Source organism: Pelomonas caseinilytica, assembly GCF_021353235.1.
GTDB lineage: Bacteria > Pseudomonadota > Gammaproteobacteria > Burkholderiales > Burkholderiaceae_C > Pelomonas > Pelomonas caseinilytica.
Genome location: NZ_JAJTWT010000002.1, coordinates 170579 through 225650, shown reverse-complemented (window position 1 = coordinate 225650; position 55072 = coordinate 170579). Strand labels below are relative to the sequence as shown.

Here is a 55072-nt window from a genome sequence, read left to right as displayed (position 1 = left end):
GCGGCGGCTGCTGAATGCGCTGGAGTCGGCCGCGTCGCTGGCCCACGGCACCGTCATCGACGAGGCCCTGCTGGAGCGGACGCTGGGCGAGCAGCTGCGCCGTTATGACAAGGGCGGCGACCAGTTCTACGACGTCATCTCCGCCCTGCACAAGTCGGTGCGGGGCAGTCACCCGGACGGTGCCCTCTACTGGTTCTCGCGCATGCTCGATGGCGGCGTGGATGCGCGCTACATCGCGCGGCGGCTGATCCGCATGGCCAGCGAGGACATCGGCCTGGCGGACCCGCGCGCCCTGCGCATCGCGCTGGACGCCGCCGAGGCCTACGAGCGCCTGGGCTCGCCCGAGGGCGAGCTGGCCCTGGCCGAGGCGGTCGTCTACCTCGCCGTGGCGCCCAAGTCCAACGCCGTCTACAAGGCCTTCAACGCCGTGCGGGCCTTCATCAAGCAGGACCAGTCCCGGCCCGTGCCCGTGCACCTGCGCAATGCGCCAACGCGGCTGATGAAGGAGCTGGGCTATGGCAAGGCCTACCGTTATGCGCACGACGAGCCCGGCGCCTATGCCGCCGGCGAGCAATACCTGCCGGACGGGCTGGAGGCCGAGCGCTGGTATGAACCGGTGCCGCGGGGCCTGGAGTCCCGCATCGCCGACAAGCTGGCCGAACTGCGCCGGCTGGACGATGAGGCGGCTGGCCAGGGCTAGCGCGGCGCTGGCCGCGCTGCTGCTGCTGGGCCTTGGCCTTGGCGCCGCGCGGGCGGCGGACGGCCCGACGCTGACCCGCGTGCGCGAGACCGGTGTCATCGTCATCGGCTACCGCCCGGCCTCGCTGCCCTTCTCCTACCTCGACGCCCAGCTGCGGCCCACCGGCTACACGGTCGAGCTGTGCGACCGCATCGTCGCGGCCGTGCGCGAGCGGCTGCAACTGCCCGACCTCGAAGTGCGCCGCGTCGAGGTCGCGTCGGCGACCCGCATGCCCCTGGTGATCAACGGCACGCTCGACCTCGAATGCGGCATCACCACGCACACGGCCGAGCGGGCCCGCCACCAGGCGTTCTCGCTGACCGTCTTCGTCGCCGAGACGCGCCTGATGGCGCGCGCCGGCGAGCGCGTGCAAAGCCTCGCCGACCTGCGCGGCCTGCCGGTGGCCTCCACCATCGGGACGACGAGCATCCAGCACCTGGCCAAGGCCAACGAGCAGCAGGGCCTGGGCATGCGCATCCTCGGCGGCCTGGACGACCCGGAGGGCTTCCAGCTGGTGCGCAGCGGCCGGGCCCGGGCCTTCCTGATGGATGACGTCATCCTGCGCAGCATCTTGGCCCAGCAGGGCCCGGCCGCCGACGACTACCGCCTCTCCGACCAGTCGCTGACCGTCGAACCCTATGCCATCGGCCTGCGCAAGGGCGACCCGCAGTTCAAGGCCCTGGTGGACGGCGTGCTGGCCGGGCTCTACCGCAGCGGCGAGATCCACGCCATCTACCGCCGCTGGTTCGAGTCGCCGCTGCCGCCGCAGGGGCTCAACCTCAAGCTGCCGATGAGCGCGGCCTTCCGGCGCGTGATCGCCAACCCGACCGATTCGCCGGACCCGGAGCGCTACCGCTAGGCACGAGAACACAGCCACAGAGGCACAGAGACACAGAGAAATCCGAGGCCGAACACCAGTCTCTCTGTGCCTCTGTGTCTCTGTGGCTTTGTTTCTTCAGCTTGCGCGGCTGGAGGCTGTTGCTCAACGGAATGCATCCAGCTGGATGCCGTGGCGGTTCAGCTTGTCGTAGAGCGTCTTGCGCGGCGTGCCCAGCAGCTCCATCGCTGCCGGCACCTTGCCATTGCAGCGGCGCAGCGCCTGCTCGATCAGCGCCTTCTCGACGAGGTCCATCTGCTTGGCCAGCGGCAGGCTGGGCACGGCTTGCAGGGCGGCCTGCGGGTCGAGGTCGTCCAGGGCCAGCACGAAGCGGTCGGCCGCGTTGCGGATCTCGCGCACATTGCCCGGCCAGTCGTGGGCCATCAGCTCGCGCAGCTTCTCGGGCGTCAGCTCCGGCGCGGCGCGCTCGTAGCGGGCGCAGGCCTGGGCGACGAAATGCTCGAACAGCAGCGGGATGTCCTCGCGGCGCTCGCGCAGCGGGGGCAGCGTGAGCGTCGCGATGTTGAGGCGGTAGTAGAGGTCGCTGCGGAACTCGCCGCGCGCGGCCTGGTCGCGCAGGTCGGCCTTGCTGGCGGCGATGAAGCGCACGTTGACCGGCAGTTCCTCGTTGGAGCCCAGGCGTTCGACGCGGCGCTCCTGCAGCACGCGCAGCAGCTTGATCTGCAGCGCGATGGGCATGGTCTCGATCTCGTCGAGCAGCAGGGTGCCGCCGTTGGCGTGCTCGATCTTGCCGATGCGCCGCTTGGCGGCGCTCGTGAACGAGCCCGGTTCGTGGCCGAAGAGCTCGCTCTCGAAGAGGGCCTCGGGCAGGCCGCCGCAGTTGATGGCGACGAAATGGCGGTCGCGGCGCGGGCTCTGGTCGTGCAGGCAGCGGGCCACCAGCTCCTTGCCGGTGCCGGTCTCGCCGACGATGAGCACGTCGGCCGAGGTGCCCGCGAGGTTGAGCACCTGGCGGCGCAGCTGCTGCATGGCGGCGGACTGGCCGAGCAGCGCCGCCTCGATGCCGCTGGCGCGCTGCAGCTGGGCGCGCAACTCGTCGGCCGAGTGGCGCAGCGTGCGCAGGTCCAGGGCGCGGTGGACGACGTCGAGCAGCCGCTCGGGCGCGAAGGGCTTCTCGATGAAGTCGTAGGCGCCGGCCCGCATGGCCTGTACGGCCATGGCGACGTCGCCGTGGGCGGTGATGAGGATGGCCGGGATGCCCGGGTCGGTGGCCTGCACATGGGCCAGCAGGGCGCGGCCGTCCATGCCGGGCAGGCGCACGTCGGTGACGACGACGATCTGCGCGCCGGGCTGGATGTGGGGCAGGGCCTCCTCGGCGCTGCGGCAGGGCAGGACGGCGAAGCCCTCCAGCTCCAGCGTCTGGGTGAGGCTGACCCGCACCGGCAGGTCGTCCTCGACGAACACGACCTTGTAGCCTTCAAACATCGGCTTGCTCCATGACTGCTTCCCAGGTCTCGACGGCGAGGTCGAACTCGAAACTCATGCCCCGCTCGCCCGCCGGCGGCGGCTCGGCCCGCAGGCTGCCGCCGAACTCGTGGACGATCTTGGCCGAGATGACCAGGCCGAGGCCGAGGCCCTGGCCGGCCGGCTTGGTGGTGAAGAAGGGCTCGAAGAGGCGGGGCAGCTCGGCCTCGCCGACGCCCTGGCCGCTGTCGCGCACCTTGACGAGCACCCGCCGGCCCTCGTCCACCGGCAGGGCCTGCACGCTCAGGCGCCGCACCGGCTCGTGCTCCATCGCGTCGAGGGCGTTGCCGAGCAGGTTGACGAGGACCTGCTCCAGGCGGTTGGCCTCGGCGCGCACGCGCAGCCCGCGCGGCACGGCGATGTCGGCCTCGACGCCCAGGGCACGGCTGCGGTGCTCCAGCAGCACCTGGGCGTTGCGCACGCAGTCGGCCAGCGAGGCGCTGCCGGCGGGCTGGTCGTCGGCCTTGCGGGCGAAGCTCTTGAGCTGGCGCGTGATCTGGCTCATGCGCTCGACCATGTCGTCCATGATCTGCAGGTTGGCGGCGACGGCGTCGTGCCGGCCCCCCTCGAGCAGCCGGATGGAATTGCGCGCCAGGGCCCGCAGCGCCGTCAGCGGCTGGTTGACCTCGTGCGAGAGCCCGGCCGACATCTGGCCCAGCACCGCCAGCTTGCTGGCCTGCAGCAGCTCGCCTTCGGTCTGCAGGCGCTGGGCGATCTGGGTCTTGAGCGCGTCGTTGGTGCGGCGCAGCTCGGTGGTGCGGCTGTCCACCAATTGCTCGAGCTGGGCGTGGGCCTGCTGCAGCTCGGTCTGCGCCTTGGTGAGCTGGCGCAGCGCGCGCCGGCGCGAGGACAGGTAGAGCGTCAGCAGGCCGACGCTGGCGCCGAAAGCCGCGCCGCCCCAGGCGGCGTACTGGGCGCGCTGGCGCACCTCGGTCAGGTCGGACAGCGCCACCAGCCGCAGGCCCAGGGGCACGAGCTGGCGCTGCTGGGCCAGCATGGGCCGGCTGCCCGGCAGCGGCAGCCTGACCTGCTGGCCCTGGTGCACCTCCAGCGACGCGGGCAACTCCAGGTCGGGGCCGATGGCCTGCGGATAGCGGGCGCTGGCCTGCAGGGCGCGGCGGCGGGAAGGGTCTGCGTGGTCGAGCACCGCGTACTTCCAGGCCTGGACGGAACTCATGATGACGACGTCCTGGTCGTCGGCCACGAGGATGCGCTCGTTCTGCGAACGCAGGCCCAGGTCCACCCAGGTGGCCTCCAGCGGCGCGAGGTTGAAGCGCACGACGATGACGCCGGCCGCCTGCTGTGCCTGGCGCAGCGGGTGCAGCAGGTAGAAGTCGGTGCTGCCCGTCTCGGCATCGGCGGCGAAGAAGTGGTTGCGGCCCTGCGCGACGGCCTCGGCCAGGCGCGCGGGCGGCGTCAGCGGCTCGCTCGCCGAGACCACCCGGCCCTGGGCGTCGGCGATGAAGATCTGGTTGGTGCCCGCCCGCACGTTGACGCGCGCGAGCATCTGGCCGGCGGCGCGGCGGCGCTCGGGGTCCTGAGGCGACGACATCAGGGCCTGCAGCGTCGGGTCGATGGCCAGCAGGCTGGGCAGCGAGGCATGACGGCCCAGTTCGGCGGACAGGTTGGTCGCGTACAGCTCCAGCCGCTCGGTGCTGAGGGCCGACAGCTGCTCACGGCCGCCGCGCTCACTGAGACGGTGCGCGAGCCAGAAGCCCAGCACCATCAGCAGGCCGGTCAGGAAGAAGTGGACCCCGGGCCGGCTCAGCAGCCGGGCCAGGCGCAGCGCGCGCGGACGCAGACGTAAGGGAAAGAAGGGCAGGGCCATGGCTAACGGGCCATGTAGTTTGCCTACCGGGCGGGCGCCGCGACAGGCTCCGCGCCAGTTTTTTAAGCCCTGGCGAAGAACCGCCCGGCTCCCGTGCGGTTTGTGCGGATTTCCGCCCAGCCGGGCCTGGTCGACACTCGTGACATCCGACCAGGGAGCAGGACGCGGAGCGGAACCGAGGTCCGGTCCGGCCATACCGTCGGTGAATACCCTCGAAACACCGGCTCATACCGGCTTTTGGCACGAGGGTTGCGATTTGCCCCCGGTCGCTTGGCGCATGCTGCGCCCAACAAAATCTTCTGGAGCCCTCATGGAGACTCTGATTCAACAGATCATCAACGGCCTGGTGCTGGGGAGCATGTATGCCCTCGTCGCCCTGGGCTACACGATGGTCTACGGCATCATCAACCTGATCAACTTCGCCCACGGAGAGATCCTGATGGTCGGCGCCATGGTCAGCTGGACGGTGGTCACCGCCCTCGCCGACACCGGCATGCCCGGCTGGCTGCTGATGCTGATCGGCCTGGCCTGCGCCATCGTCGTCTGCGCGGTGCTGAACTTCTCGGTCGAGAAGATCGCCTACCGGCCGCTGCGCAACGCGCCGCGCCTGGCGCCGCTGATCACGGCCATGGGCATGTCGCTGCTGCTGCAGGTGCTGGCCATGATCATCTGGAAGCCCAATCCCAAGCCCTTCCCGCTGCTGCTGCCGACCACGCCCTTTGACCTGGGCGGCCCGGTCATCACCGTCACGCAGTGCCTGATCCTCGGGCTGACCGTCGCCATCCTGGCCGGGCTGATGTACCTGGTGAACTTCACCAGGCTCGGCCGCGCCATGCGCGCCACCGCCGAGAACCCGCGGGTGGCCGGCCTGATGGGCGTCAAGCCCGACTTCATCATCTCCACCACCTTCGTGATCGGCGCAGCCCTGGCCGCCGTCGCCGGCCTGATGTGGGCCGCCAACTACGGCACCGTGCAGCACACCATGGGCTTCATGCCTGGCTTGAAGGCCTTCACGGCAGCGGTGCTGGGCGGCATCGGCAACCTCGCGGGTGCGGTGGTCGGCGGGGTGCTGCTGGGCCTCATCGAAGCCATCGGCGCCGGCTATCTCGGCGACCTGACGGGCGGCGTGCTGGGCAGCCACTACGCCGACATCTTCGCCTTCATCGCCCTCATCCTCGTGCTCACCTTGAGGCCCTCCGGCCTGCTCGGCGAACGCGTGGCCGACCGCGCGTGATGGCTCACCCCCTACGCGCTTCGCGCGCCCCCTTCGAGGGGGCACCACCAGCGGCCCGGCAAAGCCGGTTCCGCGGTGGTCGCTGGATCAATCGGCCGCTCGGCCAGGCTTCCTGAGGACTCACATGAAAGCCAAAAAGCTCCTAACCTTCATCGTCGCGGCCATCGCGTTGTTCGCCGTGCCGCTGTTCGCCCAGCAGTTCGGCAACGGCCCGGTGCGCATCATCGACCTGGCCCTGCTCTACGTGATGCTGGCCCTGGGCCTGAACATCGTCGTCGGCTATGCCGGCCTGCTGGACCTCGGCTACGTGGCCTTCTACGCCGTCGGCTCCTACATGTTCGCGCTGATGGCCAGCCCCCATCTCAGCGAGAACTTCGAGGCCATCCAGGCCGCCTTCCCGACGGGGCTGCATTCGCCCATCTGGCTCGTCATCCCGCTCGGCGCGGGCCTGGCGGCGCTGTTCGGCGTGCTGCTCGGCGCGCCGACGCTCAAGCTGCGCGGCGACTACCTCGCCATCGTGACGCTCGGCTTCGGCGAGATCATCCGCGTCTTCCTGAACAACCTCGAGTACCCGGTCAACGTGACCAACGGCCCGCGCGGCATCGGCCAGATCGACTCCTTCCACGTCTTCGGCGTGGACCTGGGCAAGTCCTGGCAGATCGGCGACTACACCCTGCCGTCGGTGACGCTGTACTACTACCTCTTCCTGCTGCTGGTCGTCGGCTCGGTGCTGATCTGCTACCGGCTCGAGAACTCCCGCATCGGCCGCGCCTGGATGGCCATCCGCGAGGACGAGATCGCCGCCAAGGCCATGGGCATCAACACCCGCAACCTCAAGCTGCTGGCCTTCGGCATGGGTGCCACCTTCGGCGGCGTGTCGGGTGCGATGTTCGCGAGCTTCCAGGGCTTCGTCTCGCCCGAGTCCTTCAGCCTGCAGGAGTCGGTGATGATCGTCGCCATGGTCGTGCTGGGCGGCATCGGCCACATCCCGGGCGTCATCCTCGGCGCTCTGATGCTCTCCGCCCTGCCCGAGGTGCTGCGCTACGTCGCCGGCGACATCCAGAGCATGACCGGCGGCCGCATCGACGCCTCCATCCTGCGCCAGCTCCTCGTCGCGCTGGCCATGATCGTCATCATGCTGATCCGCCCCCGCGGCTTGTGGCCCGCGCCGGAACACGGCAAGGCCGCCCCGACGCCCGTCAAGTGAGGGAGACGACCCCATGAGCACCCACGACAACATCGTTCTCAACGTCAGCGGCGCGTCCAAGCGCTTCGGCGGCGTGCAGGCCCTGTCCGACGTCGGCATCCAGATCCAGCGCGGCCAGGTCTACGGCCTGATCGGCCCCAACGGCGCCGGCAAGACGACCTTCTTCAACGTCATCACGGGGCTGTACACGCCGGACACCGGCAGCTTCTCCTTGGGCGGCACGCCCTACACGCCGCAGGCGGTGCATCAGGTCGCCAAGGCCGGCATCGCACGCACCTTCCAGAACATCCGCCTCTTCGCCGACATGACGGCGCTGGAGAACGTGATGGTGGGCCGGCACATCCGCACGCGCTCGGGCCTGCTGGGTGCGGTCTTCCGCACACCGGGCTTCAACAAGGAGGAGGCCGCCATCAAGGCGCGTGCCCTGGAGCTGCTGGACTACGTCGGCATCGCCAAGTACGCCGAGTTCAAGGCCCGCACGCTGAGCTACGGCGACCAGCGCCGCCTGGAGATCGCCCGCGCCCTGGCCACCGACCCGCAACTCATCGCCCTGGACGAGCCCGCCGCTGGCATGAACGCGACCGAGAAGGTCGTGCTGCGCGAGCTGATCGACCGCATCCGCAACGACGGCCGCACCATCCTGCTCATCGAGCACGACGTGAAGCTGGTCATGGGCCTGTGCGACCGTGTCACGGTGCTGGACTACGGCAAGCAGATCGCTGAAGGCACACCGGCCGAAGTGCAGAGCAACGAGAAGGTGATCGAGGCCTACCTCGGCGCCGGCCACAAACCACACTGAAGCGGGGCGGAAGAACATGGCAGAAGCAAAGCAAACCCTGCTCAAGGTCAGCGGCCTGAAGGTGGCCTACGGCGGCATCCAGGCCGTCAAGGGCGTGAACTTCGAGGTGCGCGAGGGCGAGCTCGTCTCGCTCATCGGCGCCAACGGCGCCGGCAAGACGACCACGCTCAAGGCCGTCACCGGCCTGCAGCCGGTGGCCGCGGGCGACGTGACCTACCTGGGCGAATCCATCAAGGGCCGCGGCGCCTGGGACCTGGCCAAGAAGGGCCTCGTCATGGTGCCGGAAGGCCGAGGCACCTTCACCCGCATGACCATCGTCGAGAACCTGCAGATGGGCGCCTACAACCGCAAGGATGGCGAGATCCAGGCCGACATCGACAAGGTCTTCGGCCTCTTCCCGCGGCTGAAGGAGCGTGCCAAGCAGTTGGCCGGCACCATGTCCGGCGGCGAGCAGCAGATGCTGGCCATGGGCCGGGCCCTGATGGCGCGGCCCAAGGTGCTGCTGCTGGACGAACCCTCCATGGGCCTGTCGCCCATCATGGTGGACAAGATCTTCGAGGTCGTGAACGACATCCACCAGCAGGGCGTGACCATCCTGCTGGTGGAGCAGAACGCCAGCCGCGCCCTGCAGCTGGCCAACCGCGGCTACGTGATGGAGTCCGGCGAGGTGACGATGGACGGCGAGGGCCTGGCCCTGCTGAACGACCCCAAGGTCCGCGCCGCCTACCTCGGCGAGTGAGCGGCCTCAGCCCGCCAGCGCGCGGGCGATGAGGGCGGCCTGCTCCCGCCGGTGCACGGCCTGCGACGAGCAGGCGCCCGCCGCCGTGACGGCACGCGCCTCCGGCCGCCAGGCCAGGCCGCCGGGCGCCAGCGCGGCGAGATCGTCGCGCACGAAGTGCCAGGCGCCCTGGTTCAGCGTCTCCTCCTGGGCCCAGGTCAGGCGCGCCAGTCGCGGGTAGCGCGCCAGCACGGCGGCCAGCTCGGCCTGCGGAAAGGGGTAGAGCTGCTCCAGCCGCACGAGGGCCACGCCCGCCGCCGCCTCGGGTTGCGCCGCGCGCGCCCGGGCCAACTCGTGGTGGAGTTTGCCGCTGCACAGTACGAGGTGGCGCACCTCGTCGGGCAGCGTCCCGTCGTCGTCCAGCACCGGCTCGAAGCGGCCTTGAAGCAGGGCGTCCAGCGGCGAGTGCGAGGCGGCGTCCTGGTGCAGGGCCGCCTTGGGCGTCATCACGATCAGCGGCTTGCGCTCGGCGCCCAGTGCCTGGCGGCGCAGCAGGTGGTACCACTGCGCGGCCGTGCTGGGGCAGGCCACGCGCAGGTTGCCCGCGCCGCAAAGCTGCAGGAAGCGGCTCAGGAAGGCGTTCGAATGCTCGGGGCCGACGCCCTCGTAGCCGTGCGGCAGCAGCACCGTCAGCGCGCTGCGCTGGCCCCATTTCTCCTCGCCCGAGGCGATGTACTGGTCCACGTAGACCTGGGCGCCGTTGACGAAGTCGCCGTACTGCGCCTCCCAGACCGTGAGGTCGGCCGGGCGCTGCACGCTGTGGCCGTACTCGAAGCCCAGCACGGCCTCCTCCGACAGCGGTGAGTTGACCACCTCGAAGGGGGCGAGGGCGCCGAGCTGGCGCAGCGGCAGGAACTCGTCGGGGCCGGCCAGCGCCTGGTTGTGCCAGACGGCATGGCGGTGCATGAAGGTGCCGCGTTCGACGTCCATGCCCGACACGCGCACGCCCACGCCCGCCTCGAGCAGCGAGGCATAGGCCATGTTCTCGGCGAAGCACCAGTCCGCCCGCGCCGAAGCGTCGCCGGCCGCCACGCGCTGCCATTGCGCGGCCAGTTCGGCGATGCGCTGATGCGGCGCGAAGCCGCGCGGCAGCCGCGTCATCGCGGACACCCAGGCCTGCAGCGCCGCGCGCGTCGGCCCGGCCGACTCGGCAACGCGCTCGCGCGCCGCGCCGGCCTCCTCGGCCGCCGCCCCCGGGTCGGCAATGGCGAAGGCCCTTTGGGCGGCGGCGCGCTGGCGCTCGATGTGGCGGGCCATGTCGGCCAGCCCGCAGTGGCCTTCGGCCACCAGGGCCGCGCCCTGGCTCTCGACGACGGAGGCGCGCTGCGCGGCCATCGGATACAGGCGCGGGCTGGTCAGCGACGGCTCGTCGTGCTCGGAGTGGCCGTTGCGGCGGTAGCCGATCAGGTCGATGACGACGTCGGCACCGAAGCGCGCCCGATAGGCCATCGCCAGCGTGGCCGCGTGGGCGAGCCGCTCCGGGGCGTCGGCGTTGACGCGCAGCACCGGCGCGTCGATGCATCGGGCGATGTCGGTGCAGTAGCGCGCCGCCGCGGCGTCCATGGGGTTGGGTGCCGTGAAGCCGAGCTGGTTGTTCACGATGACGTGCACGCAGCCGCCCACCGCATAGCCGCTCCGCTGCGACAGCATCAGCGCCTCCATGACCACGCCCTGGCCCGCGAACGCCGCGTCGCCATGCACCACCAGGGCCGCGGCCCGGCTGCGCTGCTGGGCCGCGTAGGTCATGCCCAGCACCACGGGGAAGACGCTCTGCAGGTGCGAGGGGTTGGGCGCCAGCGTCAGCTTGAGCGGGCCGTGGGCGGTGGCGAAGCTGCGCTGCGCGCCCAGGTGGTAGACCAGGTCGCGGTGGCGTTCGGGCCGGGGTGCATCGGGGTCGAAATGGTCCAGCACCCGGGCCGGCGCCATGCCCAGCAGGTTGACCAGCACATTGACCCGGCCGCGGTGGGGCATGCCCATGAACAGCTCGCCCACCCCTTGCAGCGCCGCCTGCTCGACGAGGGCGTCGAGCAGCGGCAGCAGGGCTTCGCACCCCTGCAGCGAGAAGCGCTTGGCCGCGGGAAAGCGGCCCGCGACGAACTGCTCCCAGGCCTCGGCCTGGATGAGCCGGTCCAGCAGCGCGGTGCTGCTGCGGGCCGGTGGCAGCGCCTCCAGCCGAGCGTGCAGCCAGGCGCGCCGGGTCGGGTCGCGCAGGGCGCTGCTGTCCAGGGCCAGGGCGCCGCAGTAGATGCGCTTGAGCCGGTGGTCCAGCGCGGCCACGTCGTTGGCGCCGAGCACGGCGGGCGCGCCGGGGCCGAGTTCGTCGGAGCCTGCCAGGCCGAAGGCCGACGGCGCCAGCAGCTCACGGGCGTCGACGGAGTCCGCCACGCCCAGCGGGTCCAGCGTCGCGCAACGGTGGCCCTCGGCCCGGTGCGCCGCGATCCACCGCTCGACGGCGGGGTGCAGGCGAGCGGCCGGCGAGGCGTGCGTGTGAACCGCGTGAATGGGGGCGCGGTCGAGCCCCGGTGCGGGCAGCCTCTCGGCTGGCCTGTCCGCCATGTCCATGTGATAACTCCCTGATCGTGCGAGGTGAAGCCTCGTCGTCGCCCCGGGCCCGATGCGGGCTCCATGACGACAAGGCCGGTGGATGGGCCCGGATCTGCGTCCGATGGGCCTCGCGAGGAACTTGGAGGGTGGGTTGTCGCCCGCGCTCAGAGCACGAAGGCGCTGACCACTTCGTTCAACTGACGGGCCTGCTGCTGCAGCTGCCTGGCCGCCGCCGCGCTCTGCTCGACGAGGGCGGCGTTGCGCTGCGTCGTGTCGTCCATCTGCGAGATGGCGATGTTGACCTGCTCGATGCCGGCGCTCTGCTCGTGGCTCGACGAGGTGATCTCCGCCACCACGCGGCTGACGCCGGCGATGCTGGTGACGACCTGCTGCATCGTCGCGCCGGCCTGCTCGACCATCCGGCTGCCGGCGTCGACCTGGCTGGCCGAGTCGTCGATCAGGCCCTTGATCTCCTTGGCGGCGACGGCGCTGCGCTGGGCGAGGTTGCGCACCTCGGCCGCGACCACGGCGAAGCCACGGCCTTGCTCACCGGCACGGGCGGCCTCGACGGCGGCGTTCAGCGCCAGGATGTTGGTCTGGAAGGCGATGCTGTCGATGACGCCGATGATCTCGACGATGCGCCGCGACGAGGTCGAGATCGAGCTCATGGTGTTGACCACCTGGCCCACGACCTGGCCGCCCTCGGCCGCGACGTCCGAGGCGGACGAGGCCGAGCGGTTGGCGTGGCCTGCGTTGTCGCTGCTGAGCCTGACGGCCGAGGTCAGCTGCTCCATGGCCGCCGCGGTCTGCTGCAGGGCACTGGCCTGCTGCTCGGTGCGCATGGCCAGGTCCTGGTTGCCGTGGGACACGTCCTCCGCCGCGGCATGGATGCGGTCGGCGCCGGTGCGGACCTGGGTGACGATGCCATGCAGGCTTTCCACCATGCGTTGCAGCGCTCCGGTCAGGCGGCCGACCTCGTCGCGGCTGATGTGGTCGATGCGGTAGGTCAGGTTGCCCGCGGCCACCGCCTCGGCCAGTTCGATCGCGCGGTCGATGGGCCGGGTCACGGAGCGGGTGATCAGCAGCGCCGTGATGACGCCGAGCAGGATGGCCAGCACGGAGACGCCGATCATCTGGTAGACCGCGCGGCGCGACTGCGCCTTGGTGTCGTTCACGTCCTGCAGCATGCCGCGCACGTGGTAGGCCACCATCTTGTCGAGCAAGGCGTAGTAGCGGGCCTGGGGCTCGGCGAGTTCGCCTTCGTACAGGGCCGTGGCCTCGTCGCGCTTGCCCGCGGCGATGAGGTCCAGCACCTTGCGCACCTGGGCGCCGTAGGCCTTGCGGGCCTGCCCCTGCTCCTCGAAGATGGCCCGCGCCTCGTCGGTGGCGAGCGACTTCTCCAGCTGCTGGAGGTTCTCGGTGTTGGCGGTGCGGATCGCCGCGTATTCGTCGGCGTACTTCTTCTGGCGCGCCGGGTCGGCGGTGAGCAGCATGCGGCCGAGCGTCATGGCACCGCGGTCGCCGACTTCCTTGATGCGGTTGCTGAGCGCGATCTGCGCATAGCTGTCGTTGACCACCTCTTCCATCGTCGCGCCGATGCGGTTGAGCACCGCGACGCTGCTGACGAGGCTGGCGCACAACAGTGCGATCACGACGGCAAACGCCATGGCCAGGCGGGTGCCGATTCTCAAATCCGAAATGCGCATGCGATGCTCCCTGACTGCTGGATCGCGGACTCCATTTAGCGGCCCGCCCGTCGCGAGTGCCGTATGGTGTTCGAGTTATGTTACGAGGCGTACATGAGCCTCGGAGGGGGGTGTCCGGCAATTCGAGACCTGCGTCACGACTGGCAGGCCCGACCTGGAAGACTTACCAGGGTGGTTTCGAGCCGGCCGCGCGCAAAAAAGCCCGGCATCGGCCGGGCTTGGCGGGGGAAGGCGCTGGGCGCGGGGTCAGACCAGGGTCACGTCGGTCACGCCGGCCGCCACCCTCACGCGCTTGACGCTGGCCACCGGCGTTGCCGGCGCGACGCCACCGACCTGGCGGGCGACCTTCTTGAAGTCGCACAGCAGCTCGGTCTTGCTCAGCGTCACGACGGCATAGCCCTGCGCATCGCTGTCCACGTGCTTGATCCACGGGTTGTTGACCGGCGGCGCCACGGCCGTGGTGGCGTCGGCGAAGGGGTTGAGCCGCTTGACGATTTCCGACGCCGGCACCGACGACGGCGGGATGTTCAACGCCGTCGCCAGCTTCTGCTGGATCAGCCCGTAGAGCGTCATCGCGGCCACCGACTTGCCGGCGCCGGCCAGGCCGGCGATGGTGCTGGCGACGATGGTGCCCATGGTGCCGGCCTGGGTCTCGTCGAAGGTGTTGATGACGGCCCTGGACAGCGTCGTCGTCGGCGTGACCGCCGCGAGCGTGATGACGTGGGCGGCGATGGCGGCCTGCACTGCCGCCTGCACGGCGGCGGTGTTGCTCAGGTCCGTCACGCCCGCGCCGAGGGCGATGGCCGCGCTCAGCATCTGGATGGCGATGGCCTCTGCCTCGAACTCGCTCGTCGCCACCAGGGGCTTGAGCGCCGCGAAGGCGGGCTGCGTGGCCGCGCCGTAGAAGTAGCTGAAGTTGGAGTTGCTGGAGACGCCTGCGGTGACCAGGTCCACCATCGCAGGCACCGGCGTGGCCGCGTCGTAGTCGGCCATGACGACGCCGGCGTAGAAGGCGTGGATGTCGCCCGTGACGGCGACCACGTTCTTCACGCCCTTGGCCAGCAGTTGGCCCATCAGGTACTTGCGTTCGGCGTTGAAGCCGTCCCACTGGTCGGCGTTGAGGATGAACTTGGACTTGAAGGCGGCCGGTGCGGCCGGGATCTTGTTGCCGTCGATGCCCATGCGCAGCAGCGACACCTCGTTGCCCCAGACCTTCCACAGCGCGGTGGAGGTGGTCATGGTCTGCACCCACCACTGGCGCTGCGCGCCGCCGAGGATGCTGACCAGGGCCAGCGGGTCGGGCAGGGTGGCGCCGGCCGTGAGCTTGGCGGTCTCCACGGCCGACAACGTCGGCTGCGGCACCATGTAGCGCGCGCCGATAGAGCCCACGGGCTGGCCCGTCAGCGGGCTGGGCGCGGCCTCGGGGATGAGGTGGTCGGCGCGATAGAGGCGCTCGTCGGTCATGACGAGGTGCATCAGCTTGCCGAACTTCAGGTCGCGGTAGATGCGGATGCCGGTGATGCCCTGACCGGGGTCGAGCGTGAAGCTGATATCGGCCGGCATCGCCTCGAACCAGGCCTGGTTGGCGGCCAGGCGGCGCGAGGTCTGGGCGGTGTTGTCGCCGACCTGGGTCGTGGCGTTGAAGGTACCGTTGTCGTAGGTCTCGCGGTCCTGCCAGCAGTCGTCGCTGAACTCGTGGTCGTCCCAGATGGCGACGAAGGCGAAGCGCTCGTGCAGGGCCTGCAGGCGGCGGTCGGTGCGGTAGCGCTTGTAGAGGTAGCGGTAGTCGGAGATGGTGGTCGCGTACTTGCCGCCCGAGGGCAGGGCGGTGCCGTTGGGCAGGGCGAGTGCCGCGTGGGCGCTCTCCACGCCACCGGCCTGATAGTCGGCGCCGACGGCCTCGTAGATGTAGTCGCCGAGGTGGACGACGAAGTCGATGTCCTCCTGCGCGAGGGCGTCCATGCCGGCCCAGTGGTTGACGCTCCAGTCCTGGCAGGAAATGAAGGCGAAGTTCAGCCCGGAGATGTCGGCGTCGGCCGCGGGCGCCGTCTTGAATCGGCCGATGCGCGAGACGCCGCTGCCCGCGGTGAATTGGTAGTAGTAGAGCGTCGCGGGCTTGAGGCCGCTGATGCGGTGGCGCAGGGTGTGGTCGTAGAACTCGTAGACCGGCACCTCGGCCGTGGCGTCGGCCGTGCCGCTCAAGGCGGTGGTGGTGCCGAGGTTGGCGCTGTTGTCGGCGTTGGTGATCTTCAGCGTGACGCTGAAGCTGCCGGCGCCGGTGGCGCTGGCGACGTCGTCGGCGCTGGTGGGCACCACGCGGGCCCACAGCACCGCGCCGTCAGGCTTGGGGTCGCCCGAGGCGACCGACTGCGGGAACTTGAAGGCGCCGCTGGCTGGCGCGGTGGTCGGCAGCGGCGTGCTGCTGCCGGGGAAGGTGTCGGGCAGCGGCTGGATGGGCGTGCCCGCGTCGCCACCGCCGCCGCAGCCGACGAGGCTGGACAGGGCGGTGGAGGCGGTGATCAGGGCGCCTGCCTGGGCGGCGCTGCGGCGGAGAAAACTGCGGCGGTCCATGGTGTGTCGCCTCCTCAGAACTTGTAGTTGAACTGGACACCGAAGATGGTGGCCTTGGTGGCGTAGTTGCCGCGTGCGGTCGCGTAGGAGCAGTTGCAGGGCGTCTCGCCTTCGCCGTCGTCGGTGGCGTCCATGGCGGCGTCCTTGAGCTTCACGTGTCCGAACGAGAAGTCCACGCTGGCGTTGTCCATGAAGGCCCAGTTGGCGCCGAGGGCGTACCAGGTGCGGTGGGCGTCGGGCAGGGCCGGGCTGCGCGTGGCCGAGGGCACGGGCGACATGTCCTTGCTGAAGCCGGCGCGCAGCAGCACGGAGGGCAGGGCCTTCCATTGCGCGCCGACGGACACCTTGGTGCTGTCCTTCCAGTGCTCGGCCGTGATGGAGTCGGGCGTCGAGTTGGAGAAGTCGATGCGCAGCTGCTTCAGCCGCGAGTCGCGGGTGAAGGTGAAGTCGCCCATCACGGCGATGGTGGGCGTGAGCTGGTGGAAGCCGTGGATGGACAGCGACTCGGGCGTGCGCACCGACAGGCTGGCGTCGGAGTCGTTGTGGTCCAGCGCCGAGACGCCGTTGTAGGGCGCCGCGGTGATGGCGGCCAGCACGGTGGCCGGCAGGTTGGCCGGCTGGGTCCAGTCGCCGCTGCCGCGCAGGCGGTGGCTCACGCTGCTGCGGTAGCTGACGCCCACGCGGGTGTCGGCCGTGGGTTCCCAGAGCAGGGCCAGGTTGAAGCCCAGGCCCCAGTCCTTGCCGTCGACGGCGATGGAGCCGTCGTAGGCTGGGTCGCCGAAGACCTGCGCGGCCTGCTGCTGCAGCTGCAGGGCCAGGCCCGGCGCGCCGGCGGTCGCCGCCTGGTGGGCGGCGGCCAGCAGGCCTGCCGCGTAGACCGAGCCGTAGGGCACGGCGCGGCGCAGCTTGCCGGACATGTACTGCACGTTCAGGCCGGCAGCCAGCGAGAGCTCGGGCGAGGTCTTCCAGGCGACGTTGGGGTTGATGGACAGCGACTGCAGCTTGACTTGCTGCAGGTTGTAGCGGCCACCCCAGTCGGGGCGGTAGTCGAGCTTGGTGCCCCAGGGCACGAAGACGCCCATGCCGTAGGCCAGGCCGTTGTCACCTTGATAGCTCAGGTAGGCATGCGGCACCGCCTGGCCCTTGGCGAAGCTGGACGAGTCGCCCACGGTGCCGATCTGGCGCGGCTGCAGCCCCGAGCCGGGCAGGGAGATGTAGGAGCCCTCGTCGGTGAAGCGGGTCTTGGGGTCCACGTAGTCGAGTACGCCGGAGAAGTTCCAGCCCTTGAGCCGGGTGATGCCGGCCGGGTTGGCGAACAGCGTGCTGGCATCGCCGGCCTCGGCGCCGTTGGCGTTGGCCGTGCCTTCGGCCGCGGCGCTCTGGGTGCCGAAGCGGTAGCCGGCCGCATGGGCCGTCGTGGCCGCGAGGGCGAGGGGCAGCAGGGCGATGGCGGCCAGCAGCGGGCGCAACGCGCCCGCGGAGCGGGGAGTCCTGAACATGGGGTTTGTCTCCGGTAATCGTGCGAAACCGCGGCGATTGTGCGTAACGTCGATGTCACGCGGAGGACAAAGCCCTCAAGGGAAACCCTGGATTGGGGAGGCCTCTCTAAGCTGCGCCCGGCTCGCTGCCGGCTGCCGGCAAACCGGATGCCGCCGCGCGCGGCGGCGGCCCTGGTTCAGCCCAGGTGCACGAGCTTGGAGCGTGCCCAGTCGTCGGCGACGCGGGCGGGCGTGGAGTCGGCCTTCTGCACGCGCTGCAGCAGTTCCTCCACGCGCTCGGCGATGCGGCTGACCTCGGCCATGACCTGGCTCTCCTCGCCTTCGCCGCGGTACTCGCGCGCCACGCTGATGATGCCGCCGGCATTCACCAGGTAGTCCGGCAGGTAGCAGATGCCGCGGCGCTGCAGGGCGTCGCCGTCGGCGGGCGTGGCGAGCTGGTTATTGGCCGCGCCGGCGATGAGCCGGGCGCGGATGGCCGGCACCGTCTGCTCGTTGAGCGAGGCGCCGAGGGCGCAGGGCGCCAGCACGTCGACGTCCGCCGCCAGGATCTCACCCACGTGCACGGCCACCGCACCGAACTGCGCGACGGCGCGCTCCACCTTGGCGGCATCCACGTCGGCCACCACGAGGCGGGCGCCGGCCTGGTGCAGGAATTCGGCGAGGTGCCAGCCGACGGCGCCCAGGCCCTGCAGCGCCACGCGCACGCCGTCCAGCGACGACCGGCCCAACACGAGGCGGGCGCCGGCCTGGATGGAGACGAACACGCCCCAGGCGGTCTTGGGACTGGGGTCGCCACCGAAGGCGCCCTCGCGCGGGATGCCGCTCACATAGGGCGTCACGGCCTGCATGCCGCGCATGTCGGCCGTGGTCGTGCCGACGTCCTCGGCGGTGATGTAGGCGCCGTTGAGCGACTGCACCGCGCGCGCAAAGGCGGCGAAGAGGGCGGGCCGGTCGAAGGGGCCGTCGGGCTTGAGGATGACGGCCTTGCCGCCGCCGAAGGGCAGGTCGGCCAGCGCGTTTTTCAGGCTCATGCCCTGGGACAGGCGCAGGGCGTCGTTGAGGGCGGCGAGTTCGGAGTCGTAGTGCCAGAGCCGGCAGCCGCCGAAGGCGGGGCCCCGGGCGGTGCTGTGGACGGCGAGGATGGCCTTGAGGCCGGTGGCCGGGTCGGTGGCGAGCAGCACTCGCTCGTGGGCGGCTTGCTCGGGCAGGCCGAAGAGGGAGGTCGGGGTCATGCGTCGGGCGCTGGGTAAGCGCGGCAGTGATGAAGGAACGGCCGCGCTTTTGGCGCGGCCGTCCGGGATTCTACAAAGCGACCCTGGCGCAATCAGGGGCGCGCGGGCCGAGTGCCGGGCCGCCCCAAGCCGGCCCGCCTGGGGTTGCGTGCGGCTCGATGCCGTATGCAGCCTCGTCCCCGCGGGGGACCGGCTGGGGTCGCGCGCGCGTTCAGCGGCGCGAGACCGGACGAGGGGCCTCGACGTTCAGGGGCCTTGGAAGCCGCCGCTGCGCAGCGTGATGACGAGGGTGTCGCGCCAGCCGCGCTCTCCGGCCACGAGCGGCAGGATGGGCGTGGTCTCGTGGATGACGCGGGCGTCGTCCAGCAGCAGCGCGGTCCAGGGCTGGGTCATGGTGAAGCGTTGGCCAGCCGGGCCGTGGGCCTCGAACACGCGGGACTCGCCGCCCTTGATCTGGTGGCGGCCCACCATCAGCACGGCGACGAGGTCCACGCCGTCCCGGTGGGCGCCTTCCGGCGTGGGCCGGCCGATGCCGTCGCTGGTGTCGATGCGGAAGGGATGCGCCTCGATGAACCAGGCCTGCTCGCCCTTGAAGGCGGAGGTGACCCGTGCCAGGCCGAGCAGCAGCGCCGTCCAGACGGGTGCATCCACCATGCGCTGCTCCAGCGGCACGTACCAGCGCTGGATGCCGCCATGCAAGGCGTTGTAGTCCAGCGGCTGCCAGTGGGCGCGGTGCGGACTGGGCGTCAGCCGGCCGCCCTCGGCGACGAAGCATCCGTGGCGGCGGAAGCGGTAGCGCCCGCCGTCGCGCAGGTAGCCGTCGGGCGGCAGGTCGTCCCAGCAGGGGCGTAGCGTCTCCAACTCGGCGGCGCTGACGCCGAGGACGCCCAGCGATGAGGGGGCGAGTACCGCCTCGCCATGCCGCTGCAGGGCGCCGACGACGTCGGCCGGGTCGGTCCAGGGAGGCTCGAACATGGGCTCAGGCGGGCGCGTGCTTGTCGGCTTCGGACGTGAAGGCGTCGGCGTAGAACTCCTCGGCGGGCAGCTTGCACTGCTCGACGAAGTCCTTCTGCGCCGACTCCACCATGATGGGCGCGCCGCAGGCATAGACCTGGTGGCCGCTGAGGTCCGGCAGGTCCTGCATCACGGCGCGGTGGACGAAGCCGGTGCGGCCCGCCCAGCCTTCGTCGGGCTCGGACAGCACCGGCACGTAGGTCAGCAGCGGCCACTCGGCGGCGACGCGCGCCGCCCAGTCGTTCAGGTAGAGGTCGCCCTGCTTGCGGGCGCCCCAGTACAACACCATCGGCCGGCTCGAGCCGATGTGCTGCGCACGCTCGATGATGGCCTTGATGGGCGCAAAGCCCGTGCCGCTGGCCAGCAGCACGATGGGCTTGGTCGCGTCCTCGCGCAGGAAGAAGCTGCCGAAGGGCCCCTCCATGCGCAGGATGTCCTTCTCCTTGAGCGCGCCGAAGACGTGGTCGGTGAACTTGCCGCCGGGCATGTGGCGGATGTGCAGCTCGATCTGCCCCGGCAGGGTGTGCGGCGCGTTGGCCATGGAATAGCTGCGGCGCGAGCCGTCGCGCAGGATGAACTCGACGTACTGGCCGGCGCGGTACTGGAAGTTCTGGTTGGCCGCCAGCTGCAGGGTCAGCACGGCCACGTCGGGCGCGGGCTTGAGGATGGCCGACACGCGGGTGGGCAGCTTGAGCACCGGGAACTCGCCGGCGCCCGGCACGGTGCGCGCCTCCACGACGCAGTCCGTCTGCGGGCGGGCGCAGCAGGTGAGGATGAAGCCGGCGGCCTCCTCCTCGGCCGACAGGGCCTTGGGCTGGTGGTTGCCGTGCACGACGGCGCCTTCGAGCAGCTTGCTCTTGCAGGAGCCGCAGGCGCCGTCCTTGCAGCCGTAGGGCAGGCCGACGCCATTGCGGATGGCCGCGGCCAGCAGGGTGTCGTCGCCTTCGGTCTGGTAGACACGGCCGGCGGGCTGGATGGTGATCTGGTGGGACATGGGGCTTCAAAAAGCAGCGGCCCCGCTGGGGAGTCCGGGGCCGTAGACTGCCCGCCATTTTGCCCGAGGCCATGAAGACCCGACTGCTCATCATCGGCTGCGGCGACGTAGGTTTGCGCGTCGTCAAACTGCTCGCCGGCCGCTGGCGCGTGCTGGCGCTGACATCGAACCCCGGCCGAGTCGCGGCGTTGCGCGCGGCCGGCGCCGTGCCGCTCCTCGGCAACCTGGACGAGCCCGCGACTTTGGCCCGGCTGGCTGGCCTGGCCGATCTCGTGCTGCACCTGGCCCCGCCGCCGCGCGACGGCGAGCGGGACGCGCGCACCCGCCACCTGCTCGCCGCACTGGCGCGCAGGCCGCCCACGGCGCTGGTCTACGCGAGCACGACCGGCGTCTATGGCGACTGCGCCGGCGCGTTCATCGACGAGACCCGCGCGCTTCGCCCCGCGACCGACCGCGCCCGCCGCCGTGTCGACGCCGAGGCCTGCCTGCGCGTCTTCGGCCGCCGTCACGGCACGCGCGTGAGCCTGCTGCGCATCCCCGGCATCTACGCCCGCGACCGCGAGGGCGGCCACCCGCGCGAGCGCCTGGCCCGCGGCACGCCGGTGCTGCGGCGCGAGGACGATGTCTTCACCAACCACATCCACGCCGACGACCTCGCCCGCGCCTGCGTGCTGGCGCTGCTGCGCGGCCGGCCCCGGCGCGCGGTGAACGTCTGCGACGACAGCGAGCTGCTGGTGGGCGACTACTTCGACCTCGCCGCCGACCTCGCCGGCCTGCCGCGGCCCGAACGCATCTCGCGCGCCGAGGCCGCCGAGCGCATGAGCCCCATGCAGCTCAGCTTCTGGAGCGAGTCACGGCGGCTGTCCAACCAGCGGCTCAAGCGCGAGCTGCGCCTCAGGCTGCGTTACCCGACGCCGCGCGAAGGGCTCTAACCGCGCCGGCGTGGTGAGCGCCAGTGGCGAATGAGCAGCCAGGCGCCCAGCATGCCGCCCAGGTGGGCGAAATGGGCGATGCCGCTCGCGCCGTTGAAGCCGAGGATCAACTCCAGCCCGCCGAACACGGCGACGAAGACCTTGGCCTTCATCGGGATGGGCGGGATCAGCGGCACGATGATGCGGTTGGGAAACAGCATGCCGAAGGACAGCAGCAGCCCGAAGATAGCGCCCGAGGCGCCCACCGTCGGCGAGCGGGCGCCGATGGCCCACGTGAAGAGCAACTGCACGATGGCCGCGCTCAGCGTGCTGGCCACGAGGATCTGGGTGTAGCGCTTCGGGCCCCAGACGCGCTCCAGTTCGCCGCCGAACATCCACAGGCCCAGCATGTTGAACAGCAGGTGGGTGAAGCTGCCGTGCAGGAAGGCGTAGGTCAGGAGCTGCCAGGGCATGAAGATGCCCGAGGTCAGCGGCCACAGCTCGAACCAGGCGCCGTAGCCCGGCAGCAGTTCGAACAGGCAGAAGACGCCGACGCAGGCCAGCAGGAAGGCTTTGGTGACCGGGGGCAACGGAGGCATGAACTGGCGGAGTGCGCGCGGGGAGGGCGCCTGCACCGGGAGGGCCGATGCTTGTCGGGCGAGTATGCCAGGGGTCTGCTGCTTCTCTGGTGCCTCGGGCCGGACTCGAACCGGCACACCTTGCGGCGGGGGATTTTGAGTCCCCTGCGTCTACCGATTTCGCCACCGAGGCCCGTCGGAAACAGCTGACCTCGCCATTGCGGCGAGGGGCTGGATTATGCACTCGCCAAGCCTCGGGCTTTGCGCCCGGCTGCACAATCACCGGCATGAACTACCCGACCCTCGAAGACGTCATCGGCGCCACGCCTCTCGTTCGCCTGCAGCGCCTGCCCGGCGCGGATGCGCGCGGCAATGTCGTCCTGGCCAAGCTCGAAGGCAACAACCCGGCGGGCTCCGTCAAGGACCGCCCCGCCATCAGCATGATCAAGCGCGCCGAGGAGCGCGGCGAGATCAAGCCCGGCGACACGCTGATCGAGGCGACCTCGGGCAATACGGGCATCGCCCTGGCCATGGCCGCCGCCATCCGCGGCTACCGCATGCTGCTGATCATGCCGGAGGACCTGTCCATCGAACGCGCGCAGACGATGAAGGCCTTCGGTGCGGAACTGATCCTGACGCCCAAGACCGGCGGCATGGAATACGCCCGCGACCTCGCCGAGCAGATGGTTGCCGAGGGCAAGGGCCGCGTGCTCGACCAGTTCGCCAACCCCGACAACCCGCGCATCCACTACGAGACCACCGGTCCAGAGCTGTGGAAGGACACGGGCGGGCGCATCACCCATTTCGTCAGCGCCATGGGCACGACGGGCACCATCACCGGCGTGTCGCGCTTCCTGAAGGAGAAGAACCCGGCCGTGCGCATCGTCGGCGCCCAGCCGGCCGAGGGGTCGCGCATCCCCGGCATCCGCAAGTGGCCCGAGGCCTATATGCCCAAGATCTACGATCCCAGCGGCATCGACGAACTCGTCCTCGTGAGCCAGAGCGATGCCGAGGACATGGCCCGGCGCCTGGCCCGCGAGGAGGGTCTGTTCGCCGGCATCTCAGCCGCGGGTGCCTGCTGGGTGGCGCTGCAGATCGCCCGGCAGGTGGAGAACGCCACCATCGCCTTCATCGTCTGCGACCGCGGTGACCGCTACCTCTCGACGGGCGTCTTCCCGGCATGACGGACTACCGCTTCTGCCCCGCCTGTGCCACGCCGCTGGCGCTGATCGTCGCGGCGGAAGACGGCGGCGACAGGCAGAGGCTGCGCTGCCCGGCCTGCGACTTCACGCACTGGAACAACCCGACGCCGGTGCTGGCCGCCGTCGTCGAATGCGTGGACCGCGGCGGCCAGGTGCTGCTTGCCCGCAATGCCGCCTGGTCCGGGCGCTTCTTCGGCCTCATCACCGGCTTCATGGAGGCCGGCGAGACGCCCGAGGAGGGCATCCGCCGCGAGATTGCCGAGGAGACGGCGCTCGAGGTCGAGCAGCTGAACCTGCTCGGCGTCTGGGATTTCCAGCGCATGAATCAGGTCATCATCGCCTACCACGCGGCGGCGCGCGGCGAGATCCGGCTGTCGCCCGAGCTGGTCGAATACAAGCTGCTGGCGCCCGAGGACGTGCGCTGCTGGCCGCAGGGCACCGGGCAGGCGCTGGCGACCTGGCTGCGGTCCAAAGGCATCGAGCCCGAGTGGCTCGACCTCAAGCGAGAATGAGCGAATGGACGTCCAACGCGAGATCGACACCCGTGGGCTGAACTGCCCCCTGCCCATCCTCAAGGCCAAGAAGGCCCTGGCCGAGATGCAAAGCGGCGAGCTGCTGCGCGTCGTGGCCACCGACCCCGGCTCCATGCGGGACTTCCAGGCCTTCGCCCGCCAGACGGGCAACGAGCTGGTGCAGCAGGAGACCGCCGGCGCGGAGTTCATCCACGTCCTGCGGCGCCGCTGAACCGGCGCGTCAGAGATCGAGGCCCTGCAGGAATTCCCTGAAGCCGGGGCCGAGTTGCGGATGGGCCAGGGCCAGCTCGACGTTGGCCTGCAGAAAGCCTTCCTTGCTGCCGCAGTCGTAGCGCTTGCCTTCGTAGCGGTAGGCGAACACCTTCTCCCGGCGCAGCAGGCCCGCGATGCCGTCGGTCAGCTGGATCTCGCCACCCACGCCGCGCGGCTGGTTGGCGATCTCGTGGAAGACGCCCGCCGTCAGGATGTAGCGGCCGGCCACGCCCAGGCGCGATGGGGCGTCCTCGGAGGCGGGCTTCTCGACGATGCGGTTGACGTCCATGAGGTTGTCATTGACGTGGGTGCCGGCCACGATGCCGTAGCGGCGCGTGTGCTCGGGCGGCACCTCCTGCACGGCGAGGATGGAGGCACGCCAGTCGGCGAACTGCTCCACCATCTGCCTGAGGATGCCGCGGCCGGGCTGGGGGCCGACCATCAGGTCGTCGGCCAGCAGCACGGCGAAGGGCTCGTTGCCGACGAGGCGCTGGCCGCACAGCACGGCGTGGCCCAGGCCCAGGGCCTGCGGCTGGCGCACGTAGATGCACTCCATGTCGTCGGGCTTGACGCTGCGCACCACGTCCAGCAGCTCCTGCTTGCCGGCGTTCTCCAGCGCCACCTCGAGTTCGAAGGTCATGTCGAAATGGTCTTCGATGGGCCGCTTGTGGCGCCCGGTGACGAAGATCATCTCGCGCACCCCGGCTTCGTAGGCTTCCTCCACCGCGTACTGGATCAGCGGCTTGTCGACCACGGGCAGCATCTCCTTGGGCTGGGCCTTGGTGGCCGGCAGGAAGCGCGTGCCGAGGCCCGCGACCGGGAAGATGGCTTTGTTGATCGGCGATCGGGGCGAAGAGGCCATGGGTACACTGCTCTGAGAAAAGGGCGAGATGATTGTGTCACGCGGCATGTGACGGTTATGACCCTTGAGTAGGCCACACGACGATGACCGTCCTCATCCTGGAACCCCTGGAAGCCGATGTGGTGCAGTGGCTGGCCGAGCGCCATGACGCCCGCTTCGCACCCGAGCTGGTGGGCGATGCCGACGGCCTTGCCGAGGCCCTGCAGGAGGCCCGCGCCCTGGTGGCGCCGCCGGAGGTGTCCATCGATGCCGAGCTGCTGCGGGGGGCGAGGGCGCTGCGCGCCATCGGCCGGGCCAGCGGCGGCGCCGAGAACATCGACATGGACGCCTGCGGCCGGGCGGGCGTGGAGGTCGTGCGGTCCCAGGCCTCCACGGCCAGCGCCGAAGCCGAGTTCGCCGTCGGCGCCCTGCTGAGCCTGCTGCGCCGCGTGCCCGTGGAAGGCAGCGACGGCCTCAAGGTGGGCCGGGAACTGGGCTGCGCCACCGTGGGCATCCTGGGCCTCACGCCGGCCGCCCAGGTGCTGACGCAACTTCTGCAGGCCTTCGGCTCGCGCGTCGTCGGCTACGACCCCGGCCTGCACACCAGCGACCCGACGTGGGGGCGCTGGGGCATCGAGGCGGTCAGCCTCGCCGAGCTGGTGGAGCAGTCTGACGGCCTCGTGCTGCTGCTGCCCTTCTTCCACCGCTTCCGCGGCCTGGTCGGCGCCCGCCAGCTGGAGCACGGCCGACCCGGCCAGGTGCTGGTCAACCTCGGGCATTCGGGCCTGGTGGACGGCGAGGCCCTGGCCCGGGCCTTGCGCAGCGGCCAGTTGCTGGCCGCCTGGTTCGACAGCATGGAGCCGGGCTGGCTGGAGCCCGGCCGGCCGTTGCACGGCATTGCCACGCTGCAGGTCACGCCGCGGCTGGCGGGCACGACGCGGGAGTCGCGGGTGCGCGCCGCCTGGGCCGTGGCGCGGGGCATCGACGCCCTCCTCGGGCCCTCGCCGTCGGCCCGCAGCCGCAGCGACACCAAGGCCGCCAGCCTCTACTGACTCACTGCGGCGCGCCCAGGCGCGCGAGCTGTTCGCGCAGGCGCACCACGGTTTCCTTGAAACCGGCCAGGCGTGCGCGCTCCTGCTCGACCACGGCGGCGGGCGCACGGGCGACGAAGCCCTCGTTGCCCAGCTTGGCTTCGATCTTGGCGATCTCGCCTTCCTGGCGCGTGGCTTCCTTGGTCAGGCGGGCCCGCTCGGCCTCCACGTCGATCTCGACCTTGAGGGCCAGCTTGGCCGCGCCGTGCACCAGGACCGGGGCGTTCGCGCTCTGCCGCGCGAACTCGGCCTCGTCGGCGATCAGCTCGACCGCGCTGAGCTTGGCCAGCACCTTGAGCACGGCGGCCGCTTCGGCCAGGAAGGACAGGTCGCCGCCCACCAGCAGCGGCACGCGGTCGCTTGGGCTCAGCGCCATCTCGCTGCGCAGGCTGCGCGTCGTGCCGACGACGGCCTTGAGCTGGGCCATCCAGGCGTCGGCGGCCGGGTCGATGCGCTCCGGCTGGCTGGCCGGGTAGGGCGCCTGGCCGATGAAGTCGGCCACCTTGCGGCCGGCGATGGGCGCCACCGCCTGCCACAGCTCCTCGGTGATGAAGGGCGCCACCGGATGCAGCAGCCGCAGCGTGGTCTCCAGCGTGCGGATCAGCGTGCGGCGGGTGGCGCGCTGCTGGGCCTCGTCGCCGGTCTGGATCTGCACCTTGGCGATCTCGAGGTACCAGTCGCAGTACTCGTCCCAGACGAAGCTGTAGATGGCGTTGGCGACGTTGTCGAGGCGGTACTCGGCGAAGCCCTGGGCCACGGCCGCTTCCACGCGTTGCAGCTCGCCGGTGATCCAGCGGTCGGCCTGCGAGAAGCGGTTGTATCCCGGCGGGCACTGGCCTTCGGCGTGGGCGAGGCCGCAGTCCTGGCCCTCGGTGTTCATCAGCACGAAGCGGGTGGCGTTCCAGAGCTTGTTGCAGAAGTTGCGGTAGCCCTCGCAGCGCTTGGTGTCGAAGTTGATGTTGCGGCCCAGGGTCGCGTAGCTGGCCATGGTGAAGCGCAGCGCGTCGGCGCCGTAGGCCGGCATGCCTTCCGGGAACTCCTTCTTCACGCGGGCGGCCACCTTGGGCGCCGTCTCGGGCTTGCGCAGGCCGGTGGTGCTCTTCTTCGTGAGTGTCTCCAGGTCGCAGCCCTGGATGAGGTCGACCGGGTCGAGCACGTTGCCTTCGCTCTTGCTCATCTTCTGGCCCTGCGAGTCGCGCACGAGGCCGTGGATGTAGACGTCCTTGAACGGCACCTTGCCGGTGAAGTGCGTCGTCATCATGATCATCCGGGCGACCCAGAAGAAGATGATGTCGTAGCCCGTCACGAGCACGGAGGAGGGCAGGAAGAGTTCCTGCTCGAGCGTCTTCTCGGGCCAGCCCAGGGTCGAGAAGGGCACCAGGGCCGACGAGTACCAGGTGTCCAGCACGTCGGGGTCGCGGGTCAGCTCGCCCAGGTAGCCGGCGGCCTTGGCGCGGGCCTGGGCCTCCTCCTCGCTGCGTGCGACGAAGAGCTCGCCGCCGGTGCCGTACCAGGCCGGAATCTGGTGGCCCCACCAGAGCTGGCGCGAGATGCACCAGTCCTGCAGGTTGTTCATCCAGTGGTTGTAGGTGTTGACCCACTGCTCGGGATGGAATTTCACGGCGCCCGTGTCCACCGCCGCGATCGCCTTGTCGGCGATGCTCTTGCCGTCGGCACCCGGCTTGGTGACGGCGACGAACCACTGGTCGGTCAGCATGGGCTCGATGACCTGGCCCGTGCGCTCGCAGCGCGGCACCTGCAGCTTGTGCTTCTTGACCTCCACGAGCAGGCCCTGTGCCTCCAGGTCGGCCACGACGCGCTTGCGGGCCACGAAGCGGTCCAGGCCGCGGTAGGCCTCGGGGGCGTTGTCGTTGATGCGCGCCTGCAGGTCCAGCACCGAGATCATGGGCAGGCCATGGCGCTGGCCGACGGCGTAGTCGTTGGTGTCATGGGCCGGCGTGACCTTGACGACGCCGGTGCCGAACTCGCGGTCGACGTAGTCGTCGGCGATGACCGGGATCTCGCGGCCGGTCAGCGGCAGCTTCACGAGCTTGCCGACCAGGGCCGCGTAGCGCTCGTCCTCGGGGTGGACCATGACGGCCACGTCGCCCAGCATGGTCTCCGGCCGGGTGGTGGCCACCACGACCGAGCCGCTGCCGTCCACCAGCGGATAGCGGATGTGCCAGAGCGAGCCGTCTTCTTCCTCGGAAGACACCTCCAGGTCGGACACGGCGGACTGCAGCACCGGGTCCCAGCTCACCAGGCGCTTGCCGCGGTAGATCAGGCCCTCCTCGTACAGGCGCACGAAGGTCTCGACGACGACGGTCGAGAGCTTGTCGTCCATGGTGAAGTACTCGTGGCTCCAGCTCACCGAGTCGCCCAGGCGGCGCATCTGGCTCGTGATGGTGTTGCCCGACTCCTGCTTCCACTCCCACACGCGGGCGACGAAGTTCTTGCGGCCCAGGTCGTGGCGGCTCTGGCCGGCCGACTGCAGCTGGCGCTCGACGACGATCTGGGTGGCGATGCCGGCGTGGTCGGTGCCCGGCACCCACAGCGTGTTGAAGCCGCGCATGCGGTGGTAGCGCGTCAGCGAGTCCATGACCGTCTGGTTGAAGGCATGGCCCATGTGCAGCGTGCCCGTCACGTTGGGCGGCGGCAGCTGGATGCTGAAGGAGGGCTTGGCCGGGTCCAGCGTGGGCGCGTACAGGCCGCTGGCTTCCCACTTCGGGCCCCAGTGGGCTTCCAGGGCGGCGGGTTCGAAGGACTTGGCAAGTTCGGTCACAGGGCGGTCTCGGCTGGCGCCCCGCGCTCGGCGGGGCTCGTCGTCAGGGCAGGGAGGCGCAATTTTAGAGGGCGCCTCCCGGGGCGATACAAAACGAAACCCGGCGATACGGCGCCGAGATGCTCCCGGACGGCCTCGCGGGAAAGATGGCGGCCATCCCAACCCCGGGCCTCGAGCGCCCCTGAGAGCACACCATGAACTTCTTTCGTCGCTGGCAAGCGCATCACGGTTTTCACCATCACCACTTCGGCCACGGCCGCCATGGCCATCCTTTCGGCCCTCACGCTGACGCTGACGGCTTCACCGACCACCTCGTGGCACGCGTCGCCGCCAAGCTGGACCTGGACGACGAGCAGCAGCGCCGGCTCGCCGCCTGGATCGGGCAGCTCCGCGGGCAGCGTGACGCCTTGAAGGGCCTGGCGCGCGGCCCCGAGCTGGCCGGCCTCGTCGCCGGAGAGCAGTTCCCGCGCGAGTCCGCGCAGCAGCTGCTCGATGCCAAGCTCGATGCGCTGCGCGCCGCCGGCCCGGGCGTCATCGCCGCCTTCGCCGACTTCTTCGACGCGCTGGATGCCGAGCAACGCCAGGTGCTGCGCTTCATGATGCGGCGCTTCGGCCACGGCCGCCGCCAGGGCGGGGCGCCATGGTCCGCATGAAGGCCCGCCCGGCCCGCGACGCCGGGCCTGGCGATGCGGGCTTCCGCCAGCCGCCCGGGCGGTTGCAGCCCCTCGTCGACCGCAACCGTTGCGAGGGCAAGGGCGACTGCGTCGCGGCCTGTCCGCACGGCGTCTTCGTGCTGGGCCGGCTGGGGCTGTTCGAGCGGCGCTCGCTCAGCGTCGTCGGCCAGCTCAAGGGCTGGGCCCACGACTGGCAGCAGGCTTTCACGCCGAATGCCGAAGCCTGCCGCGCCTGCGGCGACTGCGTGCGGGCCTGCCCCGAGAGGGCCATCACCCTGATCCAGGTCCACGGGCAGAATCCCTGGCGCGATGCATCGACTGCTGCTGATTGACGACGACGAGGCCCTGGCCGGGCCACTGGCCCAGTACCTCGCCCGCTTCGACCTGCGGCTCGAGGCCGTGACGCGGCCGAGCGCCGCGCTGGAGCGCCTGGCCGCCGAACGCTTCGATGCGCTCGTTCTCGACGGCATGTTGCCGGAGATGGACGGGTTCGAGTTCTGCCGCCGGCTGCGCGCGGGCAGCGAGCCGTGGCGCGACATCCCGGTGCTGATGCTGACCGCGCGCGGCGACCTGACGGACCGGGTCGTGGGCCTGGAGCTGGGTGCCGACGACTACCTTCCCAAGCCCTTCGAGCCGCGCGAGCTGGCGGCGCGGCTGCAGACCATCCTGCGCCGCACCCGGCTCACGCCGCCCGCCACGCCGGCTGCGCCGGCCGGGCCGATGCCGCTGCGCTTCGAGGGCCTGGAGATCGACGTCGCGCGGCGCGAGGTGAGGACGCAGAACGGCATCGTCGAGCTGACCGGCACCGAATACGAGCTGCTGCTGATGCTGGCCCGCGAGCCCGGGCGCGTCTTCTCGCGCGACGACATCCTGAACCGCCTGCGCGGCCAGGAGGCCGAGCTCTTCACCCGGGCCGTCGACATCCTCGTCAGCCGCCTGCGCCGCAAGCTGGAGCCGCTGGCGGTGCTCAAGACCCTGCGCAACGCCGGCTACTGCTTCGCCCTGCCGGAGCGTGCGGCGTGAAGCACCACCCCTACGACCACCGCTGGCGCGAGCGCCTGCACCGCCAGCAGATGAAGCGCGCCCAGCGCATGCACCGCGACTGGGCCTGGCGCTGGCGCGCCCGCCACCGCTGGCATCAGCGCTGGCACCGCCACCACGCGCATTTCAAGCATTCGCTGGGCGCGCGGCTGATCGCCGTCTTCGCGGTGCTGGCCTGCGCGAGCAGCGTCATCCTGTGGAGTTCGATGGGCAGCGCCTACGGGCTGCTGTGGGCGGTGCCGGCCCTGCTGCTGGTCACCGGCCTGGCCTTTGCCGTCATCCGCCACATGGTGCAGCCGCTGCATGCCCTGGCCCTGGGAGCCGAGGCCTTCAGCCGCGGCGAGTTCTCGCACCGGGTGCCGGTCGTGCATCGCGACGAGATCGGCGACCTGGCCTGGCGCTTCAACCAGATGGCGGCCGACATCCAGGCCATGCTCGACGGCAAGCGGGCGCTGCTGCTGGCCATCAGCCACGAACTGCGCAGTCCGCTGACCCGGGCGCGCCTGCATGCCGAGCTGGTGGAGGAGGGCGAGTCACGGGATGCGCTGTTGCTGGAGCTGGCGCAGATGCGCGACCTGATCGCGGCGCTGCTGGAGAGCGAGCGGCTCGGCAGCGGGCACAGCGCGCTGCAGTTGTCCGACTGCGATCTCGCCGACCTGGTGCGAGAGCAGGCCCAGTCCGGCGTCGAGCTGCACATCGACGACGACCTGCCGACGCTGCCGCTGGACCGGCTGCGCCTTCAGCTGTGCCTGCGCAACCTCGTGCAGAACGCGTTGCGCCACAACGACCCTTCACGCGGCGCCGTGCAGGTCCGCCTCGCCCGCGATGGCCGCGGTGTGCGCCTGAGCGTGCGCGACTTCGGCCCCGGCGTGCCGCCCGAGGCCCTGCCCCAGCTCGGCCAGCCCTTCTACCGGCCGGATGCGGCGCGCACCCGGCACGAAGGCGGCGTGGGCCTGGGCCTGTGCCTGTGCCGCCTGGTGGCCGAGGCCCACGGCAGCCGGCTTGAGCTGCGCAACGCCGAGCCGGGGTTCGAGGCCAGCCTGAGCCTCAGCTGAAGCGGGGCGGCAGCCGGTCGAACCAGGGGCGGGCCGTTTCGAGCTCGGCGGCCAGCTGCAGCAGCAGGCCTTCCTCGCCCGGCGCCGCCACGAACTGCACGCCCAGCGGCAGGCCGTCGCCGGTCCAGTGCAGCGGTAGCGAGATGGCCGGCGTGCCGGTCAGGTTGGCGAGCTGCGTGAAAGGCACGTGGCGCAGGCTGTCGGTGGCCATCTGCATGACGACGCCGTCGAGCAGACCGGCCCGCTTGAGCAAGCCGAGCAGGCCGGTGGCCCGCAGGGCGCCGAGGGCGGCCAGCTGCAGGGCGGGCGGGTCGCCGGTACCGTGCAGGACGGGGGGTGAGGCCAGCGTGGGCGTCAGGTAGAGGTCGTAGCGCGCATGCAGGGCGCCGAGGGCCCGCGCGTAGTCGTTCCAGCGCTGCAGCTCGCGGGCCAGGGCCTCGGCGCTGGTGGCGCGGCCCAGCGTGGCGATGAGGCGCGTCAGGGGCTCGAAGCCGTCTTCACGGGCGCCTTCCGCGACGGCGCGGGCGACGGTGGCCGGCACCTGGCCGAAGTAGATGTGCAGGTAGCTGTGGGCCAGCGCGCGCCCGTCGATGTCGGGCCGGGCCGGCTCCACGTCGTGGCCGAGTTCGCGCAGCAGCGCGACCGTGCGCTCGACGGCCACCCGGGCCTCGTCGTCCACCGGCTCTCCGAGGGGCGAGTCGGCGCACCAGGCGATGCGCAGGCGGCGCAATGGCGCGCGCATCTGGTCGACGAAGGGGGTGGCCGGTCGGGGCAGGGCGACCGGATCGCCAGGCTCCGGACCGGCGAGGATGTCCAGCGCCAGGGCGGTGTCGCGCACGCTGCGCGAGATGACGCCTTCGCTGCTGGCGCCAAACCAGACCTCGCCTTGCGCCGGCCCGACGGAGATGCGCCCGCGTGACGGCTTCAGCCCCACGAGGCCGCAGCAGGCGGCCGGGATGCGGATGGAGCCGCCGCCGTCGTTGCCCGCCGCCATCGGCATCACGCCCGACGAGACGGCGGCCGCCGCGCCGCCGCTGCTGCCGCCCGGCGTGCGAGCCGGGTCCCAGGGGTTGGCGCTGCGGCCGAAGGCCTGGGGGTCGGTGACGCCCTTGAGCGCCAGCTCGGGCGTGTTGGTCTTGCCGAAGACGACCAGGCCTGCATCGAGCAGCCGCCGCACGACGTGGGCGTGCTCGCGGGCCGGTGGCAGCGAGGCGAGGGCGCGGCTGCCGCAGGCGGTGGGCAGGCCGGCGTAGTCCTGGGAGGCGTCCTTGATGAGCAGGGGCACGCCGGCCAGAGGGCCAGCTGCGAGGCCGCGCACCAGCTGGGCGCGGGCTTCGGCCTCCATCAGCCGGCAGACCGGATTGAGGGTGGGTTGGACCTCGGCCAGCCGGGCCAGGGCCAGGGCGAGCAGGGTCTCGGCGGAAACCTGCCCCGCCGCCACTTCGGCGGCGAGGGAGGTCGCGTCATGGTGGCGGTAGGCGGCGAAGTCCATGGCTCACATGAACAGGTGCTCGCCGGCGTTCTCGCCGCCCAGAACCACGTAGTTCACCTTTCGCAGGTCCGACAGCTGCGTGCCTCCGGCGTAGGAGATGGAGCTCTGCAGGTCCTCCTCCATCTCGCGCAGCGTGTCGCCCAGATGGCCCTTGACCGGCTCCAGGATGCGCTTGCCCTCGACGTGGCGGTACTCGCCCTTGTTGAAATCCGAGGCCGAGCCGTAGTACTCCTTGTAGCGCTTGCCGTCGACCTCGACGGTCTGCCCGGGCGATTCCTCGTGGCCGGCGAAGAGCGAACCGACCATCACCATGGCAGCGCCGAAGCGCACGCTCTTGGCGATGTCGCCGTGGTGGCGGATGCCGCCGTCGGCCACGATGGGCTTGGTGGCCACGCGCGAGCACCACTTCAGCGCGGACAGCTGCCAGCCGCCCGTGCCGAAGCCGGTCTTGAGCCGGGTGATGCAGACCTTGCCGGGGCCCACGCCCACCTTGGTTGCGTCCGCGCCCCAGTTCTCGAGGTCGATCACGGCCTCGGGCGTGCCGACGTTGCCGGCGATGACGAAGGTGCCCGGCAGGCGCTGCTTGATGTGGCCGATCATGCGCTGCACGCTTTCGGCATGGCCATGGGCGATGTCGATGGTGAGGTAGTCGGCGCCGACCCCCTCGGCGGCCAGTTGGTCCACGAGCTGGTAGTCCGCCGGCTTCACGCCCACGCTGAGCGACACCTGCAGGCCCTTGGCGCGCATGCCGCGGGCATAGGCCAGGCTGTCGAGGTCGAAACGGTGCATCACGTAGAAGTAGCCGCCGCGGGCCAGCATCTCGGTGATGGGCTCGTCCACCACCGTCTTCATGTTGGCCGGCACCACGGGCAGCCGGAAGCGGTGGGGGCCGAACTGCACGGAGGTGTCGCAGTCGGAGCGGCTGTCCACGCGGCACTTGCGGGGCAGCAGCAGGATGTTGTCGTAGTCGAAGATTTCCATGTCAGCGATGCCCAGCCGCCCGAAATCGCTGACGCGTCCCCTCGGGGGGCGCACGCGCAGCGGGCGTGGGGGCATGTCCTTTCAAGTTCACAGTGCGGCGCGCGTTCGTGCAGTGCGCGGCCTGGGCTGCGAGCGCTTGACTTGGCTCCGGCCGGCCTCGTGACTTAAAGGCCAAAAAAAACCGGACGCCAATATTTGGGCCCGGTGATTGATTCTACGCAGACGGCGCGGTCAGTGAAGCCAGGCCGTAATGCACCGGGATCGCCCGGGCCAGGGCGGCCTTGACCATCGCCTCGGCGCCGGCCGATGCGCCGCCGATGCGCAGCAGCAGGTCGCAGCGCTCGAGCACGGCCTGGGCGTGAGGGTGGAAGTAGCGGTCCCAGACCGCGTCACCGCGCCGGCCTCCGGCCGCCTCGATGAGGGGCAGGGTCACCCATTCGCCCAACACCGGCACGTGGCCCCGCTCGGCGACCCGCACCGCCGCCTCCTGCATGGCCTGGACGTTGGCGGCGATGGCGTCGTCGCGGTCCCCGGTGCCGCTGCGGTAGGGGCCGGCGATGAAGACGAGCCGCGGCCCGCCGCCCGGGCGCGGCGCTGGCCCGAAGACGTGGCGTTCGGCCCAGCGCAGCAGCAGCAGGGTCTTGGCGTCCACGATCTCGCCGGCCTCGGCCTGGCGCATGGCTTCGTCGAAGTCGAGCTCGAAACGGGCGATGTCCTCGCCCTCGTCGACCAGGCCGCCGCCCGCGCCGACGAGGTCCGAGTCCTCGTACTCGGCGGCGAAGAAGTGCAGCTTTTCGGTGACCGAACCGGGGCTCATGAAGGCCTCGAACAGGGCCTGCGGCTCCCGCAGCCTCACGCCGGCCTCCTGCTCGGCCTCGGCGCGGATGCAGCTCAGCGGATCGGCTTCGTCCAGCAGGCCGGCCACGGCCTCGACCATCAGCTGCGCATAGCCGTTCACGAAGGCCGGGTAGCGGAACTGCCGCGTCAGCATGACGCGGCGGCGTGCCCGCTGGTAAAGCAGCACGACGGCGCCGTTGCCGCGGTCATAGGTCTCGCGGTCCTGGCTCTGCCAGCGGCCATCGCTGCGCAGGAAATCGAAGCGGGTGGTCTTGAGGGTGTACCAGTTGTCCGACAGGAGCTTGACCTGGCGCACGCGGATGCGTTCATGAAGAGGCCAGTTGGAGATACTGGTTTCGGTCGATGTGTGCATGAAAATTCCCGTATGATTTGGTAAATCATGCATATATGCGCACAAACGTGCAATCCCGCAGATGCTGACCGAACAACGCCAACTCGCCATCCTCGAAGACCTCCAACGCAGCGGCCGTGTGCTGGCCCGTGAACAGGCCGAACGTCTGGGGGTGTCCGAAGACACCATCCGGCGAGACCTGCGCGAACTGTCGTCGCGCGGAGCCCTGCAGCGTGTGCATGGCGGGGCCTTGCCGGTGTCGCCGGCCCTGGCCAATCTCGCGCGGCGCAGCGACATCGCGGTGGACGAGAAGCGGCAGCTCGGCCGTCATGCGGCCTCCTTGGTGGCGGACGGCCAGCTCGTCTTCGTCGACGGCGGCACCAGCGCGCTGGCCATGGTCATGCAGTTGCCCGCCACGCTGCGGGCCACGGTGGCGACCCACAGTCCCGTCATCGCCGCGGCCCTCATCGAACATCCGACGGTGGAGGTCTTGATGCTGGGCGGGCGCCTCTTCAAGCACTCGGGCGTGGCCGTCGGTGCCGCTGTGGCCGAGGCGGTCCAGGCCTTGCGGGCTGATTGCTTCTTCCTCGGCGTGACCGGCGTGGAGGCGCAGTTCGGCCTGTCCACCGGCGACGCCGAGGAGGCCCGCGTCAAGGCGCTGCTGATGGCCAGCGCCGCCGAGACGGTGCTGATGGCCAGCAGCGACAAGCTGGGCAAGGTCTCGCCCTACCGCATTGCGCCCCTGTCGGCCCTGTCCACCCTGCTCGTGACGCCCCAGGCCGATGCCGCCCAGCTGCAGGCGCTGCAGCGGCCAGGGCTGGAGATCGTCACCGTCGCCTGAGGGGAACCGCGGCCTGGCCGGACGCCGCGGCTCGATAAAATTTCAAGCTTCACACTCAGCAGGCGGGGCCTCCGTCTTCCCTATGCAAGCTACTTTTCCGCCCGTCGTCATCAGCGGCACCGGGCTGTACCGGCCGCCGCACGTCATCACCAATGCCGAGCTGGTGGAGGCCTTCAACCGCTACGCCGACCTGCAGAACGCCGAGCATGCCGAGGCCATCGCCGCCGGCGAGCGCGTGGCCATCACGCACTCCAGCGTGGAGTTCATCGAGAAGGCCTCGGGCATCAAGCAGCGCTACGTCATCGAGAAGGACGGCGTGCTCGACCCGACCCGCATGTACCCGCGCTTCACGCCGCGGCCGGACGGCGAGCTCTCGCTGATGGCCGAGATCGCCGTCGACGCGGCCCGCAAGGCCCTGGCGCAGGCGGGCAGGACGGGTGCCGACGTCGACGCCGTGCTGTGCTCCAGCGCCAACATGCAGCGCGCCTATCCGGCCATGGCTGTCGAGATCCAGCAGGCGCTGGGCGCGGGCGGGTATGGCTTCGACATGAACGTGGCCTGTTCCTCGGCCACCTTCGCGTTGGAGCAGGCCTTCAACGCGGTGCGCAGCGGCGCGTCGAAGTGCGTGCTGATCGTGAACCCCGAGATCACCTCCGCCCACCTGGAGTGGCGCGACCGCGACTGCCACTTCATCTTCGGCGACGTCTGCACCGCCCTGGTCGTCGAACGGGCCGAAGACGCCGTCGGGCCGGACCAGTGGGAGATCCTCGGCACGCGGCTGGCCACGCAGTTCAGCAGCAACATCCGCAACAACTTCGGCTTCATGAACCGGGCCGAGGACCGCGACCCGAATGCGCGCGACCTGACCTTCTACCAGGAGGGCCGCAAGGTCTTCAAGGAAGTCGTGCCCATGGCCGCCGCCCACATCGAGACCCACCTGGCCTCGCTGGGCCTGGAGCCCACGCAGATGCGGCGCTTCTGGCTGCACCAGGCCAACCAGGGCATGAACCAGCTCGTCATCAGGAAGCTGGTCGGCGCGGACGCGGGCGGCGACGTCGCGCCGCTGATCCTGGACGAGTACGCCAACACCGCCTCGGCCGGGTCCATCATCGCCTTCCACCACCACCGCGCCGACCTCCAGCGCGGCGACACGGGCGTGATCTGCTCCTTCGGTGCGGGTTATTCCATAGGCAGCGTGGCAGTCCGCAAGCGCTGAGCGTCAGAACTCGGCGTGCAGCCGGGCGCCGACCACGATGGCCGGGCCGCGGTCGGCGTTGTAGCCCGGGTTGCGCAGGCGCTGCAGGTCCAGCGTGGCGCCGAGGCCCGGGGCGATGTCCATGGCGTAATAGGCCTCGGCGATCTGCTCGCCGGCGTAGCGGTCCAGCCGGCCGTCGCCCACCAGGATGCCCAGCCCGCCCGCGGCGAAGTAGCGCCGGGCCGGCGCGCTCAGCGAATTGCTCGCCAGTGCCAGACCGAGCGTGTGCCCGGGCTGCGACCAGGCCGCGCCGCGCAGCGACAGGCCGAGGCTGAGCGCACGGTGGATGTCGGTGAAATCGAAGGCCTCGGTGCGGCCGTCGTTGCGGCTGTAGCGCAGGAAGGCGCCGAGGTCCGCGGCCAGCTCCTGCTCGGCATTGACGGCGAAGCCCTGCTTGCCGGCGCGGCGCCGCACGCGGGCGGTGTCGGCCGGCAGTCCCGGCTCCAGCGCCTCGTCGTAGCGGCCCATGCGGGCGCGCGAGGAGAAGGCCAGCAGTCTGAGCTTGCCGGGATGGCCGGCGATCTCATGGCCGTGCTCCAGTTCTCCCACGGCCTGGTGCTGGCCGAAGCTGCGGTCCAGCCGCGTCCCGTTGGGTTCGCGCGAGAGTGCGAAGAAGCCGACCCGGCCGGTCCAGTCGCCCTGGCTCCATTCGGCCGCCGCGCCCAGGCTGTAACCCCAGGAGTCGGCGGCGTAGTCGAAGGCCCCGGCGTCGATGACCGACCAGTTGAGGAAATCGGCGCGGGGATCGTGGGCGTAGCGGTTGGTGTCGAAGAGGTCGACGACGGAGAACTTGCCCACCGTCACGGTCAGGCGGTCGGCCGGGCGAGGGCCGGCGAGCTGGTTGGCGGCGTCGGCCTGCGCCTCGCCTTCGTCGGCCGCCAGCGCGATGACCTGGCGCGCGAAGGCCCGCTGCAGCCGGCCGTAGGCCGAGTGGTGGCCGACCTTGTAGGCCTCACCGCTCGGAAAGCCGGCCACGCCCAGCGTGTCGCTGAGGCCGAAACCCCGGTCGAACTCGGGGTTCAGGTAGAGCTCGGCGCCCGTCCACAGCCGCAGGCCGACGAAGGCGGTGGCGTCCATCGTCGTCTTCAGGCCCTCGACCGCCTTCAGGCTGTTCGGACCCTCGTAGGGCGAGGTGAACCGGCCGTGGCGCTGGGCCACCACGGTGAACTGGCCGTGCAGGTTCCAGGGGTCGGCCATGCCGTCGCCGGCACGGGCGGCGAGGGCCGGCAGTGCGAGGGCGGCGAGCAGGAGGTGGCGGAAGGGGCGGGTCATGGGGACGGCAGTGTCGGCGCGGGGTGTGACGGGAATGTCACCGTGGCGAGCAGACCACGGCCCTGGGGACCGTCTTCGAGGTGGAACTCGCCGCGCAGCAGCTGGGCGTAGCGCTGCACGATGGACAGCCCCAGGCCGGTGCCTTGCCGCGTGCCTTCGGCGCCCTGGGCCCAGCGCGCCTTCAGGCGTTCGCGCAACTCGGCCGGAATGCCCGGCCCGCGGTCGGTGACGCCGAGTTCGACCTGGCCGGCCAGGCGGCGCAGCGACAGCAACACCTGGCCCGGCTCACCGGGCAGGCGGCCATAGCGCAAGGCGTTGTCCAGCAGGTTGCCGAGCAGGCCCTCGACCAGGGCCGTGTCCGCCAGGATCCAGGCCGAGCCGTCCAGGCCGGTGGCCTCCAGCTCGAAGCCGGCGGCGTCGGCCTGGGGCAGGCGGCGCAGCAGGACGTCGCGGGCGCACGCTGCGAGGTCGAGCGGCTTGAGCTGGACGGCGGTGCCGGCCTCGTCGGCCAGGGCCATCGCCAGCAGCTGCTCCACCTGCCGGCTGGCGCGGTGCTGGCTCTGCAGGATGGCCTGGAGCTGTTCGCGCCACTGCTCGGGCTCGCGCTGGGACAGGCCGTATTCGGCCAGGGCACGGATGCCCGCCAGCGGCGTGCGCAGCTCGTGTGCCACCGTCCCGGCGAATTCGCGCCGCGAGGCCAGGCCCTGGGCGACGCGGCCCAGCAGGGCGTCGATGGCCACCGCGAGGCCGTGCACGTCGCGCGAGGCGCTGCGGTCGAGCAGGTCCCTGGGCAGGGGCGACAGATCGGCCGTGTCGCGCGCCTCGACGAGTTCGCGCAGGTCCGACAGTGGCTGGAGGTCGAGGCGGATGCTGCGCCGCAGCCACAGCGCGAGGCCGACGAGCAGCAGGCCCTGGGGCACGGCGGAGTACAGGATCAGCTGGTGCAGCAGGGCGCGACGGCTGTGCGTGGTGAGCGCGACGACGATGGTGGCTGGTCGCGGCAGCTCGCGGCGCAGCACCACGGCCCGCAGGTCGCGGCCCTGGTAGTTGAGGTCCACGTAGCGGGGCTCGGCCGTGGCGTCGTCGTCGGGCCGCAGGCCGACGTGGCCGGCGACCAGCCGTCCCTGGCCGTCCAGCACCGCGAAGAACACGTGCTCGCTCTGGTCGAAGAGGACGGTCTGCAGTTCGTCGCCGCTCATGTTGAGCGTCAGCTCGCCGGACGCCGTGCCGAGGTGGGCGGCGATGAGGTAGGCGTCGTCGAGCATGGCGCGGTCGAAGGCGCGCTGGGTGAAGTAGGTGGCGATGGACAACGCGAGCGCAGCGCCCAGGCCCCAGGTCAGGAGCAGGGGCGGGATGACGTGCCGCAGCAGCCGGGTGCGCAGCGAAGTGCGCGGCGTGTCGCCCAGGGTCAAGCCGCCGCCTCGATCAGGTAGCCCAGGCCGCGCAGCGTGCGGATCTCGGCGCCACTGCCCTGCAGCTTCTTGCGCAGCCGCGAGATGAAGGCTTCAAGGGCGTTGCTCGCGAGCAGGTCGTCGAAGCCGGAGAGCTTGTCCGCCAGCGACGCCTTGCTGACGACCCGGCCGGGTGGCGTCAGCAGCTCGCAGAGCACGGCGAACTCGCGGGCCGGCAACTGCATCGGGTCCTCGCCCAGGTAGAGCCGGCCGGTGCGCCGGTCCAGGCTCAGCGTGCCGACCTGCACGCGGTCCTCGAGGTCGAGCCGGCGCCGCACGACGGCGCGCAGCCTGGCCTCCACCTCGGCCAGGTCGAAGGGCTTGCCGAGGTAGTCGTCGGCCCCCGCGTCGAGGCCGGCGATGCGTTCCTCGGTGCGGTTGCGGGCTGTCAGCACCAGCACCGGCGTGCGGTCGCCGCGGGCGCGAGCGTCGCGCAGCACCGCCAGGCCGCTGCCGTCGGGGAGGTTGAGGTCCAGCAGCACGGCATCCAATTCCTGCATGCGCCACAGCCAGCGGGCCTGCTCGGCCGTCACCGCCAGGTCCACGTGGTGGCCTTGGTCGGCGAGGCTGCGGCTGACGACCTGGCTGAGCGTGGTGTCGTCTTCGACGAGGAGGATGCGCATCCGGTGAAGTTAGCGCACCAGCCTGTCGCGACGGTGTCGGCGAGGTCAGGTTCCGGTCAGGTGTGCCGCGGGACAAACCGCGGCCATGAAGTCTTCAGTCCTGTTCATCGCCGGCCTGCTGCTGGCCGTTGCCGGCGCGCGGGCCGTGCCGCCGCCCCTGAGCCTCGCCGAGGTGTTGCGTCTGGCGGCCGCCAACGTCGACGTGGCCGTGGCGCGCTCGGGCCTGGAGGCCGCCCGTGCCGACATCCTCGCGGCCGACCACGCGCCGTTGCCGCAGCTCACGCTCAAGTCCAGCCAGATGGACCTCCAGCGCGGGCTCGGCCCCGGCAACCTCTTCGCCGACAAGCGCATCGACAAGTCCCTCGGCGTGGACTGGACCTGGGAGCGTGGCGGCAAGCGCGAGCTGCGCACCGCGGCGGCGCGCGCGGCGGCCCAGGCCGCCGCGCGCGACCTGGACGACGTGCGCCGCCAGCAGCTCGCGCTGGCCTGGAGCGCCAGCATCGAGCTGGCCACCGCCCAGCAGCGCGTGGAGGAAGTGGGCCAGCTCAAGCAAGGCGCCGACGCCTTGCTGGCGGCCATGCGCACGCGCCACCAGGCCGGCGACATCTCCACGCAGGACCTGGTGCGAGCCGAGATCGAGACCGCGCGCGCCGGCATCGACCTGGCCCAGGCCGACGCCGACCGCCGGCGTGCCGGCCTCGCGCTGGCACGCTCGATCGGCCGCGATGCAGACGACATCCGCGTCGACGCCTCCGCTTGGCCGGCGGTCGCGGAGGTCGCGCCGCTGGACGAGGCGGGCCGCGCCGCCGCCGTGGCGCGCCGCGCGGACGTGCGCGCCGCCGAAGCTCGCGTCGAGGCGGCCCAGGCCCAGCTCGACGGCGCGCTCGCGGCTCGCAGGTCCGACCTGACCTGGGGGATGTCGGTGGACCATTTCCCGGGCACCTCCAGCCGCCTCGTCGAGCTGCGGCTGCAGATGCCGCTGCAGTTGGGCTATGCCCAGCAGGGCGAGATCGGCCGCGCGCGTGCGCAATTGCAGCAAGCCCAGGACCTGGCCGCGCGCGTCCGGCTGATGGCCGAAGCCGACCTCAGCCAGGCCGCACTGGAGCTGCAGTCCGCGGCCCGCACGCTGGCCGCTCACGAGTCCGAGCTGTTGCCGCGTGCCCGCCAGGTGCTGGCCCAGGCGGAACTCGCCTACCGCAAGGGCGCCATGCCCCTGACGGACCTCATCGACGCCCGTCGCAGCCTGCGCGCCGCCGTGCTGGACGCGCTGGCGGCCCATGCCGACCAGGCCCGCGCTGCGGCCGGCTGGGCGCTGTTGACCGACCCCGAATTCGCCAAGAACCCATGATGACCATCCGCCCTGCCTTGTTCCCGTCACCGCTGCGTGCGGCCCTGTCTGCCGGCGCCGTGCTGGTGCTGACGATGCTGGCGGCCTGCAACGGCGAGTCCGGCGCCGCGCCCGCGCCGGCCGAGGCCGTGCTGCGGGGCCAGCAGCTCGTCTTCCCCGCGGGGCATCCGCAGCTGCGCCTGCTCAAGCTCGCGCCGGCCCGCCCCGGCGAGGCCGTGGACCTACCCCTCAGCGCCAAGCTGGTCTGGAACGAAGACCGCACGCAGCGCATCTACCCCGCCTTCGCCGGCCGCGTGGACCGCATCGCCGCGGACGTGGGCCAGGCGGTGAAGGCCGGCCAGGTGCTGGCCGAACTCGCCTCGCCCGACTTCGGCGCGGCCCAGGCCGATGCCGCCCGCGCTGAAGCCGACCGTGCGCTGACGGCCAAGCAGCTGCAGCGCCAGCGCGAGCTGCTGGCTGCGGGCATCGTCGCCCAGCGCGATGCCGAGCAGGCCGAGGCCGACGCGGCGCGGGCCGAGGCGGAGCTGGCCCGGGCGCGGGCCCGGGTGCGCATGTACGGCGGCGGGGCGGGCGTGAACCAGCAGCTGGCGCTGCGCGCCGGCGTGGCCGGCACCGTCGTCGAGCGCAATCTCAACCCCGGCCAGGAGCTGAGGCCCGACCAGAGCGGTCCCGGCGTGCCGCCGCTCTTCGTCATCAGCGACCCGGCCAGCCTCTGGGTGCAGATCGATGCACGCGAGTCGGAGGTGGACCTGCTGCGCCCGGGCAGCACCTTCGAGCTGGAGCTGGCGGCCTACCCGGGGCGCCGCTTCGAGGGGCGCGTCGCGGCCATGGCCGACGTCATCGACCCGGCCACGCGCACCGTCAAGGTACGCGGCCAGGTGGCCAACGCCGACCGGCTGCTCAAGGCCGAGATGCTGGCCACGGCCCACCTGCAGCGGCGGGTGGGCGAAGGGGTCGTCGTGCCGGTCGCCGCGGTGCTGCTGCGCGGTGACAGGCACTGGGTCTTCGTGTCGCCCAAGCCCGGCGTCTTCGAGCCGCGCGAGGTCGAGCCCGAAGCGATGGGCGCGCAGCAGGTCGTGCTGCGGCGTGGCCTGGAGGTGGGCGAGCAGGTCGTCGTGGAGAACGCGCTGTTGCTGGAGCGCCAGCTGCACGCCGCCGAGGCGGGTGCCAAGGCGGGCCAGCCATGAAGCGTTTCGTCATGCTGGCGCTGGGCCAGCCGGTGCTGGTGGTGCTGGCCGTGCTGCTCTTCGTCGGCGCGGGCGTCGTCGCCTTCATGAACCTCCCGGTCGAGGCCTTCCCGGACGTGACCGACACCCAGGTCACCGTGATCGCCCTGTACCCCGGCCATGCCGCCGAGGAGGTGGAGAAGCAGGTGACCCTGCCCATCGAGGTGGCGCTGTCGGGCCTGCCCAACTCCATCCGCGTCTTTTCGCACACGCAGTTCGGCCTGTCCTACACCGTCATCACCTATGACGACGCGGCGACCGTGCAGTCCGTTCGCCAGGAGGTGGGCGAACGCCTGCGCGGCGTGGACCTGCCGCCGGGCGTGACTGCCGACATCGCGCCCAACGCGACGCCGGTGGGCGAGATCCTGCGCTACCGGCTGCGTGGCGACGGCAAGGACACGACGGAGCTGCGCTCCGTCGAGGACTGGGTGGTCGAGCGCGGCCTGCGCCAGGTGCCGGGGGTGGCCGACGTCGTCGCCATGGGCGGCTTCATCAAGCAGTACGAGGTGCAGCCCGATCTCGACAGGCTGCGGGCCTACGGCCTGAGCTTTCAGAACCTGCTGGACGCGCTCGGCCGCGGCAATGCCAACGCCGGCGGCAGCTATGTGGCGCAAGGCGCCCAGCAGTACGCCATCCGCGGCATCGGCCTGCTGCGCTCGGCCGAGGACATCGGCCAGATCGTCGTCGCCGCCCACAACGGCACGCCGGTGCTGGTGCGCGACATCGCCCGGGTGGCGGTGGGCGCCGTGCCGCGCCTGGGCGTGGTGGGCCAGGATGGCGACGACGACGTCGTGACCGGCATCGTCGTCATGCGCAAGGGCGAGAACGCGAGCAGCGTGCTCAAGGGCGTGAAGGACAAGATCGCCGAGCTCAATGCCCACGGCCTGCCGGCCGGCGTGCAGATCGTGCCCTTCTACGACCGCACCTGGCTGATGGGCAAGACGCTGTCGACCGTGTTCCGCAACCTGGTGGAGGGGGCGCTGCTGGTGTCGCTGGTGCTCTACCTCTTCCTGTCCAACCTGCGCGCCAGCCTGGCCGTCGTGGCCGTGATCCCGCTGGCCTTGCTGGCGACCTTCCTGGGCCTGAAAGTCCTGGGCGTGCCGGCCAACCTGCTCAGCCTCGGCGCGATGGACTTCGGCATCATCGTGGACGGCGCGGTCATCGTCGTCGAGAACATCATGCACCGCCTGGCCGAGCGCGGCGAGGGCCTGGACGCGAGGAAGCGGCTGACGCTGATCGCCAGCGCCACCGACGAGGTCGGACGGCCGACGCTGTTCTCGATGCTCATCATCATCGCGGCCCACATCCCCATCTTCGCTCTGCAGCGCCACGAGGGCCGGATCTTCCAGCCCATGGCGCTGTCGGTGAGCATGGCGCTGCTGGGCTCGCTGGCTTTCTCGCTGACCCTGGTGCCGCTGCTGGGCTACTGGATGCTGCGCCGGGGCCTGCCCCACGGGGACAACCGCCTCGTGCAAGGCGCCAAGGGCGTCTACGGCCCGGTGCTGGACTGGGCGCTGGCGCGACCGCGAGCCGTGATGGCGGTGGCGGGCCTGGCCTTCGTACTCGCCCTCGCCGCGGCTTCCCGCCTGGGCTCGGAGTTCCTGCCGGAACTCGACGAGGGCACGATCTGGGTCAATCTGCGGCTGCCGTCCAGCGTGTCGACGCAGGAGGCCTCGCGCGTGCTGCGCCAGGTACGCGAGGCCCTGCACACCGTGCCGGAGGTCAACACGGTGGTCTCCAAGACGGGCCAGCCCGAGGACGGCACCGACCCCAAGACCATCAGCATGGCCGAGATCTTCGTGGACCTGAAACCCGCCGAGCAGTGGCGGGCCGGCAAGACCAAGGCCGACCTGATCGCCGAGATGGATGCCGCCGTGTCCGCCGTGCCGGGCATGGACCCGTCGTTCTCCCAGCCCATCCGCGACAACGTGCTGGAGTCCATCTCCCAGGTCGACGGCCAGATCGTCATCAAGGCTTCGGGCGACGACCTGCGCCAGCTGGGCCGGCTCATGCAGGCCATCCAGCGCGAGGTCAAGCAGGTGGACGGGGTCTATCTCGCCGAGATCGACCGCGAGGGCGAGCTGCCCCAGCTGGTGGTGGACATCGACCGCGCCCGCGCGGCGCGGCTGGGGTTGAACGTCGGCGACGTGCAGGACGTCATCGAGGCCGCTCTGGCGGGCAAGGCGGCGACGTGGCTGTGGGAGGGTGAGCGCAAGTACGCCGTCACGGTGCGCCTGCCCGAAGCGCGGCGCGCCATGGCCGAGCTGCCGCGCACATTGATCTCGGTGCCGGGCGGAGGCACCGTGCCCCTGTCCGAAGTGGCCGCCATCCGTGAGACGACGGGAGCGATGAACATCGCCCGCGAAGGCGGCCAGCGCACCATGGCGATCGGCGTCTTCATCAAGGGGCGCGACATGGGCTCGGTCGTGGCCGACATGAAGGCGCGCATCGCGCAGCACGTGGCAGTGCCCGAGGGCTATGCGCTGAAGTGGTCGGGCGAGTTCGAGAACCAGGAGCGGGCGATGAAGCGGCTGGCCGTGGTCGTGCCGATCTCGCTGTTGCTGATCTTCGTGCTGCTTTTCAACGCCTTCAACGACTTCCGCATGGCGGCCCTGATCCTGCTGAACGTGCCGCTGGCGCTGGTGGGCGGCTTCGTGGCGCTGTGGGCGCTGGACATCCCGCTGTCGGTGTCGGCGGCCATCGGCTTCATCGCGCTGTCAGGCCAGGCGGTGCTCAACGGCGTGGTGATGCTGAGCGTCTTCCAGCAGCTGCGCCGGGCCGGCACCGGCGTGCGCGAGGCGGTGCGCGAGGGCTCGATGCAGCGGCTGCGCACCGTGCTGATGACGGCCATGCTCGCGGCCCTTGGCCTGCTGCCGATGGCGCTGTCGCACGAGATCGGCGCCGAGACGCAGCGGCCGCTGGCCGTCGTCGTCATCGGTGGCCTGGTGACGGCCACGCTGCTGACGCTGGTCGTGCTGCCGACGCTCTACGTCGCCTGGTTCGGCCGGGCCTCAGAACCGCAGGCCGACTGACAGCCGGTCGGCATCCAGGCCGGAGAAGTTCTGCTTGGGGTCGCGGGCCAGGCGCAGGAACCAGGCGGGCCAGTCCAGCGTGGCGCTCCAGCCCCAGGCGCGCACCTCGCCGTCGTCGCCCTGGCCGGTCTTGTGCATCAGGTCCAGCGTCAGGCGCAGGCCCTCGGCCAGCGGCCAGCGGCCGAAGAGGTGCAGGTCGCGCTGGTGGGTGTGCAGGCGGTCGTCGGCGATGAGGGTAACGGCGATCTGCCGGCCGCCGTCGCCATGCCAGCCCGCGCCGACGGTGATGGCGTCGTTCGGGTCCCAGTTGAGGTTGTAGTAGGGCCTGAGGTTGGTGCGGCCCCAGCCGACGAGGCCGTACCAGGTGCTGCCCCACTGCAGGTTCACGCTGCCGCCCAGGAAGCCGCGCGACGCGGCCTGCAGCGAGGGCTGGAGGGACAGGTTCTCGGCCAGGTCGAGGGACGTGTCGAAGCCGGCGCGGGCCTGGCGGCCGAAGACGCCGTCACGGTAGACGCCCAGCCAGGCATTGGTGTCGCCGTCGCGGCGGCGCAGGTTGACGTCCTGGCCGCTGTAGCCGGCGCTGTAGCGGTAGTTGCCGGCGGTCAGCTTGTACTCGGGGGCAGTGTCGGCGTGGGCGGCGGGCGCGATGCAGGCCAGTGCGAGGAGGAGGCGCTTCATGGCGGGCAGGATAGCCAGCACAGCTTGCGGTATGGTGTCCGCATGACCGACCTGAGCTTCTTCTGGCACGACTACGAGACCTTCGGCCGCGTGCCCCGCCGCGACCGGCCGGCGCAGTTCGCCGGCCTGCGCACCGATGCCGAACTCAACGAGATCGGTGAGCCGCTGATGCTGTATTGCCAGCCCGCGCCCGACTACCTGCCCGACCCCGAGTCCTGCCTGCTCACCGGCATCCTGCCCCAGCACTGCCTGGAGCGGGGCGTGCCGGAGCACGAGTTCGCCGCCGCCATCGAGACGGTGCTGGCCCTGCCGGGCACCGTGGGCGTGGGCTACAACTCCATCCGCTTCGACGACGAGGTCACGCGTCATCTCTTCTGGCGCAACCTCATCGACCCCTATGGCCGCGAGTGGCAGAACGGCTGCGGCCGCTGGGACCTGCTGGATGTGGTGCGCTGCGCCTACGCGCTGCGGCCCGAGGGCATCGAGTGGCCCCGCCACGAGGACGGCCGGCCCAGCTTCAAGCTCGAACACCTGACCGCCGCCAACGGCCTGGCCCACGAGGCCGCCCACGACGCGCTGTCCGACGTGCGCGCTACCGTGGCCCTGGCCCGCAAGCTGCGCCAGGCGCAGCCCAAGCTGTGGGAGTTCTGCCTGCGGCTGCGCACCAAGCAGGCGGTGTGGGACGAGATCGGCGTGGGCAAGCCCTTCCTGCATGTGTCGGGCATGTACGGCCCCGAGCGCGGCTGCATCGCCCTGGTGTGGCCGTTGGCGCCGCACCCGACCAACAAGAACGAACTCATCGTCTGGGACTGCGCCGTTTCGCCCGAGGAGCTGCTGACGCTGAACGCCGAGGCCATCCGGCTGCGCATGTTCACGAAGCAGGAGCAGTTGCCCGAGGGCGTCGCTCGGCTCCCGATCAAGACCATCCACATCAACAAGTCGCCGGTCGTCATCGGCAACCTCAAGACGCTCAGCCCTGCGATGGCCGAGCGCTGGGGCCACGACCTCGAGGGTCAGCTCGCCAGCGCACGCCTGCTGGCCGAGAAAGGCCGACTGCTCGACGGGCTGTGGGGCGAGGTGTTCCAGCGTGAACCTTTCGCCCCCGCCGACGTCGATGAGGATCTCTATGGCGGCTTCATCGGCAACGAGGACCGCCGCGCGCTGAACCGCGTGCGCACGACGCCGCCCGAGCAACTCGCCGAGCGCGCAGCGCAGGGCAAGCTGGCCTTCCAGGACGGTCGGCTGGACGAACTCGTCTTCCGCTGGCGGGCGCGCAACTTTCCGGCCAGCCTGTCGGCCGAGGAAGCCGAGCGCTGGCAGGCCCACTGTGCGGCGCGGCTGCACCGCGGCGAGGGCGGGGCGACGACGCTGGCCGCCTTCATGGAACGCATCGACCAGCTCGGCGAGAGCGCCGACGAGCGTGGCGAGGAGATCCTGTCGGCGCTGTACGACTATGCCGAGCAGATCGCGCCTTAGGAGGCTGCGCCGCGGCCCAAACCGTGATCTGCAGCATGGTTTAAAGCGGGCAGTCCTGCGATAGTCGGGCCTGGAGAAGCGCCCAGGAGACCTCATGAGCAGTGCCGCCCCCGCCCATGCCGACGACTCGACCGCCGCGCGACTGCGCGCCCTGCTGGTTCGGGCTCCGACGGCCGTTGCCTTCGTCTCGGGCCAGCGCTTCGAGGTCGTCAGCGAGGAGTTCAACCACCTCTTCGGCTTCGGCGACGACAGCGACCTGGCGGGCCAGGGCACCCGCGTCGTCCACACCACCGATCTTGCCCACGCCTCGCTGCTGGAGCGCACCGCCGCGGCCTTCGCCGCCGGCCAGCCGCTGGACGAGGAAGTCGAGTACGTCAAGCGCGACGGTCACCGCTTCTGGGGCCGGCTGCAGGCCACGCCGCTGCACTGGGAGCAGCCGGCGGGCGAGGCGCTGTGGATCGTCGAGGACGTGACGGCGGCGCGCGCACTGCGCCTGCAGCCCACCTGGACGGCCAAGCACGACAGCGTGACCGAACTGGCCAACCGCCGGGAGTTCGAAAGGCGCCTGGCCGAGCACGTGGGCAGCCGCCGCAACGAGCCGGTCTCGGTGCTGTGGCTGGACGTGGACAAGTTCGGCGAGGTCATCCAGGGCATGGGCGCCGAGGTGGGCGACCATTTCCTCTACGGCCTGGGCCAGATGCTGATCGGCAAAGTGAGGGCCTCGGACCTGGTCGGACGCCTGGAGGAAGACCATTTCGCCATCCTGCTGCCCGACTGCGACCACCACTACGCGCAGATCATTGCCGAGAAGATCCGTGCCGCCGTGGCCGCCTACCGTCTGCGCTGGGGGCTGCACCGCACCCGCGTGAAGGCGTCGCTCGGCGTCGTGCAGATCCAGCCTTCGCTGACCACGGTGGACGCGGTGCTCGGAGCCGCCGTCCTGGCCTGCACCGAAGCCAAGGCGGCGGGCGGCGACAGCGTGCGGGTCTTCGTGTCCAGCGGCGGCTACGAGGAATTGGCGGGCTGAATTCACGCCCGGCGGGACGGCGATCCCCCGAAATGCGGGTTTTTTCGTTGCTTGCTCTAAAGTTCAGTCCAGCCTGGCCGATGTAGCGGCCAGAGCGCTCGAAACTGAACCGATGAACGTCCCCCTCTCCACCGCCCTGTCCGGCATCTCGGCCGCGAACGAGCGCCTGCGTGCGTCGGCGGCCAACATCGCCAACCTGGCGGCCGGCCACGAGAACCGCCCGAGCGTCGAGCCGACCAACGTCGACAAGGTGCCGGACCGCGAGATCAACCCGGCCAACGAGGTGGTGGAGCAGCAGTCGGCGGCCTATGCCTTCGTCGCCAACCTGAAGGTGCTGCAGACGCAGCTCAACACCACGGGAGCGCTGCTGGACATCAAGGCCTGAGCCCGAGTCCCGCAGCGCAAGAAAAAAGCGGCCCGAGGGCCGCTTTTTCGTTGCCGGGGGCGGCTTGACCGCCCCCCCGGGGCCGCGCTCAGGCGGCGACCGTCTTGGCCGTCTCCGCGTACTCCTCGATCTGGTCGAAGTTCAGGTACTTGTAGACGCTGGCGGTGTCCTTGTTGATGATGCCCATGGCCTCGTGGTATTCGGCCACCGTGGGGATCTTGCCCAGCTTGGACGCGATGGCGGCCAGTTCCGCCGAGGCGAGGAACACGTTCGTGTTCTTGCCCAGGCGGTTCGGGAAGTTGCGGGTGGAGGTGGACACCACCGTCGCGCCTTCGTGGACCTGGGCCTGGTTGCCCATGCACAGGCTGCAGCCCGGCATCTCGGTGCGAGCACCGGCGGTGCCGAAGGCGGCGTAGTGGCCTTCCTTGATCAGCTCGCTCTGGTCCATCTTGGTCGGCGGGGCGACCCACAGCTTGACCGGGATGTCGCGCTGGCCGCCCAGCAGCTTGGCCGCGGCGCGGAAGTGGCCGATGTTGGTCATGCACGAGCCGATGAAGGCCTCGTCGATCTTGGTGCCGGCGACTTCGGACAGGGTCTTGGCGTCGTCCGGGTCGTTGGGGCAGCAGAGGATGGGTTCCTTGATGTCGGCCAGGTCGATCTCGATGACGGCGGCGTACTCGGCGTCCTTGTCGGCCTCGAGCAGCTCGGGGTTGGCCAGCCAGGCCTCGACCTTCTCGATGCGGCGCTGCAGGGTCTTCGCGTCCTGGTAGCCGTCGGCGATCATGTTCTTCATCAGCACGATGTTGCTGGTGAGGTATTCCTTGATCGGCTCGGGATTGAGCTTGATGGTGCAGCCGGCGGCCGAGCGCTCGGCCGAGGCGTCGCTCAGCTCGAAGGCCTGTTCGACCTTGAGGTTGGGCAGGCCTTCGATCTCGAGGATGCGGCCGGAGAAGATGTTCTTCTTGCCGGCCTTGGCCACGGTCAGCAGGCCGGCCTTGATGGCGTACAGCGGGATGGCATGCACGAGGTCGCGCAGCGTGACGCCCGGCTGCATCTCGCCCTTGAAGCGCACCAGCACCGACTCGGGCATGTCCAGCGGCATCACGCCGGTGGCGGCGCCGAAGGCGACGAGGCCGGAACCGGCCGGGAAGCTGATGCCGATGGGGAAGCGGGTGTGCGAGTCGCCGCCGGTGCCGACGGTGTCGGGCAGCAGCAGGCGGTTCAGCCAGCTGTGGATGACGCCGTCACCGGGGCGCAGCGCCACGCCACCGCGGTTGCTGATGAAGGCGGGCAGCTCGCGGTGGGTCTTCACGTCCACGGGCTTGGGGTAGGCGGCCGTATGGCAGAAGGACTGCATGACCAGGTCGGCCGAGAAGCCCAGGCAGGCCAGGTCCTTCAGCTCGTCGCGGGTCATCGGGCCGGTGGTGTCCTGGGAGCCGACGGTCGTCATCTTGGGCTCGCAGTAGGTGCCCGGACGGATGCCCTGGCCCTCGGGCATGCCGCAGGCGCGGCCGACCATCTTCTGCGCCAGGGTGAAGCCCTTGCCGGTGTCCTTGGGGGCGACCGGCAGGCGGAAGGTGGTGGAGGCGGGCAGGCCCAGGAACTCGCGCGCCTTGGCGGTCAGCGAGCGGCCGATGATGAGGTTGATGCGGCCGCCGGCGCGCACTTCGTCCAGCAGCACGTCGCTCTTGAGCTTGAACTCGGCGACGGTCTCGCCGTTCTTCAGCAGCTTGCCGTCGTAGGGCAGCACGTCGATGACGTCGCCCATCTCCAGCTTGCTGACGTCGACTTCGATCGGCAGCGAGCCGGAGTCTTCCTGGGTGTTGAAGAAGATGGGAGCGATCTTGCCGCCCAGCGTCACGCCGCCGAAGCGCTTGTTCGGCACGAAGGGGATGTCCTGGCCCGTGGCCCAGATGACGGAGTTGGTGGCGGACTTGCGGCTGGAGCCGGTGCCGACCACGTCGCCGACGTAGGCCACGAGGTGGCCCTTCTTCTTCAGGTCCTCGACGAACTGCATCGGGCCGCGCTTGCCGTCTTCCTCGGGCTTGAAGGCCGCGTCGGGACGCGTGTTCTTCAGCATGGCCAGGTAGTGCAGCGGGATGTCCGGGCGGCTCCAGGCGTCGGGCGCGGGGGAGAGGTCGTCGGTGTTGGTCTCGCCGGGCACCTTGAAGACGGTGACGGTGATCTTCTTCTCGACTTCGGGGCGGCTCGTGAACCACTCGGCGTCGGCCCACGACTGCATCACTTCCTTGGCCTTGGCGTTGCCGGCCTTGGCCTTGGTGGCCACGTCGTTGAAGTAGTCGAACATCAGCAGGGTCTTCTTCAGGCCCTGGGCGGCGACGCCGGCGACCTCGGCGTCGTCCAGCAGTTCGATCAGCGGATGCACGTTGTAGCCGCCCACCATGGTGCCCAGCAGTTCGGTGGCCTTGGCCTTGGAGATCAGGCCGACCTTCAGGTCGCCATGGGCCACGGCGGCCAGGAAGCTGGCCTTGACCTTGGCGGCGTCGTCCACGCCCGGGGGCACGCGGTGGGTCAGCAGGTCCAGCAGGAAGGCGTCTTCACCGGCGGGCGGGGCCTTGATGAGCTCGATCAGCTCGGCCACCTGCTTGGCGTCCAGGGGCAGGGGTGGGATGCCGAGGGCGGCGCGTTCGGCGGCGTGTTGGCGGTAGGCTTGAAGCATGGTTTTCTCCAGTGAAGCAGCAGGTCAGGCAGAGGTCGGCACGACGATCCTCAGGCCCTTGAAATAGTCTCGGTAGAAGCCGGCGTCGCGGGTGATCAGGCCATCGCACTGCATCATCGCGTGGGAGCCGATCAGGAAGTCGGCGACGGTGCGCGTGCGGTTGCCGCCGCGCTGGCGGTAGCGCCGCTGCATCTCGCCGGCGCGCAGGGCCGACTTCGCCTCCATCGGCTCGAAGCGGATACCCAGTTCCTCCAGGAACTGCAGCACGTCGGTGCCGCCCTTGAAGGCGGTGCAGACCTCGGCCAGCGCCACCTCGCACAGCACGACCGGCCCGACATGCAGTGCCTGCCGCACGGCCTCGGCGGCAGTGGCGCAGGCGTCGTCGTCGCCGGCGATCAGGTCGATCAGCACGGAGGAGTCGGTGGCGATCAAGGTGCGGGGTCTCCGTCCGGCGACTCGGCGTTGGGCTCGGCCTCGGGCTCGGGTGGCAGGTAGGGGTCGCCGGGCGCATGGCCGCGGATCGCGCGCATGGCCTCGTCGGTGCTGGCGAACCCGTCGAGCTTGAACCGGCCGCGCATGCGCGAGATGGCGTCATCGACGTTCTTGCGCAGGATGATGCGGCCGCCGTCCAGCTCGACCTTGAGCGTGGTGCCCTTGGTCAGCCCGAGGGCGTCTCGGACGGCTTTGGGCAGGGTGATCTGCCCGCGTTCGGCAACGGTGGCTTCCATGGGGCCTCCAGCGGCTGAGCACCGCGGAGGCGGCGGCTCAGGTATGCATCAGAAAGTATGCATTCATTTTACATACCTGGCCGGTGAGGTTCAAGCCGCGTCGCTCACTTGCCGGCAGTCGGCGTGATGCCAAGGCTGTTGCGCGCCTCGGCGGCGGCTTCGGCTTCGGGGTCGTTGATCTTGGCGGCCTTGGCCTCGGCCATCAGGCGGGCCTGCTCGGGGTGGATGCAGTCGTCCAGCAGGCGCTGGCCGATCTTGGTGTCGAGCAGCATGGACTTGTTGGCGATCTGGATCATCAGCGTGCGGCCGGTGACGTCCTCCAGGCGCAGCGCGCCCGTGGACGACAGCACCGGCTTCATCGTGAAGACCTGCTTCTTCCAGGCGACGTCGATGTAACCCGCCACCTTGGGATGCTTGTCGATGTGCACGCTCTCCTTGAACTCGCAGGCGTAATCGCCCAGGTAGGCGCGCTCGGAGGCGGCGATCTGCGTCTCGTCAGCCGCGGCCAGCACGGGCTCGGCCGGCGGCGGAGGCGTCTTCTTGGCCGGTGCCAGCCGGGCCGTCTTGACGGCTGGCTTGGCCGTGGCCTTGGCAGGTGCCTTGGCGGCGGGCGCCTCGGCCAGCGCGGGCAGGGCGGTGCAGAGGATCAGGGCGGCAGCGGCGCTGCCGCGGAGGGTGGAGAACAGCATGGAGGTGGTGCTGAAAAGAGGATTGGACGAGGGGGCGGCGCATCATGGCCGCAAAGCGGGCCGCCGTGGGTGAGCAGATGTAGGAATTGTCCGGCGCGTCGGACAAGGCCTTGCCCCGTGATTCACCCGATGGAGGCCGGGAAGAAGGCCCGGCGGGCCTCGTCGGGCAGGTCCCGGCCGGTGCGTTCGGCGCGCTCCAGCACCGTCCAGAAGTAGCGGTAGCTGGCGCGGTCGTGAAGTCGGTCACGGAAGGAGATCGGTGCCCACTGCGCGGCCTGCGCGGCCAGCAGCAGTTCGGCCGCTTCGGCGACCTCGTCGGCGGCGGGGGCGAAGGCTTCGACGATGGGGTGGATCTGGTCCGGGTGGATGCTCCACATCCGCGTGTAACCGAATTCGCGAGCGGCACGGCGGGCCGCCGCCGCGAGGGCGGCGCCATCGCGGAACTCGGTGACGACGCAGTGCGAGGGCGTCTTGCCGAAGGCGTGTGCCGCCGCGGCGATCTCCAGCTTGGCCCGCACCACCAGCGGATGCTCGAACTGGCCGGGCAGTTCCATCGCCGTCCTGGGGATGGCGCCGCCGTGGGCCGAGACGAAGTCCATCAGGCCGAAGGAGAGGGATTCGATGCGCGGGTGGGCTGCGATGCGGAAGACCTCGCGCAGGGCGCCATGGGTCTCGACGAGCACCTGCAGCGGCAGCCGAGGCGCACCGTGGCGGGCGCAGGCGGCGTCGATGGCTTCGACGGCGCGTTCGACGTCGTCGGCGCCTTCGGGCTTGGGGATCATCAGGTAGGCCAGCCGCTGGCCCGCCCTGGCGATGAGCGTGTCCACATCGGCCTCGAAGGCGGCATGGCCCCAGGGGTGGACGCGCGCACCGACGCGGCCGAAGCGGTTGGCGGGGCTCGTCGCCAGCTCGGCGATGAGCAGGGCATGCTCGGCCTCGCCGCCGACCGGTGCACCGTCTTCGGCATCCAGGGTGATGTCGAAGACCGGGCCGAGTTCGGCCTGCAGGGCCAGGCTCTTGCGCATGCGGGCTTCGATGCCGCAGTAGTGGTCCACCACGGGCAGGGTGGGGCGAGGGGCGTCGTGGCCGAACAGGGCCTGGCGGGGGTGCTGGACAGGGGCGCTCATGGCGCCACTGTACCCAGGCTGGCTCAGGCCGCCGCGCGGCGCTTGAGGGCCAGTGCGAGCAGGCCCGCGCCCAGCAGCGCCAGGCTGGAGGGCTCGGGCACGGCG

Annotated in this window: 47 protein-coding genes, 1 tRNA gene and 1 pseudogene (2 of these 49 cut by a window edge); 23 read left to right on the top strand and 26 right to left on the bottom strand. The window is 70.7% G+C overall.

Annotated elements, in window-relative coordinates:
- Together LXT12_RS04875 and LXT12_RS04870 are read left to right on the top strand one after the other, a co-directional pair.
- Nucleotides 1-700 carry the 3' portion of a replication-associated recombination protein A gene (locus LXT12_RS04875; RefSeq protein WP_419964759.1) on the top strand. The gene continues 638 nt to the left of window position 1, outside the view, so only the last 700 of its 1338 coding nucleotides appear in the window; the start codon falls outside the window, past its left edge; the stop codon is at nucleotides 698-700.
- On the top strand, nucleotides 678-1598 hold the full coding sequence (locus LXT12_RS04870; RefSeq protein WP_233390035.1) for an amino acid ABC transporter substrate-binding protein: 921 nt from the start codon (nucleotides 678-680) through the stop codon (nucleotides 1596-1598). Before LXT12_RS04875 ends, LXT12_RS04870 begins: the two co-directional genes overlap by 23 nt.
- A 123-nt stretch (nucleotides 1599-1721) precedes the next feature.
- Here the strand turns inward: LXT12_RS04870 and LXT12_RS04865 are convergent, their stop codons facing one another.
- On the bottom strand, nucleotides 1722-3062 hold the full coding sequence (locus tag LXT12_RS04865; protein WP_233390033.1) for a sigma-54-dependent transcriptional regulator: 1341 nt from the start codon (nucleotides 3060-3062) through the stop codon (nucleotides 1722-1724).
- Nucleotides 3055-4929: a sensor histidine kinase gene (locus LXT12_RS04860; protein WP_233390031.1), complete on the bottom strand. Its 1875-nt coding sequence runs from the start codon at nucleotides 4927-4929 to the stop codon at nucleotides 3055-3057. Before LXT12_RS04860 ends, LXT12_RS04865 begins: the two co-directional genes overlap by 8 nt.
- Before the next feature lie 310 nt (nucleotides 4930-5239).
- On the opposite strand from LXT12_RS04860, the gene LXT12_RS04855 reads away from it, so the two are divergent.
- The 4 genes from LXT12_RS04855 to LXT12_RS04840 all read left to right on the top strand — a co-directional run bounded on the left by LXT12_RS04855 (nucleotide 5240) and on the right by LXT12_RS04840 (nucleotide 8908).
- On the top strand, nucleotides 5240-6163 hold the full coding sequence (locus LXT12_RS04855; RefSeq protein ID WP_233390029.1) for a branched-chain amino acid ABC transporter permease: 924 nt from the start codon (nucleotides 5240-5242) through the stop codon (nucleotides 6161-6163).
- 124 nt (nucleotides 6164-6287) lie between these two features.
- Complete coding sequence (locus tag LXT12_RS04850; RefSeq protein ID WP_233390028.1) at nucleotides 6288-7370, top strand: ABC transporter permease subunit; 1083 nt, start codon at nucleotides 6288-6290, stop codon at nucleotides 7368-7370.
- Between the two features lie 13 nt (nucleotides 7371-7383).
- Nucleotides 7384-8169 carry an ABC transporter ATP-binding protein gene (locus LXT12_RS04845; protein WP_233390026.1) on the top strand — a complete coding sequence of 262 codons (786 nt, stop codon included), beginning with the start codon at nucleotides 7384-7386 and terminating at the stop codon, nucleotides 8167-8169.
- Nucleotides 8170-8185: 16 nt separating this feature from the next.
- Nucleotides 8186-8908 carry an ABC transporter ATP-binding protein gene (locus tag LXT12_RS04840; protein WP_233390024.1) on the top strand — a complete coding sequence of 241 codons (723 nt, stop codon included), beginning with the start codon at nucleotides 8186-8188 and terminating at the stop codon, nucleotides 8906-8908.
- Nucleotides 8909-8914: 6 nt separating this feature from the next.
- Here the strand turns inward: LXT12_RS04840 and LXT12_RS04835 are convergent, their stop codons facing one another.
- The 7 genes from LXT12_RS04835 to LXT12_RS04800 all read right to left on the bottom strand — a co-directional run bounded on the left by LXT12_RS04835 (nucleotide 8915) and on the right by LXT12_RS04800 (nucleotide 20507).
- Nucleotides 8915-11509, bottom strand: a complete 2595-nt coding sequence (locus LXT12_RS04835; protein WP_233390022.1) for a 2-oxoglutarate dehydrogenase E1 component — start codon at nucleotides 11507-11509, stop codon at nucleotides 8915-8917.
- A gap of 146 nt (nucleotides 11510-11655) precedes the next feature.
- Nucleotides 11656-13197 carry a methyl-accepting chemotaxis protein gene (locus tag LXT12_RS26870; protein ID WP_304622750.1) on the bottom strand — a complete coding sequence of 514 codons (1542 nt, stop codon included), beginning with the start codon at nucleotides 13195-13197 and terminating at the stop codon, nucleotides 11656-11658.
- A 246-nt stretch (nucleotides 13198-13443) separates the two neighbouring features.
- The gene (locus LXT12_RS04820; protein ID WP_233390020.1) at nucleotides 13444-15768 is read right to left on the bottom strand and encodes an alkaline phosphatase D family protein; all 2325 of its coding nucleotides are present in this window, start codon (nucleotides 15766-15768) and stop codon (nucleotides 13444-13446) included.
- A gap of 14 nt (nucleotides 15769-15782) precedes the next feature.
- On the bottom strand, nucleotides 15783-17267 hold the full coding sequence (locus LXT12_RS04815; protein WP_233390018.1) for an OmpP1/FadL family transporter: 1485 nt from the start codon (nucleotides 17265-17267) through the stop codon (nucleotides 15783-15785).
- 176 nt (nucleotides 17268-17443) lie between these two features.
- On the bottom strand, nucleotides 17444-18499 hold the full coding sequence (locus tag LXT12_RS04810) for a Leu/Phe/Val dehydrogenase (protein WP_233390016.1): 1056 nt from the start codon (nucleotides 18497-18499) through the stop codon (nucleotides 17444-17446).
- A 246-nt stretch (nucleotides 18500-18745) separates the two neighbouring features.
- The gene (locus LXT12_RS04805) at nucleotides 18746-19474 is read right to left on the bottom strand and encodes a 2OG-Fe dioxygenase family protein (protein ID WP_233390014.1); all 729 of its coding nucleotides are present in this window, start codon (nucleotides 19472-19474) and stop codon (nucleotides 18746-18748) included.
- Nucleotides 19475-19478: 4 nt separating this feature from the next.
- The gene (locus LXT12_RS04800; RefSeq protein ID WP_233390012.1) at nucleotides 19479-20507 is read right to left on the bottom strand and encodes a CDP-6-deoxy-delta-3,4-glucoseen reductase; all 1029 of its coding nucleotides are present in this window, start codon (nucleotides 20505-20507) and stop codon (nucleotides 19479-19481) included.
- 71 nt (nucleotides 20508-20578) lie between these two features.
- Here LXT12_RS04800 and LXT12_RS04795 point away from each other — a divergent pair, with 71 nt between their 5' ends.
- Nucleotides 20579-21439: an NAD-dependent epimerase/dehydratase family protein gene (locus tag LXT12_RS04795; protein WP_233390010.1), complete on the top strand. Its 861-nt coding sequence runs from the start codon at nucleotides 20579-20581 to the stop codon at nucleotides 21437-21439.
- Here the strand turns inward: LXT12_RS04795 and LXT12_RS04790 are convergent.
- Together LXT12_RS04790 and LXT12_RS04785 are read right to left on the bottom strand one after the other, a co-directional pair.
- The gene (locus LXT12_RS04790; protein WP_233390008.1) at nucleotides 21436-22017 is read right to left on the bottom strand and encodes a rhomboid family intramembrane serine protease; all 582 of its coding nucleotides are present in this window, start codon (nucleotides 22015-22017) and stop codon (nucleotides 21436-21438) included. The two genes, LXT12_RS04795 and LXT12_RS04790, sit on opposite strands and share 4 nt — an antisense overlap.
- 87 nt (nucleotides 22018-22104) lie before the next feature.
- A tRNA-Leu gene (locus tag LXT12_RS04785) sits at nucleotides 22105-22189 on the bottom strand.
- Between the two features lie 94 nt (nucleotides 22190-22283).
- Between LXT12_RS04785 and cysM the strand changes: the two genes are divergently transcribed.
- Genes cysM through LXT12_RS04770 form a run of 3 tightly spaced genes read left to right on the top strand, consistent with a single transcriptional unit; the run spans nucleotide 22284 to nucleotide 23942 of the window.
- Nucleotides 22284-23180: a cysteine synthase CysM gene (gene cysM, locus LXT12_RS04780; protein WP_233390006.1), complete on the top strand. Its 897-nt coding sequence runs from the start codon at nucleotides 22284-22286 to the stop codon at nucleotides 23178-23180.
- A complete protein-coding gene (locus LXT12_RS04775; RefSeq protein WP_233390004.1) occupies nucleotides 23177-23710 on the top strand; it encodes an NUDIX hydrolase in 534 nt (177 codons plus the stop codon). Before cysM ends, LXT12_RS04775 begins: the two co-directional genes overlap by 4 nt.
- Nucleotides 23711-23714: 4 nt before the next feature.
- Nucleotides 23715-23942, top strand: a complete 228-nt coding sequence (locus LXT12_RS04770; RefSeq protein ID WP_233390003.1) for a sulfurtransferase TusA family protein — start codon at nucleotides 23715-23717, stop codon at nucleotides 23940-23942.
- A 9-nt stretch (nucleotides 23943-23951) separates the two neighbouring features.
- Here LXT12_RS04770 and galU read toward each other — a convergent pair whose 3' ends face one another.
- Nucleotides 23952-24845, bottom strand: coding sequence for a UTP--glucose-1-phosphate uridylyltransferase GalU (gene galU / locus LXT12_RS04765; RefSeq protein WP_233390001.1), 894 nt, complete (start codon nucleotides 24843-24845; stop codon nucleotides 23952-23954).
- Nucleotides 24846-24928: 83 nt separating this feature from the next.
- Here galU and LXT12_RS04760 point away from each other — a divergent pair, with 83 nt between their 5' ends.
- On the top strand, nucleotides 24929-25876 hold the full coding sequence (locus LXT12_RS04760) for an NAD(P)-dependent oxidoreductase (RefSeq protein WP_233389999.1): 948 nt from the start codon (nucleotides 24929-24931) through the stop codon (nucleotides 25874-25876).
- A 1-nt stretch (nucleotide 25877) separates the two neighbouring features.
- Here the strand turns inward: LXT12_RS04760 and LXT12_RS04755 are convergent, their stop codons facing one another.
- On the bottom strand, nucleotides 25878-28697 hold the full coding sequence (locus LXT12_RS04755) for a valine--tRNA ligase (protein WP_233389997.1): 2820 nt from the start codon (nucleotides 28695-28697) through the stop codon (nucleotides 25878-25880).
- A gap of 194 nt (nucleotides 28698-28891) precedes the next feature.
- Between LXT12_RS04755 and LXT12_RS04750 the strand changes: the two genes are divergently transcribed.
- Genes LXT12_RS04750 through LXT12_RS04735 form a run of 4 tightly spaced genes read left to right on the top strand, consistent with a single transcriptional unit; the run spans nucleotide 28892 to nucleotide 31467 of the window.
- A complete protein-coding gene (locus tag LXT12_RS04750; protein ID WP_233389995.1) occupies nucleotides 28892-29350 on the top strand; it encodes a Spy/CpxP family protein refolding chaperone in 459 nt (152 codons plus the stop codon).
- Nucleotides 29347-29703: a 4Fe-4S dicluster domain-containing protein gene (locus LXT12_RS04745; protein ID WP_233389993.1), complete on the top strand. Its 357-nt coding sequence runs from the start codon at nucleotides 29347-29349 to the stop codon at nucleotides 29701-29703. Before LXT12_RS04750 ends, LXT12_RS04745 begins: the two co-directional genes overlap by 4 nt.
- A complete protein-coding gene (locus LXT12_RS04740) occupies nucleotides 29681-30394 on the top strand; it encodes a response regulator transcription factor (RefSeq protein ID WP_233389991.1) in 714 nt (237 codons plus the stop codon). Before LXT12_RS04745 ends, LXT12_RS04740 begins: the two co-directional genes overlap by 23 nt.
- Nucleotides 30391-31467 (top strand): HAMP domain-containing sensor histidine kinase, encoded by a 1077-nt coding sequence (locus LXT12_RS04735; RefSeq protein ID WP_233389989.1) that lies wholly within the window; start codon nucleotides 30391-30393, stop codon nucleotides 31465-31467. The genes LXT12_RS04740 and LXT12_RS04735 overlap by 4 nt, the downstream gene beginning before the upstream one ends.
- Here the strand turns inward: LXT12_RS04735 and LXT12_RS04730 are convergent.
- The 3 genes and pseudogenes from LXT12_RS04730 to LXT12_RS04720 form a co-directional block, all read right to left on the bottom strand.
- Entirely contained in the window at nucleotides 31460-32959 is a 1500-nt protein-coding gene (locus LXT12_RS04730; protein ID WP_233389987.1) for an amidase, read from the bottom strand. The genes LXT12_RS04735 and LXT12_RS04730 overlap by 8 nt on opposite strands.
- A 3-nt stretch (nucleotides 32960-32962) precedes the next feature.
- Nucleotides 32963-33940 (bottom strand): GMP reductase, encoded by a 978-nt coding sequence (locus tag LXT12_RS04725; RefSeq protein ID WP_233390796.1) that lies wholly within the window; start codon nucleotides 33938-33940, stop codon nucleotides 32963-32965.
- A gap of 607 nt (nucleotides 33941-34547) precedes the next feature.
- Nucleotides 34548-35150 (bottom strand): annotated as a pseudogene (locus tag LXT12_RS04720) (GDP-mannose pyrophosphatase); the annotation flags it as partial.
- 61 nt (nucleotides 35151-35211) lie between these two features.
- On the opposite strand from LXT12_RS04720, the gene LXT12_RS04715 reads away from it, so the two are divergent.
- Both LXT12_RS04715 and LXT12_RS04710 read left to right on the top strand, forming a co-directional pair.
- Nucleotides 35212-35970, top strand: coding sequence for a DeoR/GlpR family DNA-binding transcription regulator (locus LXT12_RS04715; protein WP_233389985.1), 759 nt, complete (start codon nucleotides 35212-35214; stop codon nucleotides 35968-35970).
- An 82-nt stretch (nucleotides 35971-36052) separates the two neighbouring features.
- Nucleotides 36053-37186 carry a beta-ketoacyl-ACP synthase III gene (locus LXT12_RS04710; RefSeq protein ID WP_233389984.1) on the top strand — a complete coding sequence of 378 codons (1134 nt, stop codon included), beginning with the start codon at nucleotides 36053-36055 and terminating at the stop codon, nucleotides 37184-37186.
- Nucleotides 37187-37189: 3 nt separating this feature from the next.
- Here LXT12_RS04710 and LXT12_RS04705 read toward each other — a convergent pair whose 3' ends face one another.
- The 3 genes from LXT12_RS04705 to LXT12_RS04695 are packed head-to-tail and all read right to left on the bottom strand — an operon-like array spanning nucleotide 37190 to nucleotide 40571.
- Nucleotides 37190-38497, bottom strand: a complete 1308-nt coding sequence (locus LXT12_RS04705; RefSeq protein ID WP_233389982.1) for a carbohydrate porin — start codon at nucleotides 38495-38497, stop codon at nucleotides 37190-37192.
- Nucleotides 38494-39909 (bottom strand): sensor histidine kinase, encoded by a 1416-nt coding sequence (locus tag LXT12_RS04700; protein ID WP_233389980.1) that lies wholly within the window; start codon nucleotides 39907-39909, stop codon nucleotides 38494-38496. Before LXT12_RS04700 ends, LXT12_RS04705 begins: the two co-directional genes overlap by 4 nt.
- The gene (locus LXT12_RS04695; protein WP_233389979.1) at nucleotides 39906-40571 is read right to left on the bottom strand and encodes a response regulator transcription factor; all 666 of its coding nucleotides are present in this window, start codon (nucleotides 40569-40571) and stop codon (nucleotides 39906-39908) included. Before LXT12_RS04695 ends, LXT12_RS04700 begins: the two co-directional genes overlap by 4 nt.
- A gap of 85 nt (nucleotides 40572-40656) precedes the next feature.
- On the opposite strand from LXT12_RS04695, the gene LXT12_RS04690 reads away from it, so the two are divergent.
- From LXT12_RS04690 to LXT12_RS04680, 3 genes are read left to right on the top strand one after another with little or no spacing between them, the layout of a single operon-like run.
- Nucleotides 40657-41919: a TolC family protein gene (locus LXT12_RS04690; protein WP_233389977.1), complete on the top strand. Its 1263-nt coding sequence runs from the start codon at nucleotides 40657-40659 to the stop codon at nucleotides 41917-41919.
- Entirely contained in the window at nucleotides 41916-43106 is a 1191-nt protein-coding gene (locus LXT12_RS04685; RefSeq protein ID WP_233389975.1) for an efflux RND transporter periplasmic adaptor subunit, read from the top strand. The genes LXT12_RS04690 and LXT12_RS04685 overlap by 4 nt, the downstream gene beginning before the upstream one ends.
- Nucleotides 43103-46177, top strand: coding sequence for an efflux RND transporter permease subunit (locus LXT12_RS04680; RefSeq protein ID WP_233389973.1), 3075 nt, complete (start codon nucleotides 43103-43105; stop codon nucleotides 46175-46177). Before LXT12_RS04685 ends, LXT12_RS04680 begins: the two co-directional genes overlap by 4 nt.
- On the opposite strand, the gene LXT12_RS04675 is transcribed toward LXT12_RS04680, so the two are convergent.
- Complete coding sequence (locus tag LXT12_RS04675) at nucleotides 46157-46855, bottom strand: hypothetical protein (RefSeq protein WP_233389971.1); 699 nt, start codon at nucleotides 46853-46855, stop codon at nucleotides 46157-46159. The two genes, LXT12_RS04680 and LXT12_RS04675, sit on opposite strands and share 21 nt — an antisense overlap.
- Before the next feature lie 42 nt (nucleotides 46856-46897).
- Between LXT12_RS04675 and sbcB the strand changes: the two genes are divergently transcribed.
- The 3 genes from sbcB (at nucleotide 46898) to LXT12_RS04660 (ending at nucleotide 49743) form a co-directional block, all read left to right on the top strand.
- Nucleotides 46898-48331 (top strand): exodeoxyribonuclease I, encoded by a 1434-nt coding sequence (gene sbcB, locus LXT12_RS04670; RefSeq protein WP_233389969.1) that lies wholly within the window; start codon nucleotides 46898-46900, stop codon nucleotides 48329-48331.
- A gap of 94 nt (nucleotides 48332-48425) precedes the next feature.
- Nucleotides 48426-49358 (top strand): GGDEF domain-containing protein, encoded by a 933-nt coding sequence (locus LXT12_RS04665; RefSeq protein WP_233389967.1) that lies wholly within the window; start codon nucleotides 48426-48428, stop codon nucleotides 49356-49358.
- A 112-nt stretch (nucleotides 49359-49470) separates the two neighbouring features.
- Entirely contained in the window at nucleotides 49471-49743 is a 273-nt protein-coding gene (locus LXT12_RS04660; protein WP_233389965.1) for a flagellar basal body rod protein, read from the top strand.
- An 88-nt stretch (nucleotides 49744-49831) separates the two neighbouring features.
- Here LXT12_RS04660 and acnB read toward each other — a convergent pair whose 3' ends face one another.
- The 6 genes from acnB to LXT12_RS04630 all read right to left on the bottom strand — a co-directional run.
- Nucleotides 49832-52423, bottom strand: a complete 2592-nt coding sequence (gene acnB / locus LXT12_RS04655) for a bifunctional aconitate hydratase 2/2-methylisocitrate dehydratase (RefSeq protein ID WP_233389962.1) — start codon at nucleotides 52421-52423, stop codon at nucleotides 49832-49834.
- A gap of 24 nt (nucleotides 52424-52447) precedes the next feature.
- Nucleotides 52448-52855 (bottom strand): type II toxin-antitoxin system VapC family toxin, encoded by a 408-nt coding sequence (locus LXT12_RS04650; protein WP_233389960.1) that lies wholly within the window; start codon nucleotides 52853-52855, stop codon nucleotides 52448-52450.
- Nucleotides 52852-53151 (bottom strand): AbrB/MazE/SpoVT family DNA-binding domain-containing protein, encoded by a 300-nt coding sequence (locus tag LXT12_RS04645; protein ID WP_233389958.1) that lies wholly within the window; start codon nucleotides 53149-53151, stop codon nucleotides 52852-52854. Before LXT12_RS04645 ends, LXT12_RS04650 begins: the two co-directional genes overlap by 4 nt.
- 104 nt (nucleotides 53152-53255) lie before the next feature.
- On the bottom strand, nucleotides 53256-53840 hold the full coding sequence (locus tag LXT12_RS04640; protein ID WP_233389956.1) for a hypothetical protein: 585 nt from the start codon (nucleotides 53838-53840) through the stop codon (nucleotides 53256-53258).
- A 122-nt stretch (nucleotides 53841-53962) separates the two neighbouring features.
- Nucleotides 53963-54967: an HpcH/HpaI aldolase/citrate lyase family protein gene (locus LXT12_RS04635; protein ID WP_233389955.1), complete on the bottom strand. Its 1005-nt coding sequence runs from the start codon at nucleotides 54965-54967 to the stop codon at nucleotides 53963-53965.
- 23 nt (nucleotides 54968-54990) lie between these two features.
- Nucleotides 54991-55072 carry the end of a PEP-CTERM sorting domain-containing protein gene (locus LXT12_RS04630; protein ID WP_233389952.1) on the bottom strand. The gene runs 620 nt beyond the window's last position, so only the last 82 of its 702 coding nucleotides appear in the window; the start codon falls outside the window, past its right edge — the gene reads right to left on this strand; it ends in the stop codon at nucleotides 54991-54993.

Excerpts from the sequence above, each read along its gene's own strand:
- LXT12_RS04870 (WP_233390035.1), top strand. The coding sequence starts at position 678 with ATGAGGCGGCTGGCCAGGGCTAGCGCGGCGCTGGCCGCGCTGCTGCTG.
- LXT12_RS04865 (WP_233390033.1), bottom strand. The coding sequence starts at position 3,062 with ATGTTTGAAGGCTACAAGGTCGTGTTCGTCGAGGACGACCTGCCGGTG.
- LXT12_RS04860 (WP_233390031.1), bottom strand. The coding sequence starts at position 4,929 with ATGGCCCTGCCCTTCTTTCCCTTACGTCTGCGTCCGCGCGCGCTGCGC.
- LXT12_RS04855 (WP_233390029.1), top strand. The coding sequence starts at position 5,240 with ATGGAGACTCTGATTCAACAGATCATCAACGGCCTGGTGCTGGGGAGC.
- LXT12_RS04850 (WP_233390028.1), top strand. The coding sequence starts at position 6,288 with ATGAAAGCCAAAAAGCTCCTAACCTTCATCGTCGCGGCCATCGCGTTG.
- LXT12_RS04845 (WP_233390026.1), top strand. The coding sequence starts at position 7,384 with ATGAGCACCCACGACAACATCGTTCTCAACGTCAGCGGCGCGTCCAAG.
- LXT12_RS04840 (WP_233390024.1), top strand. The coding sequence starts at position 8,186 with ATGGCAGAAGCAAAGCAAACCCTGCTCAAGGTCAGCGGCCTGAAGGTG.
- LXT12_RS04835 (WP_233390022.1), bottom strand. The coding sequence starts at position 11,509 with ATGGACATGGCGGACAGGCCAGCCGAGAGGCTGCCCGCACCGGGGCTC.
- LXT12_RS26870 (WP_304622750.1), bottom strand. The coding sequence starts at position 13,197 with ATGCGCATTTCGGATTTGAGAATCGGCACCCGCCTGGCCATGGCGTTT.
- LXT12_RS04820 (WP_233390020.1), bottom strand. The coding sequence starts at position 15,768 with ATGGACCGCCGCAGTTTTCTCCGCCGCAGCGCCGCCCAGGCAGGCGCC.
- LXT12_RS04815 (WP_233390018.1), bottom strand. The coding sequence starts at position 17,267 with ATGTTCAGGACTCCCCGCTCCGCGGGCGCGTTGCGCCCGCTGCTGGCC.
- LXT12_RS04810 (WP_233390016.1), bottom strand. The coding sequence starts at position 18,499 with ATGACCCCGACCTCCCTCTTCGGCCTGCCCGAGCAAGCCGCCCACGAG.
- LXT12_RS04805 (WP_233390014.1), bottom strand. The coding sequence starts at position 19,474 with ATGTTCGAGCCTCCCTGGACCGACCCGGCCGACGTCGTCGGCGCCCTG.
- LXT12_RS04800 (WP_233390012.1), bottom strand. The coding sequence starts at position 20,507 with ATGTCCCACCAGATCACCATCCAGCCCGCCGGCCGTGTCTACCAGACC.
- LXT12_RS04795 (WP_233390010.1), top strand. The coding sequence starts at position 20,579 with ATGAAGACCCGACTGCTCATCATCGGCTGCGGCGACGTAGGTTTGCGC.
- LXT12_RS04790 (WP_233390008.1), bottom strand. The coding sequence starts at position 22,017 with ATGCCTCCGTTGCCCCCGGTCACCAAAGCCTTCCTGCTGGCCTGCGTC.
- cysM (WP_233390006.1), top strand. The coding sequence starts at position 22,284 with ATGAACTACCCGACCCTCGAAGACGTCATCGGCGCCACGCCTCTCGTT.
- LXT12_RS04775 (WP_233390004.1), top strand. The coding sequence starts at position 23,177 with ATGACGGACTACCGCTTCTGCCCCGCCTGTGCCACGCCGCTGGCGCTG.
- LXT12_RS04770 (WP_233390003.1), top strand. The coding sequence starts at position 23,715 with ATGGACGTCCAACGCGAGATCGACACCCGTGGGCTGAACTGCCCCCTG.
- galU (WP_233390001.1), bottom strand. The coding sequence starts at position 24,845 with ATGGCCTCTTCGCCCCGATCGCCGATCAACAAAGCCATCTTCCCGGTC.
- LXT12_RS04760 (WP_233389999.1), top strand. The coding sequence starts at position 24,929 with ATGACCGTCCTCATCCTGGAACCCCTGGAAGCCGATGTGGTGCAGTGG.
- LXT12_RS04750 (WP_233389995.1), top strand. The coding sequence starts at position 28,892 with ATGAACTTCTTTCGTCGCTGGCAAGCGCATCACGGTTTTCACCATCAC.
- LXT12_RS04745 (WP_233389993.1), top strand. The coding sequence starts at position 29,347 with ATGAAGGCCCGCCCGGCCCGCGACGCCGGGCCTGGCGATGCGGGCTTC.
- LXT12_RS04740 (WP_233389991.1), top strand. The coding sequence starts at position 29,681 with ATGCATCGACTGCTGCTGATTGACGACGACGAGGCCCTGGCCGGGCCA.
- LXT12_RS04730 (WP_233389987.1), bottom strand. The coding sequence starts at position 32,959 with ATGGACTTCGCCGCCTACCGCCACCATGACGCGACCTCCCTCGCCGCC.
- LXT12_RS04725 (WP_233390796.1), bottom strand. The coding sequence starts at position 33,940 with ATGGAAATCTTCGACTACGACAACATCCTGCTGCTGCCCCGCAAGTGC.
- LXT12_RS04715 (WP_233389985.1), top strand. The coding sequence starts at position 35,212 with ATGCTGACCGAACAACGCCAACTCGCCATCCTCGAAGACCTCCAACGC.
- LXT12_RS04710 (WP_233389984.1), top strand. The coding sequence starts at position 36,053 with ATGCAAGCTACTTTTCCGCCCGTCGTCATCAGCGGCACCGGGCTGTAC.
- LXT12_RS04705 (WP_233389982.1), bottom strand. The coding sequence starts at position 38,497 with ATGACCCGCCCCTTCCGCCACCTCCTGCTCGCCGCCCTCGCACTGCCG.
- LXT12_RS04695 (WP_233389979.1), bottom strand. The coding sequence starts at position 40,571 with ATGCGCATCCTCCTCGTCGAAGACGACACCACGCTCAGCCAGGTCGTC.
- LXT12_RS04690 (WP_233389977.1), top strand. The coding sequence starts at position 40,657 with ATGAAGTCTTCAGTCCTGTTCATCGCCGGCCTGCTGCTGGCCGTTGCC.
- LXT12_RS04685 (WP_233389975.1), top strand. The coding sequence starts at position 41,916 with ATGATGACCATCCGCCCTGCCTTGTTCCCGTCACCGCTGCGTGCGGCC.
- LXT12_RS04680 (WP_233389973.1), top strand. The coding sequence starts at position 43,103 with ATGAAGCGTTTCGTCATGCTGGCGCTGGGCCAGCCGGTGCTGGTGGTG.
- LXT12_RS04675 (WP_233389971.1), bottom strand. The coding sequence starts at position 46,855 with ATGAAGCGCCTCCTCCTCGCACTGGCCTGCATCGCGCCCGCCGCCCAC.
- sbcB (WP_233389969.1), top strand. The coding sequence starts at position 46,898 with ATGACCGACCTGAGCTTCTTCTGGCACGACTACGAGACCTTCGGCCGC.
- LXT12_RS04665 (WP_233389967.1), top strand. The coding sequence starts at position 48,426 with ATGAGCAGTGCCGCCCCCGCCCATGCCGACGACTCGACCGCCGCGCGA.
- LXT12_RS04660 (WP_233389965.1), top strand. The coding sequence starts at position 49,471 with ATGAACGTCCCCCTCTCCACCGCCCTGTCCGGCATCTCGGCCGCGAAC.
- acnB (WP_233389962.1), bottom strand. The coding sequence starts at position 52,423 with ATGCTTCAAGCCTACCGCCAACACGCCGCCGAACGCGCCGCCCTCGGC.
- LXT12_RS04645 (WP_233389958.1), bottom strand. The coding sequence starts at position 53,151 with ATGGAAGCCACCGTTGCCGAACGCGGGCAGATCACCCTGCCCAAAGCC.
- LXT12_RS04640 (WP_233389956.1), bottom strand. The coding sequence starts at position 53,840 with ATGCTGTTCTCCACCCTCCGCGGCAGCGCCGCTGCCGCCCTGATCCTC.
- LXT12_RS04635 (WP_233389955.1), bottom strand. The coding sequence starts at position 54,967 with ATGAGCGCCCCTGTCCAGCACCCCCGCCAGGCCCTGTTCGGCCACGAC.